57 protein-coding genes and 1 pseudogene (2 of these 58 cut by a window edge) are annotated in these 56,456 nt (G+C 69.0%); 31 read left to right on the top strand and 27 right to left on the bottom strand.

The features are described from left to right. From QRN40_RS08755 to QRN40_RS08745, 3 genes are all read right to left on the bottom strand, one after another. A protein-coding gene (locus QRN40_RS08755; protein WP_502878905.1) for a class I SAM-dependent methyltransferase crosses the window boundary here: on the bottom strand, positions 1–453 show its 5' end (the start). It extends 666 nt beyond the left edge of the window; the window shows 453 of its 1,119 coding nt (coding positions 1–453); it begins with the start codon at positions 451–453; the stop codon falls past the left edge of the window. A 280-nt stretch (positions 454–733) separates the two neighbouring features. Further along, entirely contained in the window at positions 734–2,119 is a 1,386-nt protein-coding gene (locus tag QRN40_RS08750; RefSeq protein WP_285115197.1) for an APC family permease, read from the bottom strand. A 44-nt stretch (positions 2,120–2,163) separates the two neighbouring features. Continuing rightward, a complete protein-coding gene (locus QRN40_RS08745; protein ID WP_285115196.1) occupies positions 2,164–3,786 on the bottom strand; it encodes an amidohydrolase in 1,623 nt (540 codons plus the stop codon). Between the two features lie 83 nt (positions 3,787–3,869). Here QRN40_RS08745 and QRN40_RS08740 point away from each other — a divergent pair, with 83 nt between their 5' ends. After that, a complete protein-coding gene (locus tag QRN40_RS08740; protein WP_285115194.1) occupies positions 3,870–4,550 on the top strand; it encodes a TetR/AcrR family transcriptional regulator C-terminal domain-containing protein in 681 nt (226 codons plus the stop codon). 9 nt (positions 4,551–4,559) lie between these two features. Here QRN40_RS08740 and corA read toward each other — a convergent pair whose 3' ends face one another. Continuing rightward, positions 4,560–5,531: a magnesium/cobalt transporter CorA gene (corA, locus tag QRN40_RS08735; RefSeq protein WP_285115192.1), complete on the bottom strand. Its 972-nt coding sequence runs from the start codon at positions 5,529–5,531 to the stop codon at positions 4,560–4,562. Between the two features lie 71 nt (positions 5,532–5,602). Here corA and QRN40_RS08730 point away from each other — a divergent pair, with 71 nt between their 5' ends. Then, a complete protein-coding gene (locus QRN40_RS08730; RefSeq protein ID WP_285115191.1) occupies positions 5,603–6,982 on the top strand; it encodes an alpha/beta hydrolase in 1,380 nt (459 codons plus the stop codon). A gap of 140 nt (positions 6,983–7,122) precedes the next feature. Here QRN40_RS08730 and QRN40_RS08725 read toward each other — a convergent pair whose 3' ends face one another. From QRN40_RS08725 to QRN40_RS08710, 4 genes are all read right to left on the bottom strand, one after another. Beyond that, positions 7,123–8,313, bottom strand: coding sequence for a glycine C-acetyltransferase (locus tag QRN40_RS08725; RefSeq protein WP_285115190.1), 1,191 nt, complete (start codon positions 8,311–8,313; stop codon positions 7,123–7,125). A 2-nt stretch (positions 8,314–8,315) separates the two neighbouring features. Continuing rightward, a complete protein-coding gene (tdh, locus tag QRN40_RS08720; protein WP_285115189.1) occupies positions 8,316–9,359 on the bottom strand; it encodes an L-threonine 3-dehydrogenase in 1,044 nt (347 codons plus the stop codon). Positions 9,360–9,492: 133 nt separating this feature from the next. Further along, complete coding sequence (locus QRN40_RS08715) at positions 9,493–10,650, bottom strand: sensor histidine kinase (RefSeq protein ID WP_285115188.1); 1,158 nt, start codon at positions 10,648–10,650, stop codon at positions 9,493–9,495. Beyond that, complete coding sequence (locus QRN40_RS08710) at positions 10,650–11,354, bottom strand: response regulator transcription factor (RefSeq protein WP_285115187.1); 705 nt, start codon at positions 11,352–11,354, stop codon at positions 10,650–10,652. Before QRN40_RS08710 ends, QRN40_RS08715 begins: the two co-directional genes overlap by 1 nt. A gap of 156 nt (positions 11,355–11,510) precedes the next feature. On the opposite strand from QRN40_RS08710, the gene QRN40_RS08705 reads away from it, so the two are divergent. The 3 genes from QRN40_RS08705 to QRN40_RS08695 are packed head-to-tail and all read left to right on the top strand — an operon-like array spanning position 11,511 to position 13,219. After that, positions 11,511–11,960 carry a DM13 domain-containing protein gene (locus QRN40_RS08705; protein WP_285115186.1) on the top strand — a complete coding sequence of 150 codons (450 nt, stop codon included), beginning with the start codon at positions 11,511–11,513 and terminating at the stop codon, positions 11,958–11,960. After that, entirely contained in the window at positions 11,957–12,454 is a 498-nt protein-coding gene (locus QRN40_RS08700; RefSeq protein ID WP_285115184.1) for a DoxX family membrane protein, read from the top strand. Before QRN40_RS08705 ends, QRN40_RS08700 begins: the two co-directional genes overlap by 4 nt. 27 nt (positions 12,455–12,481) lie before the next feature. After that, positions 12,482–13,219 (top strand): cysteine hydrolase family protein, encoded by a 738-nt coding sequence (locus tag QRN40_RS08695; protein WP_285115183.1) that lies wholly within the window; start codon positions 12,482–12,484, stop codon positions 13,217–13,219. 77 nt (positions 13,220–13,296) lie between these two features. On the opposite strand, the gene QRN40_RS08690 is transcribed toward QRN40_RS08695, so the two are convergent. The 6 genes from QRN40_RS08690 to QRN40_RS08665 all read right to left on the bottom strand — a co-directional run bounded on the left by QRN40_RS08690 (position 13,297) and on the right by QRN40_RS08665 (position 19,760). Continuing rightward, positions 13,297–13,710, bottom strand: coding sequence for a heat shock protein transcriptional repressor HspR (locus tag QRN40_RS08690; protein ID WP_285115182.1), 414 nt, complete (start codon positions 13,708–13,710; stop codon positions 13,297–13,299). Between the two features lie 2 nt (positions 13,711–13,712). Then, positions 13,713–14,702 carry a DnaJ C-terminal domain-containing protein gene (locus QRN40_RS08685; RefSeq protein ID WP_285115181.1) on the bottom strand — a complete coding sequence of 330 codons (990 nt, stop codon included), beginning with the start codon at positions 14,700–14,702 and terminating at the stop codon, positions 13,713–13,715. Positions 14,703–14,819: 117 nt separating this feature from the next. Beyond that, on the bottom strand, positions 14,820–15,482 hold the full coding sequence (locus QRN40_RS08680) for a nucleotide exchange factor GrpE (RefSeq protein WP_285115180.1): 663 nt from the start codon (positions 15,480–15,482) through the stop codon (positions 14,820–14,822). A gap of 2 nt (positions 15,483–15,484) precedes the next feature. Beyond that, positions 15,485–17,356, bottom strand: a complete 1,872-nt coding sequence (gene dnaK / locus QRN40_RS08675) for a molecular chaperone DnaK (RefSeq protein ID WP_285115177.1) — start codon at positions 17,354–17,356, stop codon at positions 15,485–15,487. Between the two features lie 168 nt (positions 17,357–17,524). Beyond that, positions 17,525–18,151, bottom strand: coding sequence for a pyridoxal 5'-phosphate synthase (locus QRN40_RS08670; protein WP_285115176.1), 627 nt, complete (start codon positions 18,149–18,151; stop codon positions 17,525–17,527). A 25-nt stretch (positions 18,152–18,176) separates the two neighbouring features. Then, positions 18,177–19,760: an MFS transporter gene (locus QRN40_RS08665; RefSeq protein WP_285115175.1), complete on the bottom strand. Its 1,584-nt coding sequence runs from the start codon at positions 19,758–19,760 to the stop codon at positions 18,177–18,179. Between the two features lie 98 nt (positions 19,761–19,858). Between QRN40_RS08665 and QRN40_RS08660 the strand changes: the two genes are divergently transcribed. After that, on the top strand, positions 19,859–20,590 hold the full coding sequence (locus QRN40_RS08660; protein WP_285115174.1) for a GTP pyrophosphokinase: 732 nt from the start codon (positions 19,859–19,861) through the stop codon (positions 20,588–20,590). Between the two features lie 118 nt (positions 20,591–20,708). On the opposite strand, the gene QRN40_RS08655 is transcribed toward QRN40_RS08660, so the two are convergent. Then, a complete protein-coding gene (locus tag QRN40_RS08655; RefSeq protein WP_285115173.1) occupies positions 20,709–21,620 on the bottom strand; it encodes a hypothetical protein in 912 nt (303 codons plus the stop codon). A gap of 149 nt (positions 21,621–21,769) precedes the next feature. On the opposite strand from QRN40_RS08655, the gene QRN40_RS08650 reads away from it, so the two are divergent. Continuing rightward, entirely contained in the window at positions 21,770–23,218 is a 1,449-nt protein-coding gene (locus QRN40_RS08650) for an MFS transporter (protein WP_285115172.1), read from the top strand. A 40-nt stretch (positions 23,219–23,258) separates the two neighbouring features. Here QRN40_RS08650 and QRN40_RS08645 read toward each other — a convergent pair whose 3' ends face one another. Continuing rightward, a complete protein-coding gene (locus QRN40_RS08645; protein ID WP_285115171.1) occupies positions 23,259–23,912 on the bottom strand; it encodes a MarR family winged helix-turn-helix transcriptional regulator in 654 nt (217 codons plus the stop codon). Between the two features lie 55 nt (positions 23,913–23,967). Between QRN40_RS08645 and QRN40_RS08640 the strand changes: the two genes are divergently transcribed. Together QRN40_RS08640 and idi are read left to right on the top strand one after the other, a co-directional pair. Next, the gene (locus QRN40_RS08640; protein WP_285115170.1) at positions 23,968–24,903 is read left to right on the top strand and encodes a winged helix DNA-binding protein; all 936 of its coding nucleotides are present in this window, start codon (positions 23,968–23,970) and stop codon (positions 24,901–24,903) included. After that, positions 24,900–25,451 carry an isopentenyl-diphosphate Delta-isomerase gene (gene idi, locus QRN40_RS08635; protein WP_285115169.1) on the top strand — a complete coding sequence of 184 codons (552 nt, stop codon included), beginning with the start codon at positions 24,900–24,902 and terminating at the stop codon, positions 25,449–25,451. The genes QRN40_RS08640 and idi overlap by 4 nt, the downstream gene beginning before the upstream one ends. 86 nt (positions 25,452–25,537) lie before the next feature. Here the strand turns inward: idi and QRN40_RS08630 are convergent, their stop codons facing one another. From QRN40_RS08630 to dcd, 3 genes are read right to left on the bottom strand one after another with little or no spacing between them, the layout of a single operon-like run. Beyond that, the gene (locus QRN40_RS08630; RefSeq protein WP_285115168.1) at positions 25,538–26,284 is read right to left on the bottom strand and encodes a glycoside hydrolase family 16 protein; all 747 of its coding nucleotides are present in this window, start codon (positions 26,282–26,284) and stop codon (positions 25,538–25,540) included. A 10-nt stretch (positions 26,285–26,294) separates the two neighbouring features. After that, the gene (locus tag QRN40_RS08625; protein WP_285115167.1) at positions 26,295–26,822 is read right to left on the bottom strand and encodes a hypothetical protein; all 528 of its coding nucleotides are present in this window, start codon (positions 26,820–26,822) and stop codon (positions 26,295–26,297) included. 32 nt (positions 26,823–26,854) lie between these two features. Beyond that, positions 26,855–27,457, bottom strand: coding sequence for a dCTP deaminase (gene dcd / locus QRN40_RS08620; protein WP_285115166.1), 603 nt, complete (start codon positions 27,455–27,457; stop codon positions 26,855–26,857). Between the two features lie 126 nt (positions 27,458–27,583). Between dcd and QRN40_RS08615 the strand changes: the two genes are divergently transcribed. The 9 genes from QRN40_RS08615 (at position 27,584) to QRN40_RS08575 (ending at position 33,362) form a co-directional block, all read left to right on the top strand. Continuing rightward, positions 27,584–28,363 (top strand): phosphatase PAP2 family protein, encoded by a 780-nt coding sequence (locus QRN40_RS08615; RefSeq protein WP_285115164.1) that lies wholly within the window; start codon positions 27,584–27,586, stop codon positions 28,361–28,363. Continuing rightward, the gene (locus tag QRN40_RS08610) at positions 28,360–29,178 is read left to right on the top strand and encodes a DUF1206 domain-containing protein (protein WP_285115163.1); all 819 of its coding nucleotides are present in this window, start codon (positions 28,360–28,362) and stop codon (positions 29,176–29,178) included. The genes QRN40_RS08615 and QRN40_RS08610 overlap by 4 nt, the downstream gene beginning before the upstream one ends. Beyond that, on the top strand, positions 29,175–29,693 hold the full coding sequence (locus tag QRN40_RS08605) for a P-loop nucleotide/nucleoside kinase family protein (RefSeq protein WP_285115162.1): 519 nt from the start codon (positions 29,175–29,177) through the stop codon (positions 29,691–29,693). Before QRN40_RS08610 ends, QRN40_RS08605 begins: the two co-directional genes overlap by 4 nt. Before the next feature lie 107 nt (positions 29,694–29,800). Then, positions 29,801–30,643: an alpha/beta hydrolase gene (locus QRN40_RS08600; protein WP_285115161.1), complete on the top strand. Its 843-nt coding sequence runs from the start codon at positions 29,801–29,803 to the stop codon at positions 30,641–30,643. A gap of 1 nt (position 30,644) precedes the next feature. Beyond that, positions 30,645–31,223, top strand: coding sequence for a dihydrofolate reductase family protein (locus tag QRN40_RS08595; protein WP_285115159.1), 579 nt, complete (start codon positions 30,645–30,647; stop codon positions 31,221–31,223). 61 nt (positions 31,224–31,284) lie between these two features. Beyond that, positions 31,285–31,629, top strand: coding sequence for an ArsR/SmtB family transcription factor (locus QRN40_RS08590; protein WP_285115158.1), 345 nt, complete (start codon positions 31,285–31,287; stop codon positions 31,627–31,629). Next, positions 31,619–32,152 carry an SRPBCC domain-containing protein gene (locus QRN40_RS08585; protein ID WP_285115157.1) on the top strand — a complete coding sequence of 178 codons (534 nt, stop codon included), beginning with the start codon at positions 31,619–31,621 and terminating at the stop codon, positions 32,150–32,152. Before QRN40_RS08590 ends, QRN40_RS08585 begins: the two co-directional genes overlap by 11 nt. Before the next feature lie 13 nt (positions 32,153–32,165). Next, the gene (locus tag QRN40_RS08580; RefSeq protein WP_285115156.1) at positions 32,166–32,549 is read left to right on the top strand and encodes a VOC family protein; all 384 of its coding nucleotides are present in this window, start codon (positions 32,166–32,168) and stop codon (positions 32,547–32,549) included. 57 nt (positions 32,550–32,606) lie between these two features. Beyond that, complete coding sequence (locus tag QRN40_RS08575; protein WP_285115155.1) at positions 32,607–33,362, top strand: SDR family NAD(P)-dependent oxidoreductase; 756 nt, start codon at positions 32,607–32,609, stop codon at positions 33,360–33,362. A 285-nt stretch (positions 33,363–33,647) separates the two neighbouring features. On the opposite strand, the gene QRN40_RS08570 is transcribed toward QRN40_RS08575, so the two are convergent. The 6 genes from QRN40_RS08570 to QRN40_RS08545 form a co-directional block, all read right to left on the bottom strand. Continuing rightward, entirely contained in the window at positions 33,648–34,826 is a 1,179-nt protein-coding gene (locus QRN40_RS08570) for a tyrosine-type recombinase/integrase (RefSeq protein WP_285117464.1), read from the bottom strand. A gap of 1,110 nt (positions 34,827–35,936) precedes the next feature. Further along, the gene (locus QRN40_RS08565) at positions 35,937–36,662 is read right to left on the bottom strand and encodes a carbohydrate-binding protein (RefSeq protein ID WP_285115154.1); all 726 of its coding nucleotides are present in this window, start codon (positions 36,660–36,662) and stop codon (positions 35,937–35,939) included. Then, positions 36,662–37,243 carry a hypothetical protein gene (locus tag QRN40_RS08560; protein WP_285115152.1) on the bottom strand — a complete coding sequence of 194 codons (582 nt, stop codon included), beginning with the start codon at positions 37,241–37,243 and terminating at the stop codon, positions 36,662–36,664. Before QRN40_RS08560 ends, QRN40_RS08565 begins: the two co-directional genes overlap by 1 nt. Then, a complete protein-coding gene (locus QRN40_RS08555; RefSeq protein ID WP_285115151.1) occupies positions 37,240–37,557 on the bottom strand; it encodes a P-II family nitrogen regulator in 318 nt (105 codons plus the stop codon). The genes QRN40_RS08560 and QRN40_RS08555 overlap by 4 nt, the downstream gene beginning before the upstream one ends. Continuing rightward, positions 37,557–39,983: a putative inorganic carbon transporter subunit DabA gene (locus tag QRN40_RS08550; RefSeq protein WP_285115150.1), complete on the bottom strand. Its 2,427-nt coding sequence runs from the start codon at positions 39,981–39,983 to the stop codon at positions 37,557–37,559. Before QRN40_RS08550 ends, QRN40_RS08555 begins: the two co-directional genes overlap by 1 nt. Next, positions 39,980–41,500: a proton-conducting transporter transmembrane domain-containing protein gene (locus QRN40_RS08545; protein ID WP_285115149.1), complete on the bottom strand. Its 1,521-nt coding sequence runs from the start codon at positions 41,498–41,500 to the stop codon at positions 39,980–39,982. Before QRN40_RS08545 ends, QRN40_RS08550 begins: the two co-directional genes overlap by 4 nt. A 106-nt stretch (positions 41,501–41,606) precedes the next feature. On the opposite strand from QRN40_RS08545, the gene QRN40_RS08540 reads away from it, so the two are divergent. Next, on the top strand, positions 41,607–41,909 hold the full coding sequence (locus tag QRN40_RS08540; RefSeq protein WP_285115148.1) for a helix-turn-helix transcriptional regulator: 303 nt from the start codon (positions 41,607–41,609) through the stop codon (positions 41,907–41,909). A gap of 345 nt (positions 41,910–42,254) precedes the next feature. Here the strand turns inward: QRN40_RS08540 and QRN40_RS08535 are convergent, their stop codons facing one another. Next, positions 42,255–42,560: a hypothetical protein gene (locus QRN40_RS08535; RefSeq protein ID WP_285115147.1), complete on the bottom strand. Its 306-nt coding sequence runs from the start codon at positions 42,558–42,560 to the stop codon at positions 42,255–42,257. Positions 42,561–42,984: 424 nt separating this feature from the next. Here QRN40_RS08535 and QRN40_RS08530 point away from each other — a divergent pair. The 5 genes and pseudogenes from QRN40_RS08530 (at position 42,985) to QRN40_RS08510 (ending at position 47,701) form a co-directional block, all read left to right on the top strand. Next, positions 42,985–44,053, top strand: a pseudogene (locus tag QRN40_RS08530) (IS110 family RNA-guided transposase). A gap of 399 nt (positions 44,054–44,452) precedes the next feature. Further along, the gene (locus QRN40_RS08525) at positions 44,453–45,304 is read left to right on the top strand and encodes an ArdC-like ssDNA-binding domain-containing protein (protein ID WP_285115146.1); all 852 of its coding nucleotides are present in this window, start codon (positions 44,453–44,455) and stop codon (positions 45,302–45,304) included. 325 nt (positions 45,305–45,629) lie between these two features. Then, positions 45,630–46,694: a sodium:calcium antiporter gene (locus tag QRN40_RS08520; RefSeq protein WP_285115145.1), complete on the top strand. Its 1,065-nt coding sequence runs from the start codon at positions 45,630–45,632 to the stop codon at positions 46,692–46,694. A 116-nt stretch (positions 46,695–46,810) separates the two neighbouring features. Beyond that, positions 46,811–47,098: a hypothetical protein gene (locus QRN40_RS08515; RefSeq protein WP_285115144.1), complete on the top strand. Its 288-nt coding sequence runs from the start codon at positions 46,811–46,813 to the stop codon at positions 47,096–47,098. Positions 47,099–47,206: 108 nt separating this feature from the next. After that, entirely contained in the window at positions 47,207–47,701 is a 495-nt protein-coding gene (locus QRN40_RS08510; RefSeq protein WP_285115143.1) for a MarR family winged helix-turn-helix transcriptional regulator, read from the top strand. Positions 47,702–47,752: 51 nt separating this feature from the next. On the opposite strand, the gene QRN40_RS08505 is transcribed toward QRN40_RS08510, so the two are convergent. Next, a complete protein-coding gene (locus QRN40_RS08505; protein WP_285115142.1) occupies positions 47,753–48,613 on the bottom strand; it encodes a flavin reductase family protein in 861 nt (286 codons plus the stop codon). 485 nt (positions 48,614–49,098) lie between these two features. Here QRN40_RS08505 and QRN40_RS08500 point away from each other — a divergent pair, with 485 nt between their 5' ends. The 7 genes in view from QRN40_RS08500 to QRN40_RS08470 are tightly spaced (at most 26 nt apart) and all read left to right on the top strand, a layout consistent with a single transcriptional unit that may run on beyond the window. Beyond that, positions 49,099–49,866, top strand: coding sequence for a glucose 1-dehydrogenase (locus QRN40_RS08500; RefSeq protein WP_285115141.1), 768 nt, complete (start codon positions 49,099–49,101; stop codon positions 49,864–49,866). Then, on the top strand, positions 49,863–51,665 hold the full coding sequence (locus tag QRN40_RS08495; RefSeq protein WP_285115140.1) for a glycoside hydrolase family 15 protein: 1,803 nt from the start codon (positions 49,863–49,865) through the stop codon (positions 51,663–51,665). Before QRN40_RS08500 ends, QRN40_RS08495 begins: the two co-directional genes overlap by 4 nt. A gap of 18 nt (positions 51,666–51,683) precedes the next feature. Then, a complete protein-coding gene (locus QRN40_RS08490) occupies positions 51,684–53,000 on the top strand; it encodes an NAD(P)/FAD-dependent oxidoreductase (protein ID WP_285115139.1) in 1,317 nt (438 codons plus the stop codon). Next, positions 52,997–53,452: a hypothetical protein gene (locus QRN40_RS08485; RefSeq protein ID WP_285115138.1), complete on the top strand. Its 456-nt coding sequence runs from the start codon at positions 52,997–52,999 to the stop codon at positions 53,450–53,452. Before QRN40_RS08490 ends, QRN40_RS08485 begins: the two co-directional genes overlap by 4 nt. Continuing rightward, complete coding sequence (locus tag QRN40_RS08480; RefSeq protein ID WP_285115137.1) at positions 53,449–54,096, top strand: gluconate 2-dehydrogenase subunit 3 family protein; 648 nt, start codon at positions 53,449–53,451, stop codon at positions 54,094–54,096. Before QRN40_RS08485 ends, QRN40_RS08480 begins: the two co-directional genes overlap by 4 nt. Beyond that, a complete protein-coding gene (locus QRN40_RS08475) occupies positions 54,093–55,757 on the top strand; it encodes a GMC family oxidoreductase (protein WP_285115136.1) in 1,665 nt (554 codons plus the stop codon). Before QRN40_RS08480 ends, QRN40_RS08475 begins: the two co-directional genes overlap by 4 nt. A gap of 26 nt (positions 55,758–55,783) precedes the next feature. Beyond that, positions 55,784–56,456, top strand: the 5' end (the start) of a protein-coding gene (locus QRN40_RS08470) for a thiamine pyrophosphate-requiring protein (protein ID WP_285115135.1). 1,163 nt of this gene lie beyond the right edge of the window; 673 of the gene's 1,836 nt are visible here — the first part of the coding sequence; its start codon is at positions 55,784–55,786; its stop codon lies off the right edge, out of view.

Below are 56,456 nucleotides of genomic sequence, written 5' to 3'. Positions count from 1 at the left end.
GCCGAGCACGCCGTTCATCGCGGTCGTCATGTGCTTCAGCATCCCGCCCGCGTAGACCACGGCATCGGCGCGGGCGTGCTCGGCGATCAGGGTCGCAATCTCCGCGAGCGCGTCGAGGCTGCGCGGCAGGCGGAGCAGCACGGTGCGGGCGCCGCGGACGAGGGACTCGTCGAGCGGCCGGTGCTGGTACGTTCCGGCGAGGTCGAAGCTCGCGGCGTTGGCGTCGAGCGCGCGCTCGCCGGTGAGGGCGTCCTGGTGCACACGGATGCCGCGCGCGCCCCGCGCGGCGGCCGCGAGGGTCAGCGCGCCGTAGGCATCGCCGATGACGACCAAGCCCGGGGCGAGGACCGCATCGCCCGCGAGGTCGGCGAGCAGCCGGTCGGCCGCGTCGGAGGCGAACAGGTTGGGCGCCTCGACGTCGGGCCGGCGGCGGAGCCGCTCATAGTCGAACATGCCGTCCATCCAACCAGAGCGGTCAGAGCAACGTGCCCGAGTGCCGAGGGACGGCATGGGAGGCGACTCGGCGATATCCACGGCCCGGATTCCTCCGTTTGCCGACCTCGGCCGTCGGCTGTCACACGATCGCCTCCCTTTTCGAGGCGGTCGGAAAGGGAGGCGATCGGCGATGACACGCCGGCCGGCGACGGCGAACGGAGGACGCTGAGGTGCCTGTGGGCTGCAGGTTCCTCCCTTTTCCCCGCGAGCACCGGCCACGCTCGGCCGAGTGCCGGACTCAGGCGGCGGGGGCCTCCACGAGCTCCTCCTTCTCGGAGAAGTCCATCGTCGGCGGCCTGCGGCGGAAGCCGCGGGTCAGCACCGCGAGGTAGATGACGCCGACCAGCATCCACGAGAGCCCGACGATGAAGGTGGTCGCGGTCAGCGACGTCCACAGCCAGACGGTCAGCACGAACCCGATCGCGGGCAGCACGCCGTACCGCACCCACTCCCCCGCAGACGGCGCGGTGCGGCCGCCCTTCGGGAAGAGGTGGTGCCGGATCACGGCCAGGTTCACCATCGAGAACGCCGCCAGTGCACCGAACGAGATCATCGTCGCCGCCTGGTCCAGCGTCAGCACGAGCGCGAGCAGCGACACGATCGACACGGCGACCGCGGCGACCCACGGAGTGCGGAAGCGCGCGTGCAGCGTGCCGAAGATGCGCGGGAGCACACCATCCCGGCCCATCGAGTAGATGATGCGCGAGACGCTGACCTGCGTCGTCATGCCGGAGCCGAACGCGCCGACGACGTAGACCGCGACGAAGAACGAGGTGAGGAACGTGCCGCCCACCTTGGCCATCAGGTCGACACCGGCCGAGTCGACCTGCGCGAAGTCGCGCCAGTCCGGGTACACGAGTGCGCCCACCCAGGAGACCACGATGAAGATGGCCCCACCGATGAGGGTGGTGAGCATGATGGCGCGGGGGATGTCGCGCTTCGGGTTCTTCGCCTCCTCGGAGAGCGTCGAAACCGCGTCGAAGCCCAGGAACGACAGCGCCAGCACGGCGGCACCGGCGAAGATCGGCCCCAGACCACCTGAGCCGGGCAGGAACGGCTCGATCAGGCTCGGCGTGTGCGAGGACGGGTTGGTCGCCAGCTCCTTGATCGAGAGCACCACGAACACGACCACCAGCAGCACCGACAGGGCGACGATGGCGATGTTCAGCTTGTGGACCAGCGTGATCCCGAGCACGTTGAAGACGAGGACCAGCAGCAGCGAGGCCAGCGCGAACACCCAGCCCGGCACATCCGGGAACTGCGTGTTCAGGTAGAGCCCGATCAGCAGGAAGTTGATCATCGGCAGGAACAGGTAGTCGAGCATCAGCGTCCACCCGGTGAGGAACCCGATGTGGCCGCCGAACGTCTGCTGCGTGTAGGTGTAGGCCGAGCCGGAAACCGGGAACGCGCGCGCCATCGCTCCGTAGCTGAGCGCGGTGAACAGCATCGCGACGAGCGCGACGACGTACGCCGACGGCAGGTGGTTGTCGGTCGACTGCGTGACGATGCCGTAGGTGGTGAACACGGTCACGGGCGCGAGGTAGGTGAGCCCGAACAGCACGAGGGCGGTCGGGCCGAGCGCCCGCTTGAGCCTCGGCTGGACGGGGAGATCGGTCTGGGTCATGTGGTGCTGCCTCTCTGGTGAGTGGTGCAAGTGGGGGCGGGGTATCAGCTCCGGACGGTGGCCGCTCGGCGGACGCCGGCGACCCAGGTTCCGAGCACGCGGACGGATCGCAGATCGTGCGGGTCCACGTGACGCGGGTCGGTGTCGAGCCACACCAGGTCCGGGGCGGACCCCGGACGCAGCTCGCCGCGCGCGGTGCGTGCGAAGGCCTGGTGGGCGACGCCGGAGGAGTAGGCCTCCAGCGCGTCGGTGAGCGGGATGCGCTCGGCGGGGATCCATCCTGCAGCGGGCACCCCGTTGTCGGTCTGGCGGGTGACCGCCGTCGCGACGCCCGGGCGCCAGTCGGGGCTGCTGACCGGCCAGTCGCTCCCGAAGGAGATGCTCGCCGAGTCCAGCAGGGTGCGGATGGGGTACTGCAGTCGCTCGCGCTCGGGTCCGAGGCGAGGGATGGTCAGGTCGAGCATCATCGGGTCCAGCTGGGCCCAGAGCGGCTCGAAGTTCGCGATGACGCCGAGGCGCGCGAAGCGGGGGAGGTCGTCCGGGTCGACGACCTGGACGTGCGCGATGACGGGCCGGCGGTCGCGGGCGCCGTTGGTTCGCTCGACCTGCTCGAAGACGTCGAGGGCGGTGCGGGTGGCCGCATCGCCGATGGCGTGCAGATGCAGCTGGAAGCCGAGCTTGTCGAAGGTGACCGCCGCCGCGGTGAGTTCGGCCGCATCCCAGTTGGGGAGGCCGCGGTCGCCGGGGGTGTCGGTGTAGTCGGCGAGCATGGCGGCGGTGTGGTTCTCGATGACGCCGTCGACGAACACCTTCACCGTGCCGGCGCTGAGCAGCGGGTCGCCGAGCTCCTCGACGCGGCGGCGCGACTCGACGAAGGCCGGCACCTGGTCGCGCCAGCGCAGCGGGTCGGCGCGCAGCGCCAGGTTCACCCGGGTGGACAGGAAGCCGCGCCCGGATGCCTCGAGGTATGCCTCGACCTCCGCCGGCTCGACCCAGGCATCCTGGATCCAGGCGATGCCCAGCTCGGCGTAGTCGGCGGTCGCCAGGCGCAGCGCCTCCACGCGCTCCTCGTGGCTGCGCCCGGGCTCGACCGGGAGCAGCAGATCCACGGCGCCGGGCTCCTGCAGGATGCCGAGCGGCGACCCGTCGGGGCGACGCGGGATGCGGCCCAGCGCCGGCTCCGGCGTGCTCGCGTCGATCCCCGCCCGGCGCAGCGCCTCGGAGTTGACCCAGACGGTGTGGTAGTCCCAGGCCCGCAGCACGACCGGCCGGTCGGGGACCGCCTCGTCGAGCCAGCGCGCGTCGAACATCCCCTCGGGTGCGAGCGTGGCGTCGTAGCTGCCGCCATAGATCCACTCCTGCTCGGGATGCGCGTCCGCCCACTCCTTCACGCACGCGACGACCTCGGCGACCGAGCCGCAGGCGCGGACCTGCGGGCCGAGCTTCTCGAGGCCGCCCTGCAGCGGATGCGCGTGACCGTCGCCGAACGCGGGAGCGAGCACTCCGCCCAGCAGGTCGACCGTCTCGGCGCCTCCGGCGCGGAGGGCGACGGCGTCCGTCCCCGTCGCGATGACCCGGCCGTCCTCGACGGCGATCGCGGAGTACTCCTCGGCGTCGGCGCGATAGCTGCTCAGGATGGTGCCACCGGTGAAGACGGTCGTGCTCATACAGCCTCCGTGTTACGAATAAATGAACGACATTCTTTTATTTCGTCAGATACTAGGGTGTGATCGAGCCGGAGGGGAAGAGCATGGCGGAGATCGATCGCCCGGCGCGGCGGGTGGGCCGCCCGAAGACGACGGTGCTGACCCGCGAACTCATCGCCAACGCCGCACTCGGGCTGCTCGACGAGTCCGGTCCGGACGGATTCACGATGGCGCGGCTGGCGCAGGCGCTCCGCGTGCGGCCCAGCGCCCTCTACAACCACGTCGACGGCAAAGAGGATGTGATCGCGAGCGTCCGCGAGCTCATCTCCGACCGCATCGACGTGCACGGGTTCGAGACGCTGCCCTGGGATGAGGCGATGCTCGACTGGGCGCACTCCTACCGCGTCGCGTTCGCGACGCATCCTCCGACGATCGCGCTGCTGGCGACCCTTCCGCTGAGCGGCGCGCGCCGCACGATGCGGATGTACGACGCGGTCGTCGCGGCGATGCTGCGGGCCGGCTGGCCGGCGCACGAGGTGCTGCCCACGATCGTCGCGGTCGAGTCGTTCATCCTCGGCTCGGCCCTCGACGCCGTCGCACCCGGCGACATGTTCGACCCGGCCGGATCGGAGGACGAGGTCCCGGCTTTCGCGTCGGCGTACCACGCACGGGCGGACGCGCTCGGCGATTCGCCGCCCGCGGACGCGGCCTTCACCGTGGGACTGGAAGCGCTGCTCGACGGCCTGCGGCTGCGCTACGCGCGGGTGCGCGTCGCGACGCCGTGACGGGCCCGGCTAGATCCACCCCTTGCGCTTGAACACGAAGTACAGGCCCACGCCCATCCCGAGCATGAGCAGCAGCGCGAACGGATAGCCGAACGCCCAATGCAGCTCCGGCATCACCCGGAAGTTCATGCCGTAGATCGTGCCCACCAGCGTCGGGGTGAACAGGATGGCGGCCCAACCCGAGATCTTCTTCACCTCGTCGTTCTGCTGCTGGCCGACGAGGGTCGTGTGCACCGTCAGGGCGTTCTGCAGGATCTGGCGGAAGCCGTCCGCGCGCTCGGTGACACGGATGACGTGGTCCTCCACGTCGCGGAAGGCGTTGCGGAGGCTCTCGTCCGCCTGCTTCGCCAGCAGTCCCTCGCGCAGGCTCATCATCACCTCCCGCAGCGGGTCGACCGCGCGCTGGAAGTGCATCACCTCGGTCGACAGCTCGAAGATGCGCCTCGAAACGCGCCGGTCGCCGGAGAACAGCTGGTCCTCGATCTGGTCGATGTCGTCCTCGAGGCCGGCGACCACCGGCGTGTACTCGTCGACGATCTCGTCGAGAACGCCATACAGGGCCGCCACCGGGCCATGCGCGAGCAGAGCGGCGTCGTTCTCGAGGCGGTGACGCACACCCGCGAGGTCGGGGGTGTCGAAGTGCCGGATCGTGATGATGAAGTCCTCGCCGAGGAACAGGTGCACCTCGCCGAACTCCACCTTCTCGGTCTCGTCGACGTAGCTCGCCGGCCGCAGCACCACGAACAGCATGGAGCCGTACTTCTCGACCTTCGCGCGCTGGTGGCCGGCGAGGGCGTCCTCCACCGCGAGGGCCGGGAGGTCGAACTCCTTGGCGACGGCATTCAGCTCCTGCTCGGTCGGGCGGTACAGCCCCACCCAGGCGAAACCTCCCCGGTCGCGGACCGCCTCGCTGGTCTCCTCGAGCGACGGCGGCTCGGTGCGGATCCCGTCCACGTACACGGCGTTGTCGACGATCATCACGCCTCCTTCCGGCGAACACGCTAGTCCCCCCGACCGGATGATCCGCCCGCGCCGTCCGTAGACTGTTCGGGATGCCCGCCCTGACCTGGCTCGCCGCCACCCTCGTCGTCGTCGGCGCGTATCCCGCGTACCGGTTCGCGCGCCGATCCTGGCGATTCCGGGCGGGGCCCACCGTGATCGCCGTGGTCGCCGGCCAGGTGCTCGGCCTCCTGCTCGTGGTGCTCGGCGTCGTCCTGCTCCCGCGCCCGGACCTGACGGGATGGGGGTGGTTCGTCCTCCTCCTGGCCGCGACCGTTCTGCCGCTGGCCATCGGGGACGCCGTCCAGTCGGAGGGGCGCGCGGGCGTCCGCAGCGCGCTCGCGGGTGTGGCGGCGGCGCTGATGGTCGCCGCACTCGGCCTGGCGGCCGCGCCGGCCTTCGCGCGGCCGACCGTGGCCGGCCGCAGCATCCCGGTCACCGCGACGACGCTGGCGGACGGCTACCAGCTCGCCGTGCGCATCCCGCCCACGGCGTCCGGATTCGAGGCGCGCGACGCGCACCTGTTCGTGCCGCCGGGATGGCTGCGCGACCCGTCGCGCACGCGACCCGTCGTCGAGATGATGATGGGCCAGCCCGGCAACCCGACCCTCGGAGCCACCCTCGACGCGCTCCACAGCCTCGGGGACGACCGGCTCGCGCAGGCCCCCTTCGTCCTGGTCGTCGATCAGCTCGGGTCGGTGGACGCCAACCCGCCCTGCGCCGACACCTCCGCCGCGCGACTCGACACGTACCTGGCTCAGGATGTTCCGGCCTGGATCGACGCGAACCTGCCGGTCTCGCGGGACCGCACCCAGCGTGTGATCGCGGGCTTCTCGCACGGAGGCGAGTGCGCCGCGTACCTCGGCGCGCAGCATCCCGAGAAGTGGGGTGCGGTCATCGACGTCTCCGGACCGGACAGGCCGGGCGAGTACCGCCCGCCCGCGACCCGCGACCAGTACTTCGGGGGCGACCAGGTCGCCTACGAGAAGACGTGGCCCGCGAACGTGCTCGCCTCCCGCGACTACCCCGAGCCCATGGTCGGCATCTTCGTCGCCGGGCAGGAGGATCCGAGATTCCGTGCACAGGTCGAGGACACCGCGACCGCGGCCGAGAACGCCGGCTGGAAGGTGACGTACTGGGCCGTCCCCGGCGAAGGGCACTCGGGGCCGACGCTGGTGAAGGGTCTGTCGACGGGCTACAACCACCTGATCGGATCGTGGCTCCGGTCAGGGGCGACGGGCGCGGGCGACCGGTTCCTCTGCGCGGCGGACGAGACGCCGCGCGAGTGCGGCGCGATCCAGGGGGCCGCCGTCGGCGGGACGGTGGCGATGGTCGACCTGTCCGTGCTCGCGGCGTTCCTGGTGCTCGCGCTCGCGCTGTTCTTCGCACGGAGCGGGGCAGCGCTGCGCGCCCGCATCCCCCTCGACGACTGACGCTGGCGCACCCTCACCCTCGCGCGATTTGCGCCGAATCGCGGTCTGGGCGACCGACCCGGCGACGATTTGCGCCAAATCGCGGTTCTGAGCGGCGTATGACCGAGATTTGGCGCAAATCGTAAGGGGAGGGGGCGGCGTCAGGAGGCGGTGACGGCGGCGCGGGACGCGACGAACGCATCCACGCAGCGACGGATCTCCTCCTCGGTGTGCGCCGCCGACAGCTGCACGCGGATGCGCGCGCGACCCTTCGGCACGACCGGGTACGAGAAGGCGGTCACGTAGACGCCCTGCCGCTGCATCTCGTCGGCGATGCGGGCCGTGAGCGACGCATCCCCGAACATCACGGGGACGATGGGATGCGCTCCCGGCAGCAGCTCGAAGCCCGCCTCGGTCATCAGGCGGCGGAACAGTTCCGCGTTCGCGACGAGCTGCGCCCGGAGGTGGTCCGACTGCTCCAGCAGGTCGAGCGCCGCGAGCGTCCCGGCGACGATCGACGGCGCGAGCGTGTTCGAGAACAGGTAGGGACGGGACCGCTGACGGAGCAGGTCGACCACCTCACGGCGGCTGGAGACGTAGCCGCCGGAGGCGCCGCCGAGCGCCTTGCCGAAGGTTCCCGTGTAGATGTCGATGCGGTCGGAGACGCCGCAGAACTCGGGCGTGCCGCGACCATGCTCGCCGACGAAACCGACCGCGTGCGAGTCGTCGACGAATACCAGTGCGCCGAACTCGTCGGCGAGGTCGCAGATCTCGGCGAGCGGGGCGATGTACCCGTCCATCGAGAAGACGCCGTCCGTGACGATGACCGTGAACCGCGCGCCCGCCTCCCGAGCCGCCTCGAGCTGCGCGCGCAGATCGGCCAGGTCGCGGTTCTTGTACCGGAACCGCTGCGCCTTCGACAGCCGGATCCCGTCGATGATGGAGGCGTGGTTCAACTCGTCGGAGACGATCGCGTCCTCCGCCGTGAACAGCGTCTCGAAGACGCCGCCGTTGGCGTCGAAGCACGAGGAGAAGAGGATGGTCGCCTCGGTTCCGAGGAACCGGGACACCCGGCGCTCCAGCTCCAGGTGCTGCTCCTGGGTACCGCAGATGAAGCGCACCGACGCCATCCCGTAGCCCCAGTCGTCGAGCGCGGTCTTCGCCGCGTCGACAAGGGCCGGATGGTCGGCCAGGCCCAGGTAGTTGTTGGCGCAGAAGTTGAGGACCTGCTGCCCGTCGGCGGTGATCAGCGCCGACTGCGGACCGTGGATGCTGCGCTCGCGCTTGGTGAGGCCGGCCTCCTCGATCTCCTCCAGCTGCGTCGCGAGGTGCTCGCGGAAACTCCCGTACATGTCTAGACCTCCGTCCAGTCGAGGATGACCTTGCCGCCGCCGGCCGCGGCCGCCGCCGCGAACCCCTTCTCCCAGTCGCGCGCGGGGAAGCGGTCGGAGACGATCGACGCGATCGCATCGTGCAGCTGCGCCGAGGTCTGCAGCATCGCGCCCATCGCATTCCACGTCTCGAACATCTCACGGCCGTAGATGCCCTTGAGCGTGAGCATGTGGGTGACGACGATGCCCCAGTCCACAGCGATCTGCTTCGACGGCAGGCCCAGCATGGCGATCCGTCCGCCGTGGTTCATGTTCTCGATCATCGACGGCAGGGCGGTCGGAGCACCGCTCATCTCGAAGCCGACGTCGAAGCCTTCGCGCATCCCGAGCGCCGCCTGCGCCTCCCGGATGTCGTGCTGGGACACGTCCACGGTGAAGTCGGCGCCCATCCCGCGGGCCAGTTCGAGCCGCTGTGCGCTGATGTCGGTGCCGACGATGAACCGGGCGCCGACATGACGCGCGACCGCGATCGCCATGAGCCCGATCGGCCCGCAGCCGGTGACCAGCACGTCCTCGCCGACGACCGGGAAGGCCAGGGCGGTGTGGACGGCGTTGCCGAGGGGGTCGAACAGCGCGCCGACCTCGGGCTCGACCGCGCTGTGGTGCACCCAGACGTTCGTCGCCGGGAGCACGAGCTGCTCGGCGAATGCGCCGTCGCGCTGCACGCCGACGCCCTGGGTGCGGATGCACATCTGACGGCGGCCGGCGCGGCAGTTGCGGCAGGTCCCGCAGACGATGTGGCCCTCGCCGGAGACGCGGTCGCCGACCTCGACGTCGTGGACCAGCTCGCCCACCTCGACGACCTCGCCGAAGAATTCGTGGCCGGGGATGAGCGGGGCTTTCACAGCCGACGCCGCCCAGTCGTCCCAGCGCTGGATGTGCAGGTCGGTGCCGCAGATGCCGGTGCGCAGGACGCGGATCCGGACATCCTCGGGGCCCATCTCGGGCTCGGGTACGTCGACCAGTTCGAGGCCGGGCGCGGCCTCGCTCTTGAACAGGGCTCTCATCGTGCTTCCTCGTGGGGAGTCGGTGTGCTTCATCGCGTGGGCCGGGGTCGCCTTGTGGGCGGTCCGGCCGCGCACCAGCCTACCTTCGCGCGGCGGCGAGCGCCCTGTTGCGTCGCGTCACGCCCGTCGTGGGTCAGGCAAGCAGGGCCGGCTCGGGAGGCGCATCCAGTGGCAGCGTCACCGACACCGAGAATCCGCCCGCCGAATGCTCGGCGCGCACCTCCCCCGCGTGGGCCTCCGCAATGGCGCGGACGATCGCGAGACCGAGACCGGCTCCCGTTCCCATCGCCGCCTCCAAACGTGGTGTCCGCGCGACATCGCCGCGCCAGCCGACCTCGAACATCCGCTCGAGGTCGGCCGGCGGCACTCCGTCGCCCTGGTCGCAGACGCTCAGGCGGAGCATCCTGCCGGACCGCTGCGCCGACACCATCACCGTCGTCCCCTGCGGGGCGTGGCGTACGGCGTTCGCCAGCAGGTTCACGACCATGCGGCTGAGCAGGTGCGGATCCACCCACGCTTCGCCGTCCGCGACCTCGCCGTGGACCACCGTGACCCCGCGGCTGAGCGCTGCCTGACGCAGCTCGGAGGCGGCGTCGGAGACGAGGTCCATGAGCGCCACCGGTTCACGCCGTGGTCGCATACCGCCGCTCTGCAGGCTGGAGAGCTCGAACAGGTCGTTCACCAGGCGGGACATCGAGTTCGCCTGCTGGCGGATCCGGCGCACGTAATCGGCGGGGTCGGCGGCGAGCCCGTCGTCCAGCGCCTCGGCCAGCGCCTGCACGCCGGTCAGCGGTGTCCGGAGGTCGTGCGAGATCCACGCGAAGAACGTGCGGCGGGACGCGTCCAGCTGTTCGAGTTCAGCGCGCGCGAGTGCGAGCCGCTCGGAAGCCTCGGCCAGCCGTTCCGAGATCTCCGTGAGCTCGCGCCCCGCATGCGCGCCGGCCTCGATGACTTCTCCGGCGCCGACACGGCGGGCCGAGTCTCGCAGAAGTCGCGCCGAACGCCGAAGCTGGCGGGCCACGATCCACGCGCCCAGAAGGCTCAGCAGCGACGACACGGAGACGACCCACAGCAGCACGGTCAGATCGTGATGCGAGAAGTACATCTCCGCAGCGATGGCGATCGTCGAGCCCGCGATGGCAGCGACAGCGGCGCCGACCACGACGGCGAACCGCGACGCGATGGATGCGCCGCGCCACCGGCGCAGCACCAGGATCGCCACGAGGTTTGCAGCGACGGTGCAGCAGACGGTCGTCAGGGCGATCAGTTGCAGGTCGGCGAAGCTCAGCATCACGCCGCCTGCGCGACGGCGAAGCGGTAGCCGGCGCCCCACTCGGTCAGGAGGTAGCGCGGGAGATTCGGGTCGTCCTCGATCTTCTCCCGGAGGCGCCGGACGTGGACGGTGACCGTCGACGCCTCGCCGAAGTTCCAGTCCCACACCTCGCGCAGGACCTCCTCGCGGCTGATGATCCGATCGGGATTGCGGACGAAGTAGGACAGCAGGTCGTACTCCCGCGGGGTGAGGCTGAGCTCCGCGTCGCCCGACCACGCCTTGCGCCGCACCGGATCGAGCCGGAAGGGGCCGCCCGCGACGGACGCCGCCCCGGAGGAGTTGCCACGACTCCGCCGGATCAGGGCATTCACCCGGAGCAACAGCTCGCGCAGCGCGAACGGCTTGGAGAGGTAGTCGTCGGCTCCTCGCTCCAGGCCGTCGATGCGATCGCCGGTGCTTCCGAGCGCGGTCAGCATGATGATCGGGAGGTTGGGCGCGACCGCACGGATCGCGCTGCACACCTCATCCCCGCCGTAGCCGGGCAGCATGCGGTCGAGCACCAGCACGTCGGGAAGTGCAGCCTGAAGCGCACGGAGCGCTTTCACCCCGTCGGTGTGCGCGACGACGGTGAAGCCGTCGGCCCGGAGGTAGTCGCGGACGACACTGAGGACGTTCGCGTCGTCCTCGACGATCATCGCCACCGGTCTGCGCTCTTCGATCACGTCCACAAGCCTTTCGTGCGACGCCCCGGACAGGGGCGATTCTTACGGGCTCGAAAGAAACGGCCCTCCGGCCCCCGGCCCCGCCTAGCTTCAGTGTTGCCGAGCCGACCGGGAGTCTCCTCGGCGTCCACCGGAACACCAAGGAGTGAATAACCCATGCGCAAGACACTGTTCGCAGGCGCCGCCATCGTCGCCCTGTCCCTCTCGCTCACCGCCTGCAGCGGTGCATCCACGGCGAGCACCAGCTCACCGTCGTCGTCCTCGTCTTCTTCGTCCTCGTCCTCGTCTTCGGCCGCTTCCGCCGACGCGCGGACCGGCTCGTTCGCCGGGCTCAATGGCAAGAAGGTGGCGGGCACCGTGAGCATCAAGGACGGCAGCCTGGTCCTGAGCGGGTTCTCGTCCGACGAGGGCCCCGACCTTCACGTGTACCTGGCGAAGGGCACCGACGAGGCGACTGTCGTCGCCGGCAAGGAGATCACGGGCGTCTCGTTCGATACGGCGTCGCAGACCATCTCGCTGAACGGGGTCGACGCGTCCGAGTACACCTACGTCGTCATCCATTGCGACAAGGCCAAGGCGGTATTCGGCGCCGCACCGCTGTCGTGAGCACCCGCGATCTCGCCGCGCCGATCGTGGTCGGCGCGGCGAGGGTCGCCCTCGGAGGGCTGTGGCTCTATGAGGCGATCATCAAGTTCCGGTCCGGTTTCGGCTCGGCGGACATCCTGCTGGTCGCGAACGGCGCCGGTTCCAACGCGAGAGTCCCCGGGTACTTCCAGTGGTTCGCGACGTCCGTCATGCAGCCGGCCTCCGGCCTCTTCGGCTTCGCGATCCCTCTGCTCGAGGCAGGCCTCGGCGTCGCCCTGATCCTCGGCGTCCTGACGCGGGCCGCGGCGATCATGTCGGTCGTCACCCTGCTCCTCTACTGGTCGTCCGACCAGCTGACCTGGGAGTACCCGCCGATGATCGGCCTCGCGGTGGTCGTGATCGCGTTTCCCTTCGCGGCACGCCGCCTGTCGCTGTCCCTGCTGCTCGAGCACCTTCTGTCCCGGCGACGACCGGACGGACTGACCGTGCCGTCGTCGCTGGCGCTGTGGCTCTGATCCACGACGCCGCCGTAGAGTGCACCCATGAAGCGCGCGCTGATCGTGATCGACCTGCAGAACGAGTACGTGACCGGGAACCTCCGGATCTGCTTCCCCGATCTGATGACGTCCATCCCCAACATCGAGGTCGCCTGGGATGCAGCAGACGACCACGGTGTGCCGGTGGTGGTCGTGCAGCACATCGAGGACGAGGGCGCCCCGGTCTTCGCGCGCGGATCCGAGGGGGCCGCCCTGCACGAGTCGATCGCCGACCGGACGCCGGCGCACGGCGTCGGCAAGGGCAGCGTCTCCGCCTTCGCCGGGACCGACCTCGAGCAGTGGCTGCGGAGCAGCGGCATCGACACGGTCACGATCGCCGGGTACATGACGCAGCACTGCTGCGCGGGGACCGCCCGGGATGCGCACGAGCTCGGCTTCACCGTCGAGTTCCTGTCCGACGCGACCGGGACGCTCGACCTCGTCAACGAGGCCGGCGCGATCTCCGCGGACGCGCTCCACCGCAGCGTGCTGGTGACGATGCAGTCGGAGTTCGCCGCCGTCGCGACGACCGAGGAGTGGACCCTCGCGGTCGAGGCCGGCGACAGCCTCCCGGTCTCGAACCTGTGGGCGAGCACGGGGCACGCGCGACTCCCCGAGAAGCACGCCGAGCTGCACAAGCTCATGCGGGAGGTGCGGGCGGGCATCGACCACGACATCGCCGAGGGCGAGGCCCACAACATCCAGAACACCCTCTACGTCGGCCAGGGCGTCTCGTCCCTCTGACCGCTGCGGTGAAGTGCTCGTCGTTGCGGACTCGCGCGGCGTGTCGGGCGCAACGACGAGCACCTCGCGCCTGAGCGTCAGCGCTCGAGCGGGCGCCAGACGACGAGCTGGTTGCTGCGACGGATGCGGGTGCCCGCCCGGAGCGAGACGACCTCGCCCTCCGAGCCGGCCGCGAACACGCGGCGGCCGGGGCGGTTGAGCAGTTCGTCGGCCAGCGCCGACTCCAACTCGCGCACGCGGCCGCGGAGCTCACCCACCTGATCTTCCAGTTCGAGGATGCGGCGGATGCCCTCCAGAGAGACCCCCTCGGAGCCGAGCCGCGCGATCTCCTGCAGCTTCTCGACGTCGCGCATCGAGTAGCGGCGCGACTTGCCGGCGGTCCGGCTGGGGCTGACGAGTCCGAGCCGGTCGTACTGGCGGAGCGTCTGCGGGTGCATGCCCGCGAGCTCCGCCGCGATCGAGATCACGAAGACCTGGCTGTGCTCGTCCATCGTCAGCTCCGGGCCTTGGCCAGGATGTCGTCGCGCGGGTTCTCGTCGGGCAGCTTGGCGGCGAACGCCTCCAGCGCCTCCTTCGCCTCACCCGAGAGGTGCGACGGGACGGCGACCTGGACGACCGCGAGCAGGTCGCCCGTGCCCTTGCCGGTCTCGACCCCGCGGCCCTTCACGCGCAGCACCCGGCCGCTCGGCGTGCCGGGGGCGACCCGCAGCTTGACGGGGTCGCCGCCGAGGGTGGGGACCTCGATCGTCGCACCGAGCGCCGCCTCCGCGAACGTCACCGGGACGTTGACGCGCAGGTTCAGGCCGTCGCGCTCGAAGACGGGATGCTTGCGCACGGACACGGTGAGCACGATGTCGCCGGCCTCGCCGCCGTCCGGGCTGGGCTGACCCTTGCCGCGCAGCTTGATCTTCTGACCGTCGGCGACGCCCGCCGGGATCTTGACCTTGATCGGCTTGCCGTCGGACGCCTGCAGCGTGATGGTCTCGCCGCGGGTCGCGGTGACGAAGTCGATGGTGGTGTGCGCGGTCACGTCGCGGCCCCGGGTCGGCCCGCCGTAGCCGCGGAAGCCGCCGCTCGTCTGACCGAACCGGCCGTTGCCGAACAGGCCGCCGAACACGTCGTCGAACTCGCCGCCCTGCTGGAACGTGTAGCGCTGGCCGCCGGCGCCGCCCTGGCCGAACATCCCGCCGAAGACGTCGTCGAAGCCGCCCTGCGCACCGGACCCGGGCGCGGTGAACCGGGCGCCGGTCCCCATCGCGCGGATCTGGTCGTACTCCTTGCGCTCCTCGGGGTCGCTCAGCACCGAGTACGCCTCGCTGATCTCCTTGAACTTCGCCTCCGCGGCTGCGTCGCCGGGGTTCGAGTCGGGATGGTACTTGCGCGCCAGCTTGCGGTACGTCTTCTTGAGGTCCGCGTCGCTGACGTCCTTGGAGACGCCAAGCACCTTGTAGAAGTCCTTGTCGAACCAGTCCTGGCTAGCCACGGGCGCCTCCTCTCAGTCGTTGTGGTTCGTGGATGAAGTCTGCACGAATCGTGCGTGCACCGGGAACGGAGCGGCGGGAATCCTTCCCCGCCGCTCCGCCGGTGATGTGTCGCCGGGTCAGGCCGGCACCGAGACGACGACCTTCGCCACCCGGACGGTGGTGGAGCCCAGCCGATAGCCGGTCTCGACCACCTCGGCGACGGTGTCCGTCGTCACGTCGGGGGTGGGCTGCTGGAAGATCGCCTCGTGGATCTGCGGGTCGAAAGGGTCGCCCTTCTCGCCGTAGGGGACGAGGCCCAAGCGCTCGACCGCCGAGCGGAGCTTCGCGGCGATGGTCGAGAACGCGCTGCCCTCGCCCAGGTCGCCGTGCTTCTCCGCGCGCTCGAGGTCGTCGAGCACCGGGATCAGCCCCTTCACCGCGTCGCCGACCGCGCGCTCCCGCTCGATCTCGCGGTTCGCCTCGGTGCGCTTGCGGTAGTTCGCGTACTCCGCGGTCACCCGCTGGAGGTCGGCGAGCCGGTCGGCGGCGAGGGTCTCCGCGGTCGTCTGACCCGAGAGGATGTCGAGGTCGTCGTCGCTGAGGACGGTCTCCCCGTCGTCGCTCTCGGCCGGGCCGACGTCGACGAGCTCCTCGTGGGCGAGGTCGTGCTCGTCGTCGCCGGCCGCCGCGTCAGCGTCGGGCTGCCGGACCTTCCCGGTCTCGGGGTCGATCCTCCGCTTGTCACGGATGATCGGCTCCTCGCGTTCGGGCTCCTGGGAGCCGCCGTTCTGGTCCGACATGGTTACTTCTTCTCCTCGTCCTCGACGACCTCGGCGTCGATGACGTCCTCGTCGTCCGAGGACGACTCGCCGGCCGGCTGCTCGCCGGCGTCACCGGCCGGAGCCTCCGACCCCTGCGAGGCCTGAGCCTGCGAGTAGATGGCTTCGCCGAGCTTGCCCTGGCTGGCGTTGAGCTTCTCGAAGGCGGTCTTCACAGCCTCGTCGTCGTCGCCGGCGAGAGCGGTCTTCAGACCGTCCACGTCGCCCTGGACCTCGTTCTTGACGTCCTCGGGGAGCTTGTCCTCGTTGTCCTTGATCAGCTTCTCGATCGAGTAGACGAGCTGCTCGGCCTGGTTGCGGGTCTCGGCGGACTCGCGGCGCTTCTTGTCCTCCGCCGCGTGCTCCTCGGCCTCGCGCACCATGCGCTCGATGTCGTCCTTCGGCAGGCTGGACCCGCCGGTGATCGTCATCGACTGCTCCTTGCCGGTGCCCTTGTCCTTGGCGGACACGTGCACGATGCCGTTGGCGTCGATGTCGAAGGTGACCTCGATCTGCGGGATGCCGCGGGGGGCCGGGGCGATACCGGTCAGCTCGAAGGTGCCGAGCGGCTTGTTGTCGCGGGTGAACTCGCGCTCGCCCTGGAAGACCTGGATCGCGACGGACGGCTGGTTGTCGTCGGCCGTGGTGAAGGTCTCGCTGCGCTTGGTGGGGATGGCCGTGTTGCGCTCGATGAGCTTGGTCATGATCCCGCCCTTGGTCTCGATGCCGAGGGACAGCGGGGTGACGTCGATGAGGAGGACGTCCTTGCGCTCGCCCTTCAGGACACCGGCCTGCAGAGCGGCGCCGACGGCGACGACCTCGTCCGGGTTGACGCCCTTGTTGGGCTCCTTGCCACCGGTCTCCTGCTTCACGAGCTCGGAGACGGCCGGCATACGGGTCGAACCACCGACCAGCACGACGTGCGCGATGTCGGACACCTTGATGCCGGCCTCACGGATGACGTCCTGGAAGGGCTTCTTGGTGCGGTCGAGGAGGTCGCTGGTCATCTGCTCGAACTGAGCGCGGGTGAGCGTCTCGTCGAGGTTGGCCGGGCCGTTCTCGGTCAGCGAGAGGTAGGGCAGCTGGATGCTGGTCGACATGCTCGACGACAGCTCCTTCTTGGCCTGCTCCGCCGCCTCCTTCAGACGCTGGAGGGCGATCTTGTCCTTGGAGACGTCCACTCCGGTGGTCTCCTTGAACTTCTTGATCAGCCAGTCGACGATGCGCTGGTCCCAGTCGTCGCCACCGAGGCGGTTGTCACCGGCGGTGGAACGCACCTGGATGGTCGAGAAGTCGTCGTCCTTGCCCACCTCGAGCAGGGAGACGTCGAAGGTACCGCCACCGAGGTCGAAGACGAGGATGAGCTCGTCCTCCTTGCCCTTGTCGAGGCCGTACGCGAGCGCAGCGGCGGTCGGCTCGTTGATGATGCGGAGCACGTTGAGGCCCGCGATCTCACCGGCCTCCTTGGTGGCCTGGCGCTCGGCGTCGTTGAAGTACGCCGGAACGGTGATCACCGCGTCGGTGACGGTGTCGCCGAGGTACTGCTCCGCGTCGCGCTTCAGCTTCTGCAGGATGCGCGCCGAGATCTCCTGGGCGGTGTACTTCTTGCCGTCGATGTCGACGGTCCAGGTGGTGCCCATGTGGCGCTTCACCGACGAGATGGTGCGGTCGACGTTGGTCACCGCCTGGCGCTTGGCGGTCTCACCGACGAGCACCTCGCCGTCCTTGGTGAAGGCGACCACCGACGGGGTGGTGCGGAAACCCTCGGCGTTCGCGATGACCGTGGGCTCTCCACCCTCGAGCACCGAGACGACGGAGTTGGTGGTTCCGAGGTCGATACCTACTGCACGTGACATGTGTGCTTCTCTCCTTTGTTGCTGGCTTATGGCCATGAAAGTCTGTGGTCAAGACTTGAGCCTCGACGACTCAAGACTGTCATCCGTGCGGGATGCTGTCAAGACGTCGATTCCAAAACTTGAGTACATATGACTCAACTTTGAGTGAGCAGTTGGTATTCCCCGAATTCAGGGTTGCAGGCGCAGAACGGACCAGCCGCCGTCGCCCCGGTCGTAACGCAGACGCCGGTGCAGCCGGTCGGGGCTCCCGTGCCAGAACTCGATCGTGGACGGCACCACGCGGTACCCGTACCAGTGCTCCGGCCGGCCGATCGGGCCCTCCGCGGCGAGGACATCGCGGGCCGCGGCACGCAGGAGGTCCAGGTCGTCGAGGGGTGCATCCTGCTCGCTCACCGTCGTCGCCGCCTGCGCCTCCCGGCCGCGCCGGGCGAACATCGCATCCGAGCCCGCCTCGTCCATCCGCTCCACCGTTCCGTGGATGCGGAGCTGCTGCAGCAGTTCGCGCCAATAGAGGACCACGGCGGCGCGCGGGTCCGCGGCGAGCTCGCGTCCCTTGCGGCTCAGCTCGGAGGTGCCGAAGGTCACACCGTCTGCGGCCAGGCCCGTCAGCGCGACCGTCCGCGCGTCCGGGGCGCCGTCGCCGCCCGTCGTCGCGAGCGTCGCGGCGAGCGCCTCCCGAACGCCGCGCCCGCGTGCGCGCTCGAGCCACTCGGCGAGGAGTCCGCCCGGCTCGGCGGGCGGATCGTCGAACTCGGGCAGGAACAGGTCGGCATCCCCGGTCAGCGTGTGCGCCATGACGCCACAGTAGGCCCGGCGCCGATCAGCCCGCGAGAGTTCCCTCGGCCGCTTGGTTGGGCGCAGGATCGGGCAGGCGGCGCATCCGGAACGCGTTGGCGACGCCGATCAGGCCGGCCAGCACCGGCACGAGAAGAGCGACCTGCAGCGAGATCGGCCGGGCCTCGTCGTTGATGCGGATCACCTCGTCCCGCACCGCCGGGGGCTCGGTCGCCAGCAGCTCGGCGAGCTTCGTGTTCGACATGACCTCGGCATCCGACTCGAGCACGTGCGAGATCTGCGCCTTGTCGTCCGGGGGCAGCACAGTGCTCGCGTCCGTCTTGGCCTGGAACGTGAACGCCAGCGTCGCCAGCATGATGGCGCCGGCGAACGCGAGGCCGAAGGAGAGACCGAACGAGCCCGCGGCCGAGTTCACCCCCGCCGCCTCGCTCACGCGTTCGTCGGAGATCGGCGACAGGGTGTAGTTGTTCAGCTGCGAGACGAGCAGCCCGAGCCCGGACCCCGCGATGATGAGCGGGATCGTGAGGTACCAGCCCGAGGTGGCGATCGGCACCAGCGGGATGATCGCCGCCACGCCGATCACCGCCAGCGAGAAGCCCCACAGGATGAGGGTGGCGGGGCGCCGCTTCAGCCCGCGACCGGCGAGCAGCGCGACGGCGAACATGCTGAGCGAGAGCGGAGCGATCGAGAGGCCGGAGAGCAGCGCGTTGTACTCCAGCACCATCTGCAAGTAGATCGGCAGCGCGATCATCGTGCCGCCGAGCGCGATCTGCTGCAGCAGCTGACCCGAGACGCCCGACTGGAACAGCTTCGAGCGGAACAGCCCAGGGTCGAGCAGCGTGGGCTTCTGCCGCTGCGAGCGCGAGCGCAGCCAGATCGCCAGCGAACCGAGACCCGCTGCGCCGATCAGGATGATGAGCAGCACCCGCTCTCCACCCTCCTGCCAGACGAGGATGCCGGTGACGATGCCGCCCATTCCGATGACGGACAGCAGGGCGCCGACGATGTCGACCGAGCGCTCGCCCGTGTACTTCACGTCCTTGACCAGCCCGATCCCCGAGAGCACCACCGCGATGATGACGGCCTCGAGCAGGAACCCGACGCGCCACGACAGGAACGTCGTGATGAAGCCGCCGAGCAGCGGTCCGACCGCGGCGGCGATCGCGGCGGACGCACCGACGAGGGCGTACACCCGCTTCTGGTCCGCGCCTTCGAAGTTCCCGTGGATGAGCGACTGCATCGCGGGCAGCAGCAGCGACGCGCCGATCCCGCCGATCACCGCCCAGAAGATGATGATGGCGGTCAGGCTCTGGGCGAGCGTCATCGCGATCGCCCCGACCGCGTAGGCGAGCAGGCCGAGCACGTACGCCAGCTTGCGGCCGATCAGGTCGCCGGTCTTGCCACCGATCAGGATGAACGCCGCCGACACCAGCGCCTCCAAGGCGATCGCCGACTGCACCCCGCTCACCGTCGTGTGCAGGTCGTGCACCACGGCCGAGATCGAGACGTTCATCAGCGACGTGTCGACGACGAGGACGAACATCGCCATCGCGAGCAGGATCGCCAGCCGCCCGTTGAAGCGCACCGGCGCCGCGTTTCCACCGGCCATCACGCCACCTCCCGACGTCAGAGAAGCACGGACGGGGCGCGTTGGGACTCCCCCAAATTCACACCGACCCCACAAGCACCGTCGATAGCGTCGAAAGCATGGACACGGACCCCGCCTCCGCCCCGCTCCTCTCGACCCGCACGATCGAGGCGCTGCAGAGCATCGACCCCGCCACCTTGAGCGAGGTCCAGGCGTTCCGGGACGACTTCGCGCGGTTCATCATGCCGTACAAGTTCGGCATCGACGAGATCGCGACGAAGGTCGGCATCCTGCGCGAAGAGTTCTCCGAACTCCACGAATACAACCCGATCGAGCACATCTCGAGCCGCCTGAAGTCGCCCGAGAGCATCGAGCAGAAGGTTATCCGCAAGAACTGCGAGCCGAGCTTCGACGCGATCCGCGAAGAGATCACCGACATCGCGGGCATCCGCATCGTGTGCAGCTTCGTCTCGGACGTGTACCGCGTCTTCGACCTGCTCACGGCACAGCAGGATGTGCGGGTGCTGCGGGTGAAGGACTACATCGCGCACCCGAAGTCGAACGGCTACAAGAGCCTGCACGTGATCGTCGAGGTTCCCGTTTTCCTCAGCGAGGGGCCGGTGATGGTGCCGGTCGAGATCCAGCTGCGGACGGTCGCGATGGACTTCTGGGCGAGCCTCGAGCACAAGATCTACTACAAGTACGACGGAGAGGTCCCGGAGGGGCTGCTGCGCGACCTGACCGCCGCGGCCGGAACGGCGAACCAGCTCGACGTCACGATGGAGAACCTGCACCGCCAGGTGCGCGGCGACGACCGCGGCACCGTCTACAGCCTCCCCGCGTCGCGCTGAGCCGCGCGCCCGCCATCCATCGCTGAGGTGCTCGACGATGCGGCCCGATGCGGCGTGTCGGGTGCCGTTGCCAGCACCTCACGGGACGGGACGGGACGGGCGGGACGGGACGGATGCGTCAGTAGCCGGCGACGCCGGTGAAGTCGGGCGAGCCGTCGGGGCGCGCGGGCAGCGGTTGGCCGTTGATGTAGCGGGGCCATTCGAGGCGCAGGCCCGCGGTCGCGTCGAGACGGGGATAGGCGGTGGAGGGAGCGGCTGCGGGCGCCACTGCAGTCGCGGGTGACGGCGCCGGACCGCCGATTGCGGTCGGCCCGGCCGCAGGAGCGGGCGCGGGCGCGGGCGCGAACGTGGCGGGTGCCGGCGCGAACGTCCCGGCCGGCGCGGCAGGCGCCCTCTTCGGGCCGAACAGCGAGTAGGTGAGCGGGATGAGCACGGTGCCGAGCGCATCCAGGATCGCCACCACCGCGAGCAGGCGCCAGTAGGTCTCGCCGAAATCGGTCCGGGTCCAGATGAGCGGGAGCGACAAGCCCGCCGTGAGCAGCCCGACGAGCACGAGCGTCGCCACTGTCACCTTGCTCATGACCGGGCCGGTGAACCGCCGCTGCGTGTTCAGGACGAGGTGGATGTGCAGCAGACCGAGGCGCGTCACGAGCACCAGGAGGAACCACGAGAAGGGCGCCCACCACGGGTCGTAGACCTCGTAGCCCGCGATGCCGTCCACCGGTCGGACGTCCGGCATCCACACCTTCCAGAGTCCGATGCCGAACAGGTACGCGGACGTGATCACGCTGACGGCGCCGAACCAGGCCGCGCGCCGGGCCGAGACATCGGCGTCGTACCAGGAGATCAGGGCGAAGAACACGAACAGCGCGATCGTTCCGATCAGCCGCCAGCACGTCTCGTCGAAGCGGCCGAGGATGACGGCGTAGACGCCGACCAGGGCCGCCGCGATGAGCGCGCCGATGACGACGCGCGGCAGCAGGTGCCGCACCCAGGCGTACGGGTTCGGGGCGGACGGGGCGATGCTCACGGGGACCTCCACGGGCTCGGGTGCTCGCCACGATACGGGCGGTGGCCGGGGCGCAGTATCCGTGCATCCACCGATTCGCATACCGTGTGCTCGCGGAATGCGATCGCGCCGTTCACCGGCCGTTCCCCGCCACCGCCTACGCTGTGCGTATGACAGGTGCCGAGCCCTCCGGCGGCGTCGACGGCGACGCGCTGGTGACGACCGCGAGTCCGCTCTTCGCCGACAGCGCGACCGACCGCCGCATCCCCCGCGGCTGGGTGGTGTCGTGGGCGCTGTGGGACTGGGGCGGCGCCGCATTCAACGCGGTGATCACGACGTTCGTCTTCACCGTGTACCTGACCAGCAGCCTGTTCGTGGATCCGTCGGTCGTCGCGGCCCGGAACGCGGAGGCCGGCACCTCCGGCCCTGCGCACACCGCGTACGACGCAGCGGTCGCCGTGCTCTCGAGCGGACTGGCGTGGGGCGTCGGGATCGCGGGCGTCATCGTCGCGCTCATCGCCCCGGTGCTCGGCCAGCGGACGGACGGATCGGGCCGGCGCAAGCTCTGGCTGGGCGTGAACACCGGCGTGGTCGTCCTCGTCACGGCCCTCATGTTCTTCGTCGTGGGCGAGCCGTCGTACTTCCTGCTCGGCGTCGCGCTGGTAGCGATCGGAACCGTGTTCTACGAGATCGCGACCGTCAACTACAACGCCATGCTCGTGCAGGTGTCCACGCCGAAGACGGTCGGCCGGGTGAGCGGGTTCGGCTGGGGCGCGGGATACCTCGGCGGGATCGTGCTGCTGCTGATCGTGTTCTTCGGGATGGTCACCGGCAACAGCGACGGGACCGGCGGCCTGCTGCACGTTCCGACCGAGGGCGGCCTGAACATCCGCATCATCGCCCTCATCGCGGCGGCGTGGACGCTCGTCTTCTCGCTCCCGGTGCTCTTCGTCGTGCCGGAGATCCCGCCGAACGACCGGACCCCGCGGGTCGGGTTCTTCGCGTCGTACAAGGTGCTGGTGCGCGACATCGGCCGGCTGTGGAAGGAGAGCCGCAACACGGTCCTCTTCCTGATCGCGTCGGCGTTGTTCCGCGACGGACTGGTCGGCGTGTTCACGTTCGGCGGCATCCTCGCCCAGGGCACCTTCGGCTTCACCGGCGGGCAGGTGATCATCTTCGCGATCGCCGCGAACGTGGTCGCCGGCGTGAGCACGCTGCTCTCGGGACGGCTGGACGACCGCTTCGGGCCGAAGGCCGTCATCGTGACGTCCCTGATCGGCTTGATCATCGCCGGCCTCGCGGTGTTCTTCACGCACGACCTCGGGGCGGCGGCGTTCTGGGTGGGCGGATTGGTGCTCTGCCTCTTCGTCGGGCCCGCGCAGTCGGCGAGCCGCACCTTCCTGGCCCGGGTGACGCCCGCCGGCCGGGAGGGCGAGGTGTTCGGCCTCTACGCGACCACGGGCCGAGCGGTGTCGTTCCTCGCGCCGACGCTCTTCGCCGTGTTCGTCGCGGTCGGCGGGGCGCAGTACTGGGGCATCCTCGCGATCGTGCTGGTCCTCGCCGCCGGCCTCGCGCTGCTCATCCCCGTCCGCGCCCCGCGCCGCTCGCTCTCCGTCTGACCCGCGCCCCAACGCCAGGCCGCCGGACGGGCGGGGCGGGTCAGGGCTCGGGGTCGGGTGTGGGGCGCGGCCAGGCGCGGACGAAGCGGTCGAAGAGAGCGGCGAACGTTTGAGCCTCCTCGGGGGTGAAGCCGGCGAGCGCGGTCTCGACGGCGGAGCGGCGGTGAGTGCGCAGCTCCTGCAGCTGGGCGCGACCGGATGAGGTCAGCTGGATGAGCGCCCGGCGCGCATCCGAGGGGTCGGGGACGCGCCGCACCAGACCGCGCTCCACGCCCTCCTGCACCAGGCGGCTCGCTCGGGGCTGATCCACGCCGATCGCCTCCGCGACGCCGCTCACCGAGAGACTGCGTCCCTCGGCATCGGCCGCCTCGAGGGCTTCGAGCATGCGCACGCGCGCGATGCGGCCGAGTGAGCCGTCCCTCCCCCGGCGTCCCGGACCGGGCCGCGCCGAGTCGCCGAACGGGACTCCGGCGAACGGACCCGCGCCGAAGGGTCCGGGCCCGAACTGGCCGGCGCCCCAGTGGCCACCGCGGTGACCGTGCGGATGGCCGCCCTCATGCGCGTGCATCCCGTCGGCCCACGGCGGTCGCCGCCGGGACTGGTCGCGGCGAACCGCCAGCAGTGCGTGCTCGATCACGGCCACGATGTCCGCTTCCGGCGGAATCGGCTGATCTTCTTGACGTCCGTCGTTCATGCATGTAACTATACATTCACTTGTAACAGTACATACATCGAAAGGAGAGCTCGCGATGACGAACATCGACGACTCAGCACAGACGCCGCCCGGATATTGGTTCGGCGTGATCGAAGAACGACTCCACGAGCGGATGCGCGACGCGCTGTCCGACCTCGGACTGCGCCGCGGAAGCTGGCGCATCCTGCACACCCTGGCCGACGGGCCGGCGACCGCGCAGGAGCTCGCAGACCGGCTGCCCCACGGCGACCGCGGTGGACGCTTCGGCCATCCGCACCGGGGCGGGCCGGCCCAGGGAGGGCGCCGCGGCGGCGACCCCCGGCACCCGGAGTGGAACGCCCAGCGCCCCGGCTTCCGTGCGGGCTGGCGCAGCCAGGAGCCGCGCGACGAACAGCCCGCGACGGCCGAAGGACAGCGTCCCGTGGGGGATCCGGCCCATCACGACCACGGCCACCACGACGACCACGGCCACGAGCACCACCACGGCCGCGAAGGCTTCGAGCACGCGTTCGAGCGCGGCTACGAGCGTGGCTTCGACCGCGGCTTCGCGTTCGGCGCCGCCCGCACCGGGCATCCGTTCGCTGCACCGTTCCCGCCCACCCCGTTCGGCGGGCCCTTCCCCGGCGGACATCCGCAGTGGGGACCTTTCCCTGGCGGCGACGACTTCCGGCGCCGCCGCTTCCCCGTCGACCGCGAGAACCGTCGCGGGCACCGCATCCACCGTGTGCTCGCCGACTTCGTCGAGCGCGGCTGGGTGTGGTTCGACGGCGACCGCGCGACGCTGACCGACGAGGGACGCGCTGCGCACGACGCCGCGTTCGAGCGGGTCCAGTCGGTGCGGGCCGAGCTCGCGAACGGCATCTCCGAGGGCGACTACGCGACCACCATGAGGACCTTGGAAGCCATGGCCCGAAACCTGGGCTGGCACCCGGCCGCATCTCAGGCCGCCCCCGAGTCTCCCCAGGACGGCGCGCCTAATATGGACGCATGACGCCAACCCGCGAAGAGGTCGTGCTGCTCGCCGAGGACGGCACGCCCATCGGCACGGCGGACAAGGCGACGGTGCATACGACCTCCACGCCGCTGCATCTCGCCTTCTCCTGCCACCTCTTCGACGGCGAGGGACGCATCCTGGTGACCCGGCGAGCGCTGGGCAAAGCGACCTGGCCGGGCGTATGGACGAACTCCTTCTGCGGGCATCCCGCGCCGGGCGAGGCGATGGAGGAGGCGATCCGCCGCCGCGCCGCCCAGGAACTGGGCGCGCAGATCGACAACCTCACCGTGGCGCTGCCGGACTTCCGGTACCGCGCCGTCGACGCGGCCGGGATCGTCGAGTACGAGATCTGTCCCGTCTTCACCGCCACGATCGTCGGCGAACTCGACCCGGCTCCGGGCGAAGTCGCCGAGTGGGCGTGGGCGGACCCGCGCTCGCTGCTCGCGTCGGTGGAGACCACACCGTGGGCGTTCAGCCCGTGGCTGACGCTGCAGCTTCCGGCCCTCTACGCCGACTGCAGCGTCGAAGCTTCGGGTCAGCTGTGAGTCGGACTCATTATTTTCCACCTGTGAAATGAGTTGTGGATAACTTCCGCCGCGTATGCCGGAGGCAGCATCTCAGCGCGCACGAATCAGTTCGCCCAGACCCGGTCCACCGATAGCGTCGGGACGAACGCACCGCCCTGGGCACGGTCGTCCGGCCACTCCGGGAAATCGAACACGGCCAGCATGAGTTGAAGCGGATACTGCGGCGGCGCATCCAGGATCCGCACCACCCGCCCATCCACGCGGAAGGTCGCTTCGTCACCGTCCCAGTGCACCTCGTACGCGTGCGGTTCGGTGACGTCGATCGGGAGGGGCACCCGCTCGAAGTCCTCCGCCAGTCGCGGGTCGCGGAACGCGTGGAAGCCCATGCCGACGAGCGCGTGGTCCGGACCGACATCGCGACCGAACACCTCCATCACGCAGAGCTCGCCACTCCGCTCGGGCGCGTCCTCGAAGCCGACCAGCCAGAGCGACGCCATCGACCGCGCGCTCAGGTAGAGCGAGGCGCGCATCCCCACCGTGCCGTGGTCGACCAGGCACCCGCGGAACTCCTCCTGCCCCTCGCGCACCGTCACCCCGTCGCGGAACGGCTGCTGCCCGAGCGTGGACCCGACCGGACCCGAGAAGTTGCCGGTCTGCATCCCGGACACCCGCAGCGGCGGCTGATGCTCCCCGGGGCACCAGAGGCCCTGCTCGGGCGGGATGCTCAGCTCCAGCTGGGAGTCGTGGATGAGGTAGCTCGCCCGCGTCTCGGCGAGCGAACTCCACGCGGGCAGGTAATGCGGGAGCCAGACCGACCGGTCGAGCTGCGGAGCATCGAAGTCGTCGAACACCGCGACAACCTCATCCCGTGCGGGTGGCGTCGATGTGCTGCTCGAGCCACCAGGTGCGGCCTTCGTCGTCGGAGACCCAGCCGTCCCACTCGAACGAGTCGTCGGTGATGCTGGAGAAGTTCCACCGGATCGGGCGGCCGTCCGTCTGCGTGCCGTCCTGACGGATGCCGTCGCGGCGGTGCGGCGTCGCCACCAGCGTGCAGAAGTCGCCCGCCGCCGCGCCGAACCAGCTGACGCGCCAGGCGCCCAGCGTCGTGTCGTACACCCGCACGGTGGAGCCACGGCCGCGCAGGCCCTCCGGGTCGGTCTCGTCCCGGATGACGAGCACATCCTGAACCGCCCGGCCTCCGAGTGTGTAGGCGAAGATCCACTCATTGACCGATTCGCGCCACAGCCCGGTCTCCTCGTCGAGGAGGCGGACGTCTGCACTCCAGCTGCCGACGAGCCGGCCGAACAGGTGCATCCGCTGCGGGTTCTCCGGCATCGGCCCCGAGCTGATCAGGGCCCGCGCGAACGCCGCGTCAGTGGTCTCGCTCATGGTGCCCTCCCGGTGCGGGTCGGTGGATCCGGTCAGGCGGGTCTACCCGCCTCGGTGGTGGAGACGTCGGTGCGGTGGAAGTTCAGGTACGAGCGGGATGCCGTCGGCCCGCGCTGCCCCTGATACCGCGACGAGTACTCCGCCGACCCGTACGGCCGCTCCGCTGCGGACGACAGACGGAAGAAGCACATCTGGCCGATCTTCATGCCCGGCCACAGCTTGATCGGGAGCGTCGCCACATTGCTCAGCTCGAGGGTGACGTGGCCCGAGAAGCCGGGGTCGATGAAGCCGGCGGTGGAGTGCGTGAGCAGTCCCAGCCGGCCGAGCGAACTCTTGCCCTCGAGCCGTGCCGCGACGTCGTCCGGGAGGCTGACCAGCTCGAACGTCGACCCGAGCACGAACTCGCCGGGGTGCAGGATGAACGGCTGGTTCGCATCCACCTCGACGAAGCGCGTCAGCTCGGGCTGGTCCTCCGCCGGGTCGATGAACGGGTACTTGTGGTTGTCGAACAGCCGGAAGAAGCGATCGAGGCGCACATCGATGCTCGACGGCTGGACCATCTCCGGCTCGTACGGCTCCAGGGCGATGCGCCCGGCACCCAGTTCGGCCTTGATGTCGCGATCGGAGAGAAGCACGGGGTCAGCCTACCGGGTGGGTTCGTCCGCCCGAACACCGGTGGCGTACTGTGGCGCGTTGAGTTCCATCGCCCGAAGAAGAACCACTGGAGACACCGTGCACGCCGCAACGAAGCGCCCGCGACCATGAGCGATCCCACCCCGCGCCGTTCCGGACGGTGGTCCGAGTGGCACGAGAAGTTCGTCGTCGAGGAGCGCTCCCTCCCCGCCTCCGCGCGTCGCCGTCTGTACATCACGGCCGCGGTGCTCGCGGTCGTCGGGCTCACGGTCTTCCTGATCCTGCTCGTCGCCGTCGCCACCCACACCGGCGCCCAGCGCTGGGATCAGCCCGTCGAGGACTGGTTCGACGCCCAGCGGTCGAAGGAGGCGACGGGCTTCATGATCGTCCTGGCGATCATCTTCGGCCCCATAGCGATGCCGGTCATCGTGCTCGTGGTCGTCGTCGTGTGGACGGTGATGGCACGCCACATCTGGCGCCCGTTCCTGCTGGCCGTCGGGATGCTGACCGGCGTCCTGCTCGCCGGTGCGCTCGCTCCCCTGGTGCGGCATCCCCGTCCGCCGGTGGCCGAGATGCTGTTCGGCCCCGACCACAGCTTCTCGTTCCCGTCGGGTCACGTGCTCGGGACGTCGGACTTCCTGCTGATCCTCGCCTTCCTGCTGGCGAGCCGAAGGCAGCGCCCCTGGTTCACGGTGACCGTCTTCGCGCTCGCGATCGCCGGAATCGTCCTGCAGGTCTACAGCCGGCTGTACCTCGGGTACCACTGGATCACCGACACCTCGGCGTCCGTCGCCCTGTCGCTGGTGGTGCTGGGCGGGATCATCGCCCTCGACACCGTCCGCACGGTCCGGGTCGACGGGGAGAAGGTGGACGGCGACCTCTCTCAGAAGCAGGTCCACGGCACATGAGCTCGGCGACCTCCGCCAAGCGCGAACTGCGCAGGGCGGCGCGGACGGCGGGTGAGAGCACGATCCTCGAGATCCTGGCGCGCACCGGCTTCGCGGCCAGCGCGCTGCTGCAGGTGCTCCTCGGCGCGCTCGCCATCCAGCTCGGCTTCAACCGCTTCGCGGAGGCAGACCAGAGCGGCGCGCTGGGCGAGGTGGCCAAGGTCCCCGGCGGCTTCGTCGTGCTGTGGATCTGCGTCGTCGGGCTGCTCTCGCTGGCACTCTGGCTGCTCATCCAGGCGCTGCTGGTGTTCGGCTCGACGCGCCGGAAGTGGCTCGCACGGATCGTGAACATCGCCAAGGCTGCCGCGTACGCGACCCTCGGGCTGACCGCGCTGGCCTTCGCACAGGGGCACCCGACGCACGCCAGCGAGTCCACCCGGCACCTCAGCGCGGGCATCCTCTCGCTCCCTGCCGGTCCCCTCCTGCTGGGCGTGGTCGGCCTGGTGACGGTCGGCGTCGGCGGCTATTTCATGGCGAAGGCCGTGCGGCAGACGTTCACCGAGGACGTGGTCATGCCGTCCGGTCCTGCGCGACACGGGATGCTGGTGCTCGGCACCCTCGGCTACCTCGCCAAGGGCCTGGTCGTCGCGGTCGCGGGCGTGCTGTTCGTGATCGCTGCGATCCAGGCCAGGGCGGACGACGCGACCGGCCTGTCCGGCGCGCTGGAGACGTTCGAACAGTTCCCGCTCGGCGCCCCGCTCCTCTTCCTGGTGGGCGCCGGGCTCATCGCGTCCGGCGCGTACAACGCCGCGCGGGCGTGGTTGGCGCGGTTGTGACCCCGGCGACCGAGATGCGCACCTCGAACCGAGTGGGCCAGCGATCCCTCCTCGTCCTGTACTGCGGTCTGCCGGGATCGGGCAAGACGACTCTGGCGCGCGAGCAGGAGCGGCAGACGGGGGCGATCCGGTTCAGCACAGACGAGTGGATGGCATCTCTCGGCCTCGACTACTTCGATCCGATCCGCGACTCCCTGCAGGCGCGCCTCGACACGCTGTGGAGAGAACTGCTCGCACGCGGGCAGAGCGTCATCCTCGAAGACGGGACGTGGAGACGCAGCGAGCGGGATGAACTCCGCCGCGTCGCTCACAGCGTCGACGCCGTCACGGAACTGCACTACTTCGATCTGCCGCTGAGCGAGCTCTGGCGACGACTGGAGCTCCGCAACGCGAACCCGGCGCACGGAGTCGTCCCGATCACGCGGGAGCTGCTCGAGGAATCGCAGCAACGGCTCGAACGACCCGATGCCGCGGAGCTGGAACTCTTCGACCGCGTCATCGTGCACCGTTCCTGAATCCGTCATCCGGAGGATCTTGTGCCGTGGGGGAACCACCCAGCAGACTTCGAGCCAGCATCACCGTTCATCCGCTGATCGGTTCCCCGACCCGAAGGAGACGCACCATGCCCTTGACCTCCGCCGAACGTGACGAGATCGACGCCGCCAACGCCTCCGGCCGCACGCCGGTCGTGTTCATCCACGGCCTGTGGCTGCTGTCGAGCAGCTGGCAGCCGTGGCGGGAGCTCTTCGAAGCGCAGGGGTACGCGACGATCGCGCCCGGCTGGCCCGACGACCCGGAGACGGTGGAGCAGGCCAAGGCCGATCCGGATGCGTTCGCCGGCAAGATGGTGCGTCAGGTCACCGACCACTACGCGGAGGCGATCGACCTCCTCGACCGGGACCCGGTGGTGATCGGGCACAGCTTCGGCGGTCTCATCGCTCAGAAGCTCGCCGGCGAGGCCAAGAACGACGTGACCGTGGCGATCGACGCGGCCCAGTTCAAGGGCGTGACGGCGCTGCCGGCGTCGGCGCTCAAGGCCGGGGCGCCCGCGCTGCTGACCTTCAACCACTCCAAGCACGGCGTCACACTCACCTACGAGCAGTTCGCCTACGGCTGGACCAACGCCGTCTCCGACGAAGAGGGCCGCGCGCTGTACGAGAAGTACCACGTCCCCGCATCCGGCGTGCCGATCTTCCAGGCGGCGACCGCGAACTTCAATCCCTTCGCCGAGACCAAGGTGATTACCGACAACCACGACCGCGGCCCGCTACTGCTGATCGCGGGCGGGGAGGACCACACGGTCCCGCAGTCCGTCGTCGAGAACGAGTACCGCATCCAGCAGAAGAACCCCGGCGTGACCGAGCTCGTCGTCATCCCCGGCCGCGGCCACTCCCTGATCATCGACTCGGGTTGGCGCGGGGTCGCGGACGAGGCGCTGGAGTTCGTGCAGCGGCACGCCTCGTGAGATGAGGCCGCTCCGCTACTCGATCAACGTCACGCTCGACGGCTGCTGCCATCACGAGGAGGGGCTGCCGCCGGACGAGGAGTCGATGCGGTTCTGGGCGGCCGAAATGGAACGGGCGGACGCGCTGCTCTTCGGCCGGGTCACCTACGGAATGATGGAGTCGGCCTGGCGGAGGCCCGCCACGGGCTCGTGGCCCGGATGGATGGCGGAGTGGCAGCTCCCGTTCGCCGAGGCCATCGACCGGGCGAAGAAGTACGTCGTGTCGAGCACCCTGGCGGAGGTCGACTGGAACGCGGAGCTTGTGCGGGGCGACCTGGAGCACGCCGTCCGGCGGCTCAAGCAGGAGCCGGGCGACGGGCTCTGGGTGGGCGGCGTGACGCTCCCCACGGCGCTGGCGGAACTCGGCCTGATCGACGAGTACGAGTTCCTCATGCAGCCGGTCGTCGCCGGCCGCGGGCCGAGGCTGCTCGACGGTCTGCGCGAGCGCCTCCGGCTCGAGCTTGTGGAGCGGCGCGAGTTCCGGTCGGGGGTCGTCGCCGTGCGCTACCGGCCCGCGGGGGATGCGACCGGAATCGGTTGACCTAGCCCGCGCCTCGAACGTATGATCGCCTTCTGGTTATATAAACGGATGGTGATTATCAGTGCAGACCGCAGAGCTCGACCGCACCTTCCGGGCGCTCGCCGACCCCACGCGCCGGGCGATCCTGGCGCGACTGACCAAGGGCGAGGCGACCGTCGCGACCCTCACGGAGCAGTCGGAACTCACCCAACCGGCGATCTCCAAGCACCTCCGGGTGCTGGAGGACGCGGGCCTGGTGTCGAGGCATCGCGACGCCCAGCGCCGGTTGTGCCGGCTGGAAGCCGAGCCGCTGCGCGAGGCGACGCGATGGCTGTCGGACTACCGCGAGTTCTGGGCCCGCAGCTTCGAGCACCTCGACGCGCTGCTCGCCGAGCTGAACCGGGCGGAGGCTGAGGATGCACGATGACGCACCCGGCGGGCACGGGCGTTTCGGCGCCCTGGACATCCGCAGCGTCGGCGAGCGCGACATCGTCCTGTCGCGACGGTTCGCCGCGCGGCCCGCTCTCGTGTTCGAGGCGCTGACCACTCCCGAACTGCTGTTGCGCTGGATGCACGGCCCTGACGGCTGGCGGATGGTCGAGTGCGAGTTCGAGGCGACCGTCGGCGGACGCTACCGGTACGTCTGGCACGGACCCGGTGGCCGCTCGATGGCCGCGGCCGGCGTCGTCGAGCAGCTCGCTCCTCCCACCCGCCTGGTGACCGTCGAGAGATTCGAGGACGACTGGACCGGCGGCGACGTCACCTCCGTGATCACCCTCAGCGGGGATGTGGAGAGCACACTGCTCACCGCCACCTCCACCCACGTGTCCCGTGCCGCGCGCGATACTGCACTGGCTTCGGGCATGGAGCGAGGCGTGGAGGCCGGCTACGTGAGGCTGGACGGCCTCCTCGCCGAGCGAACCGCGTCCGACGCGCACACCGATCGATGAAAGGGATCACCCCATGGACATGAAACTCGAACTCATCCCCCTCCCCGTCTCCGACGTGGACCGCAGCAAGGCGTTCTACGGCGACACGATCGGGTTCCACCTGGACCACGACGTCGAGCCCGGAAACGGCATGCGGATCGTGCAGTTCACCCCGCCGGGATCCTCCTGCTCGATCGCCTTCGGCACCGGGATGGGCAACAACAATCCTGAAGACGGCACCGTGAAGGGCCTCCACCTGGTCGTGACGGACATCGCCGCCGTGCGAGAGCAGTTGCTCGCACGCGGCGCGGATATCGGCGAGATCCGCGACATGGGCGGCGTGAAGTACGCCTCCTTCAGCGACCCCGACGGCAACACGTGGGAGCTGCAGGACCTCGAAGGCCTCGCGAAGGGCTGACGCCTGCTGACCACCTCGCCGCCGTGCTGCGACCGAGCGGGCCGTTATGCTTTCGCCGTGTCGCTGCTTTCGATGTTCGGGCTCCAGGGTCGTGTCGCATTGGTCACCGGCGGCAGCTCGGGCATCGGCCGCGCCATCGCCCTCGCCCTCGCGGACGCCGGCGCGCATGTCATCGTCGCCGCCCGCACCGAGCCGAACGTCTCGGCGACGGTGGAGGAGATCCGGTCGGCCGGCGGTTCCGCCGAGGGGATCCGAGCCGACCTCGCATCCAGCTCGGGCGCCCACGCCCTCGCGGACGCGGCAGGTGCGGTCGACGTGCTCGTGAACTCCGCCGGCATCAACCTGCGGCCGCCGATGGATGAACTGGACCAGGCGACGTGGGACTCGGTCATGGCGGTCAACCTGAATGCCCCGTTCATCCTCGGTCAACGTCTGGCGCCGCAGATGGCGGAGAGGGGCTTCGGCCGGATCATCCACATCAGCTCGCAGCAGGCCCACCGGGCGTTCGCATCGAGCGGCGCCTACGGGGTGTCGAAGGCGGCCCTGGAGGGGCTGACGCGGTCGCAGGCGGAGGCGTGGTCGGCACGGGGAGTGACGGCCAATGTCCTCATCCCCGGGTTCGTGCAGACGCCCCTGAACGAACGCCTCAGCTCCGACCCGGCGGCCGTCGCAGCCCTGGGGTCACGGACGCTCGTCGGCCGCAACGGTCTCGCCTCGGACTTCGCCGGCGCGGCGGTGTTCTTGGCGAGCCCCTCCGCTGGGTACGTCACGGGCCAGTCGATCGCGGTGGACGGCGGATTCTCGGTTCATTGAACCGACGAACCTAGGCGCTGCCCGAATGGGACACGGATGGGTTTGGCCAATAACCATTCACCGGGTACTCTGGGCTGCAGCCCTACTTCCCAGTGTTTTACTGGGATTCCGGGCCGCGCGAGTGTAGTTCAATGGTAGAACCTCAGCTTCTCCTACTCGGGATATCAGAGGCCCACACTCGATCTCGTAAACCTCGTTGACCGGGGCTTTTCCCACTATTGACGTACTCCTGTGATCTCAATGACACGCCGCGGAGCACGCTCAAAGCGGTGAGTAAACGGTGAGTCACGAGAGCCCGGGTCCGGAATCGCCGCGAACGTTGAACCGTTCGAGGATCGCCGTGGAATCGGGCACCTGAACCACACGCGGGAGGTAGGACTGCTCGGTCGTTGCGTACGTCGAATGGCCCAGCTGATGCTGCGCGCGCTCAAGACCGACAGCGTCGCGGATCGCGGTTGCGACAGTGGATCTGAACTCCTTGGGAACTCGACCTTCGAACCTGGTGCCCTTCAGAGCAATGTGCCACTGAAGGCGGAAATTGTCCGGGATCCGCGGCGTGAGCGTTGATGAGGGGAAGACCAACTCGGAATACGACTCCACACGTCGGCGGAGGAGCATCTTCCCAACGAAAGTGGGCAGAAACAGCCGCCGTCCGCCTCCAGTCTTGGTCTTATTCTGAACGGTCCAGCGGCCCTCCCGGTTCTTCGCCATCGTCCGGTGGATGTCGACCGTGAACGGCTGGATGGTGAAGTCGACGTCCTCCCACATGAGGGCGAACACCTCACCCGGCCGGCAGCCGGTGCCGAGGAAGAAATCCACCGGGTCCGCGAGGTCAGTTCCCCGGCGACGACCGGATGCGTCCAGGCCAGCGTCCCAGCGGGCGAGGATCTCGCGCAGCTCGGCGACGTCTTCTAGCGTGAACGTGGCGACCTGGTGATCGGGCTCCTCGACAGGTGCGACCGACTTCATCGGGTTTGCTTCGATGGCATCATGCCGGGCCGCCATCGCGAACATGCCCGTCAGCAACACCACGGCGATGCTGGCGTTGGAGTATCCGTTCAGTCTGGTGGTCTGTTTGATGAACCGGTCGAGCTTGGACACGGAGGCCTCGCGGATCATCCAGCCGCCAAGATTCGGGACGATGTACTTGTCTAGGACAGTCTCGTACCGGCGCAGCGTGCCGTTCGAACGTGTCGTGTGGCTGAACTCATCCCACCAGACGATCGCCAACTCGGCCAGCCGAGTCTCAGGCCCGAGCTCGCCGTCGCCGAACGGCTTGATTCGGTCGCGCATCGCTTCGCGGAGGAGAGATTCGGCCTTCTGCTTGGAGCTGCCGATGCGTTCGATTTGTCGGGTGCGGCCATCGACGTCGCGATACCGGGCTCGCGCGGCCCAGCGTCCATGCTCGAGCATGCGCGTGGAGACGGTTCCCCAGGTCTCGGAGACGAGCGGAGGACGGGACATGATCACCGCCCCCCGTTCTCGACACGCGAGTCGGCCAGCCTGGCTCCGCCGATGCGGGTCCCGGGCCCCAACGCGGGAAGCGGCGATCCGTCGAGGTCAGCGGAATCCCGCTCGGGACTACGCGTGGCCCTCATGGTACGCGCGGCACGATGCGCCAGGCGAGCGTTGTCGAGCCGCACAAACGGGACGCACGCCGCCTCTGCGGTCAGCGCGGCGAGTCGACCGATCGGCGTGAACGGGTCAGCAGAAACCGCCCAGCCGTCCACGGCGTACCGACTGAGAGTCTCCACGCACTCGTACTTCTCTTCTTGGCTCGGGCTAAGCGAGCCGACCACTCCAATCAGCCCTCCCTGCAGTTCCGGACCCATGTTTCTGGTGTCGATGATGAATACCCGCAACACGATCACTCACCCCTGTCTCTCGTTCTTGTTTGCCTTCCGGCGGAGAGATCGAGAGCGAGTGGAGGGGCGGAGTGCCGGGACCGTGGAATACCGGACCGAGCTTGCGAGGGAGGATATGCCGCGAAAGCCCGGCACGGAGAACCGGGAACGAGCTACGATCGGGCGGCGGAAAGACAAACAAGGCAACAGGTGCAGCGCCGCCGGAGGCGGCTCCTCCTGCCGTCGCTAGCGCCGTGGCGCACGGGGGAGATTCCAGTCGATCTCTGACGCCCGTGACTTGCTTATTTCCTTCGGGATCGGCTGTCGCGCGGACGACGCGAGCCGGTGTCAGCTCTTTCAACGACGCCCAGAATGCCTAGGGCACTTAAACCCGCGGTCCCCTTATGAGGACTCCACCTCTACAGGGTCGAGTAAGCCGACGAAGTGCCGCATCTTCGAAGACCCGGTGCAACGAAAACAACGCCCTGCACGACTTGGGGATGAGTGCGACTGTCCCCTGGCTGTCCCGCTCTGGTGTCGAAGAGAGAAATGTCGCCCGCGGGAGTCAATAGCGGATCAAGAGATTCGTACAATGCGGCCCTGTCATCGCGGGATTTGGCCCAGCGACTAGGACGTCGTTAGAAGAGCCGGTGGCCGACCCGCTTTGGGGGGAGCGGGTCGGCCACCGGGGTCTAAAGTCGCGAGCCGAGATCGGACACGACTTTATGGTCTAGCTCTGCGGTTGCGGGATAGAGATGGTGTCTATTTCGGTGTCACTGCTGCTCGATGGGGCTCCAATGACGATCGAATTGCTGCCGCTATTGAGGTTGATAGTGGCTATGGCAGTTCCGGTCGCGTTCGAGCTACCAGTCGGAGGCAGTGCGATGGTTGTCGACGTGCCTCCATTCGGAGTGACGGTCGCGTACTGATCGGCAGCGTTGGGGTTGACGTAGCTGATCCTGAGGCTATACGCGCCGGTGTTGGGAACGCTGACATTGTTGTAGGTCAGCGTGCCACCAGCGGGACTCCGTTGGTCCGTGGCATGCAGGTCGACGGCGTCGACCGAGATGTACGTACCCGTTGACGGTGCGTCCTTCGCGCCGTCCACAGTGAGTACCAACTCGTGGGACCCGGTACTGAGCCCGGAAGTTACATACATGACCTGGTCGTGCAGCTGAGTCGTCGCATAACCATCGAACGTTCCAACGGTGGTTCCGTCGATCTTGATAGTGGCAGTGCCGTAGTTGGGACCCTTGAGACCAATTAGGCGGATGGTCGATCCGGTGAAGTCGACGGTCATCTTTGAGCCGGCCGCGGATGCGAACGACTTTGTGCTGTCGTACTCGGTTGCGTAGGAGACTCCGCTGCCGTGCGTCCATCCGGTACTGCTGTAGACGAGGTGCGAATCCGCATCGTCGTAGGTGAAAGTGACCGGCCCTGATGCCAGACCAGACACTACCGACGGTAGTCCGGGCCGATATGGACGGGGGCCCCGCGTGCCAGGAGCTCGGTCACGGCGGCGGGGAGCGCATCCGTGTCGGCCAGGCCTTTCCGTGCCACTATTCCCGTCCCGTCGTCGATGAGCGCCACCGCGTGGGTGGCGGGGAACCCGAACCGGACGGCGGCGGCCTGCGCGTCCTCTGCGCCGGCCACCGTCGTGGTCCCGTGCCCGCGGACCGTCACGACGGTGTTCTCGGTGAGTGTCATCTGGCGGTGACGGTCGTGGAAGAGCAGCAGCTCGTGATGACGTGCAAGCACACCCCATGTGGTGGTGTACGTCGCCTCGGAGGCGAGCGCGTAGGGTCGTCCGGTCAGCGCTGTCCCCAATAACGCCTTGTCGAGGGCTGCGCGGAGCGGTGTCCGGGTGCGCTCGATATCGCCGGTGAAGGTGCCGAATTGGTCGGTGTCGATCTCGTCCGGGGCGATCACGTGCGCCGCGAGCTGTGCGTGGAACGGCGCGGCCGCCTGGCGCTCTTTGCCGTGCCGTGTGGCGAAGACGATGGTCGCCTCTCGGTAACTGTCGGCGGCTTCGCTCACTGGAAGTACTCCGGCCGCGAGACGCGGGTCTCCGTGATGAACATGACCCCGCTGCTGCCGTCGAGGAGCGTGCGGAGTGCTTCGATGAGCGTCCCCGCCCGCTCCGGCGGCAGGACGGTGATGGTCATGCCGAGCGCGTCGTGGTCGTTGAACAGGTGCGGGCCGTTGTGGGCGCCGGAGTGGCCGACGCCGGAGACGCCGGAGACGCTGGTGTAGCCGGTGGCTCCGGCGGAGCGGACGAGTTCGCGGACGGCCGCGCTCGTGTCGGTGGGCGCGATCACTTCGATCCGGGTCATCGGGGCGAGCTGCGTCATCAGAGAGTCCTTTCGTCGGTGGTGAAGCCGTAGCGGCCGTAGCGGCGCCAGGGATGGTCGGCGTCCTCGCGGGCGTGGAGGCTGATCCACTCGCCGTCGAGGAGCGCGCGGAGGGCGTCGGTCACAGAGATGATCCGCCCGATGCGGTCGAGGGGTGCCTGGATCAGCACGCTCAGCCGCAGCGGGGTGTGCAGCAGGCGCTCTCCGGCAGCGACGGACTGCCACGGGAGGCCCGTCCGGAGGTCGCCGGTGTGCCCGGCGAGCACGCCGAGGTCGCCGACGGGGTTGTGCACGGTCTTGCTGCCTGCTCCGTACCGCTCGGGGTGGATGGTGGAAAAGTAGTACTGGGCGTTGATCCACTGGGCGACGATCAGCGGTGCGGTCATGATGTTCTCCAGCGCCTGGCCGTCGGGGTCGGCGGCCGGGTCGTAGTCGTGCAGGAAGACGCGGCGCTCGAGGTCGATGCCGCGGCTGACCGAGCGTGGGGCGATGAGCAGGGCAGCGTTGTTCGCAAGGCCGAGCTCGGGATACATCTCCGACCAGTCGGTCGCCCGACGCCGCGTCCGCGCGAGCGGGGTGGTTTCGCGGGCGCCGGGGAGGTCGGCGGCACGCTCGCGGGTCAGCTCATCCGCGGCCTCCGCCGCCGCGGCCTCGAGCCGGGCCACGGCGTCGCAGTGCGAGTCGGGGATGAGCTGCCGATCCAGGATGGTGAGGGTGTCGGTCGTCGTCTCGTGTTCTGCGGCGGCGAACCAGGTGGTCGCCGGGATGCTCAAGCCGCGGTCGCCGAGCCGGTGCCGGACGTCCGGGTTGTTGAAGATCGCTGCGGCTGCACGGGCGTTGGCACCGCCGGGGTTCCCCCCGCAGGCCCCGCAGTCGAGCGCCGCCCGGTAGAGATTGTTCACCGTCCCGGTGCGGTGTCCGGTGAGGACCACCAGCGGGGCGAATCGGGTGAGGCCCATCATGCGGAGGATCGCCTCGGCGGCGGCGGCCTGCTCGTCGAGGCTCATCCGTTCGCAGACGTCGACGACCGAGTCGACCGATTCGTAGCGGTCGATGCTACCGCTGCGTGCGACAGTCCGGCCGAGCGAGGCGAGCAGGCCGCCCCAACCGGACAGCTCGGCCCAGCTGAACGCCGAGGCGGGCGTTGCGGCGACCTGCTTGACCGTGCTGCGGGCAGCGCCGGCCAGCGCGGCGCGGGTCTCGGCGCGGTGGGCGTCGTCTGGGTCGATGGCTCGTTCTCCGGTCGCGTGGCCGGAGCTCAGCAGCGCCGGGTACTGCTCCCGGGCCTCCTGGGCGAACAGCGCGGTGTGGCGAAGGGGCACGCCGAAGAACCCGGCGAACCCGAAGGTCTGCACGTCGGCGCGACGTTCGAGACGGCGACGGATGCCCTCCGACCGGGTGTCGATGCAGAACGCGAGCTGCGCCTCCGCTGTCGGCGCAGCCCAGGTGGGCTGGTCGAGCGCGGCGAAGAGCCGATCGCGGTAGGTGACCTCCACCGCCGTCTGCCACACCATCAAGCGGGTCGTCGCATCCAGCAGCATCAGCACACGCCTGGTCACGGCGGCGGCCTCCCCGGCGTCCGATCCGCGGTGGCCGAAGCACGTCCGCGCGATGCGTGCCACCCATTCCGGGTCGATTCCGGCTCCGGCCGGCCTGGCCGCACCGGTTTCCGCCAGCTCGATGCCGAGGGCGTAGGCCAGGCTGAGCCGGCACGCGACGAGGTCGGTCAGTGTGGCGTCGCCGACATGTGTCGCACGCCACGCGAGGTGGCTGGTCCAGCCGGGGAGAGCGCGCAGCTGCGCCGTGAGCACGGCCTCCATACCGCCCGGATCGCCGGTGCGCTGGTGCAGGATGCGGGAGATCGCATCCTCCGGGCTGTCCGGCAGCGCGGCCAGGACCCGGCGGACGCGCCCTGGCAGGGTCCGGTCGTGCGCGGTCAGCTCCCGGAAGCGGCTGTACAGCGTCCCGGAAGCGGGTGGCGCCCAGATCGGGTCCGCGTAGAACCTGCCGAGCGCACCGGCCAGGTACTGGTCCACCGGGGTGCCGGCATCGTCTCCGCTGCCGCCACCGGACGCGGTCGTGTCGGACGGGGGTTGCTGCAGCCCAGCCATCGCCACTGCGACGGCGGAGACGCTGCGCCCGGCGGCCGTGAGTTTGCCCATCCCGGCGAGCTCGGGCAGCAGCTGTCGGAGGGCGGCCTGCAGCGCGGTCGCGGAGATCTCGCCACCCTCGTACGACCGGAGGTAGTCGCGTTCGGGTCGGGTCGGCATCTCCCCCAGTGCGGTCGCCAGCTCGCTCATCGGGCGGCTCTCGTAGCCGGCGACCGGGTTGACTGCGATGAATGAGGTGAGCGGCCACGTGGGGGTGACGGTGCGCGCGGCGCCGGCGACGCGGGCACGGATCTCGGGTGCGGACAGCAGGCTCATGCGATCTCCTGAACGGGGTTCGGGGTGAGGGGTGAGGTGGGTCGTGAAGTTCGGCGGGGTCTCAGCCGAGGCACGGGCGATCCTGCGATGAACGTCAGCCAGCCGTAGGCGCGGGCGGCGTGCCCGGCGCGGAGCCGCAGTAGCAGGGACATAGCGGCGGCGAGCAGCAGCGGCACGAGCACCGCCCAGCCGGGCACCGGGAGGAGTGCGGGCGGTACATCGGAGGAGACAAGAAGGTCGAAGGCATGCACCGCAGCGAAGTACACCGCCGCCGTCGCCGCGGCGACCGGTGCGGCCGCGATGCGAGCCCAGCCCGGCCATCCCCCGAGCGTGAGCACGCCGTAGAGCAGCACCGCCAAGGTGGTCCACCCGTAAGCGGCCAGCAGCAGAGCGGAGATCGTGACGGGGACCGGGAACAGAAGCACTGCGGCCGCGATGCCGAGACCGGGGACGACCGTCGCGACGGCCGCCGCGGTCGCGCGCTGGAGCGCGGAGGCCGGGGCGGGAAGCGGGACGGCCTGGGCGCGGCGCTTGTCGTCGATGTGGTCGCCGGCGCGGAGGAACAGCGTCGCCTTGTAGATGCCGTGGCCCATCAGGTGGAACACCGCGGCGCCCCACGCCCCCACGCTCAGCGTCACCAGCATGAAGCCCATCTGTGCGGTCGTTGATGCGACGAGGCGCCCTTTGAGGTCGGGCCGCACCAGATAGCCGGCGGCGCCGGAGAGCATGCTCGCAGCGCCGCAGACCGCCAGCAGGATGGTGGCGGCCAGGCTCGCTGTGAGAGCGTCGGAGAAGCGGATGACGAGGAAGGCGGCGGCGTTCACCAGCCCTGCGTGCATGATCGCCGAGACCGGTGTCGGAGCAGCGAGCGTCACCGGCAGCCAAGTGTGGAATGGCACCTGTGCCGCCCGCGAGGCACCGGCCACGACCAGCAGCAGCGCCACGGTTACCGCCGCCCATCCGGGCAGGGCGCCGGTCACTGTGCCGAGCCGGCTCCACGCCACGTCGCCCCCACCCGACGTCATCAGCGCGGCGGAAGCAAGCCAGAGCGCGACGTCGCCCGCCGCGAGCTGGCCGGCAGTGCGCGCCAGACCCTGCCGCGCTTGCCGCGATTCCGGGTAGGTGGCGAGCAGGAGGAGGAGCGCTGCGCCCGCGGCCGTCCAGGCCACGGCGAACCAGAGCACCGACGGGGAGAGAACCACCCCGATCGTCGCCGCCGTGAGCACGTTGACCCAGACCACGAACCAGCGTTGTCCGGTGTCCGCACGCAAGTGCGCCACCGAAAAGCGCTGGATCGACACACTCAGGCCGGCAACGAACACGGCACCGATCGCCGCGAACCACCCCACCCTGATGTCCCCCGTGCCCTGGAGGACGAGCAGCACTGCTGCCGCGAGGATGCCGACGGCACCGATCGCCACGGCCGCGCGCGCCGACGTGGCCGCGCCGACCCATGGCACCGCGGCGACAGCAGCCCCGAGCAGCCATACCGGCAGTGCAATTCCCGCAACGATCATCAGCGCCTCCGCTTTCCGGCTTCCAATTACGCGTTAAACATAACCGGAAATGGAAAACGTGTAAACCATCTCTCCGAACAGAAGAGGATCGCCCTACGCTGTTACGGTGACGCACTGGACATTCCTCACCAATCACGCGCACGTGCTCTTGTGCGTGGCGGAGATTCCCGATGTTCGTGTGCGGGAGATAGCCGCGACCGTGGGCGTGACCGAACGCGCGGCGCAGCGCATCCTGACCGAGCTGGAAGAAGCCGGCTACATCTCCAAGACACGCGACGGACGACGCAACCGCTACGCCATCAACCCCGGCGTGCGCATGCGGCACCCGATGGACCAAGAGCACCACATCGGCGAACTCGTCGACCTTCTCGCCAAACCGCCGGCCGATCCTCCAGCCCGGAATAGCTAAGCAGTTGTGGAGGGAAGCCCGAGTGAACACTCAGCCCGCGCCTCCTCCAAACACTCAACCCGCCCATTCCACGCCTGACGCATCTACGAGGACACCCTGACTGATTCCCGCGCCTCCTTCGGTCTCCGGTGATGGGTCACACCGCTGTGCTGCCAGATCTGATACTCGCGGTCACTTCTTCGTCGATTTCGCTTGAGGAGCGTAAGCGCGACCCACCCCTGGACGCGCACAAATGCCGGAAGGGACCTCGCCGACACCGATCCGAATAGCGACGTCAGACGGTAAGCGGCGCGAGGGCCCCGCCACTCGGGACGTGACCCCTTGCTGCCACATCCGCGGCAAGCGTCAGAGCAGCTCACGCTGCTGCTGCATGCCCGCCGATGGCGCAGCAATCACAAGACCGTAGGGTCCGGCCACCCGGCCCAACCCTACGAACGGCACACACGCGGTCTCCGCGGTCAGTGCGGCAAGCCGGCCGATCAGCGTGCGCGGATCGGCCGCGATCGCCCACCCGTCGGTGGCGTACCGGCTGACCGTCTCCACGCACTCCCGTTTCTCCTCCGCCCTCGGGAAGAGCGAACCAACCACGCCGATCAGTCCGCCTTGCAGTTCCGGCCCCATGTTTCTGGTGTCAATGACGAATACCCGCATCCCAACCACTCCCCTATGTCGATCGTTCTTGTTTGCCTTTCCGGCGGAGAGATCGATTGCGAGTGGGAAGGGGCGGGAGTGCCGGGACCGTGGAATACCGGAGGGAGCGCAGGGAGTGAGGACATGCCGCTGTGAGTCTGGGCTCGGCTGGTCTGGGACTGGCTGGCAGGGTTGGCGTTGGTCGTCGTCGTCCGGTCGTGGCTCGATATGCCGCTGGCCCCGTGTGGGCCTTGCTTTCGACATGTCCGTCCGGGCGAGGTCGGCCGGCGCCACCCGGCCCACCTCGATGACCTGATTAGAAGCCTGCCCGACCTCAACGGTCGTGGCCCGTCACAGTGCTGCCTCGAAGTGACTTCCTCCTGGGCCGGCGCCGGCCGCCGTGCAGCCGAGCCCGTGTTCCATCGAAGGAAGGATCCGATCCGCAATGACTATCGTCGCGCATTCCCGTTCGTTCGTCATCGGCGTGGATACCCACGCGAAGACACACACCTATGCCGTGATCCAGACGGCATCCGGGCAGATGCTGGGCTGCCAGCAGTTCCCGACCACCCCGCAAGGCATTACCCGCGCGATCGCCTGGGCTGGCCGACTGAGTGGAGGCGACGCCGAAGCTCTCTGGGTGATCGAGGGCTTCGCCACCTACGGGGCGAAACTCGCCCGCACCGCCGCCGAGAGCGGATACGAGGTGATCGAAGCACCCCGGATGAACGCGAAAGCCCGGCACGGCATCGGCAAGTCCGACCCGTTGGACGCACACGCCATCGCGACCGCTGTTCTGCCGGTGGAAGAGGACCGGCTGCGCCGTCCCCGCGCCGATGACGGGACCCGTCAAGCGTTGCGGGTGCTGGTGACCGCCCGCGATCAGATGGTGCAGGAGAAGACGATGAACGTTAACGCGCTCACCGCGCTGGTGCGCCAACGGCCTCGGCATCGACGCCCGCCGGCCACTGACCGCAGCCCAGATCGGCCAGGCATCCCGGTGGCAGCACCGCACCGAACCGCTCGCTATCGCCACTGCACGAGGCGAGGCCGTCCGGCTGGCCCGACGCATTCTGGAGCTGGAGGATGCGCTAACCGTCAACCACGCCCGGCTGGCGGAGCTCATCACCGCGAGCCCCGCCGCGCCGCTGCTGGAGGAGACCGGCATCGGCGCATACACCGCCGCGGTCATCATCACCGCGTGGTCCCACCCCGGCCGAGTCCGCAACGACGCCGCGTTCGCCGCCCTCGCCGGCGTGAACCCCATCCCCGCCTCCAGCGGCAACACCACCCGGCACCGCCTCAACCGAGGCGGAGACCGACGTCTGAACAAGGCACTGCACTACATCGCGATCACCCGCATGAGCCGCCACCCCGGCACCAAGGCCTACCTCGAGAAACGCCTCGCCGAAGGACGCAGCCGACGCGAGATCCGCCGCTCCATCAAGGGTTACCTCGCCCGACACCTCTACCGAACCCTCAACACCCTCTACGCCGCCCCCGAGACAACTTGACAAACATAGAAGCGTCGAGAGCCCGGCGCGGAGGACCGGGAACGAGCTGCGATCGGCCGCCGGAAAGACAAACAAAACAGGCCAGGTCAGCGCCGCCGCAGGCGGCTCCACTAAAGGGATGCGACTCTCGGCCCACGGTGCCCAACGGATTACGCGACCAACACTGGTCTGCATCCGACGTGGTCCTGCTGCGCTGGGCAGTCCTATCTAGTGCGGTGTGGGCTGTCCGACCGTTCATCGTAGGTCGCTGACGCACCTTGCCGTTCCAACCGCGCTCTGACGCGCCCTCCGGGCTTATCTCGCCAGAGCGCGGTGGGCACTCCCGGTGCTCCCGCTCCCACCGACTCCCTCTGTCGAACAACCCACACCAAACAGGTTGACCACCAGGGAGCACCGACCATGAAGGACACGACCAACGGGCGGACCGCCGAGCAGCGCAAGGCGCAAGCCGAAGCACTACAAGCATCGCTCATCGAGCAAGTTCAGCTGCTTGCGGACAGCGGGCAATGGCGCCGATTCCTCGACTTCGCCAGATCCTTCCACACCTACAGCCTGAACAACATGCTCCTGATCCTCGCCCAAAACCCGGACGCGACCATGGTCGCCGGGTTCCGGCAATGGCAGGCCAAAGGTCGTCAAGTCCGCAAAGGGGAACATGCGATCAATATATTCGGCTACAGCGCGAAGAAGACCGTCGGAAACGACGACAGCGACTCCGACGCAGTGGAGCGCATCGCGCACTACTACCCCGTGCTGTCCGTGTTCGACATCTCCCAAACCGACCCGATCGACGGCATACCGCTGCCACAAAACCCGATCCACCAACTCACCGGTAAGGGCGATCACGGCGTCATCCGCCCCCTCACCGCACAACTCGAGGCGCTCGGATGGACCGTCGCACGCGCGCCGCTCACCCACGCGAACGGACACACCGACCCCGAGCAACACCGCATTACCCTGAGCCTCGACCTTGCGCCTGAGCAGGCAGCAAAAACCCTCATCCACGAGACCGCCCACCTTCAACTCGGCCACGTGGACGACCTCGATGAGTACCGACACCACCGGGGGCGGATGGAAGTGGAGGCCGAGTCTGTCGCGTACGTCGTCGCCGGCCTGGCCGGTTTCGACACCAGCGCGTACAGCGTCGGTTACATCACCGGATGGGCCAACGAGGACGTTCAGCAAATCCGCGACACCGCATCCCGCGTGCTTCACGCCGCGCACGCCATCACAAGCCTCATCTGCGCTTAGGCTCGCCCGCGAGTGCGCCTAGGACCCCTTCACGTGCAGTTGAATGCTGCCCCGCGCGCTGGACGCTCTCGCGCCCGGCGTGCCGGTGCTTTGATGCCTGCTCGAGCCGCACGAAAGAGCCGGACCCAGCTCCGCAGATCATCCACACTGGCGGGGACGGAACGCGACGCTACGGTTGCGTACACGCAACTACCCGGGGTTTTCAAGGCCGTTCTTCACGCCAACCCAAGGCGTAGCGTGCGGACGTGGATTCACGAGAGAGGACGCTCATGCACGAGGAAGTTGGCGCTCAGTTCGATCGCGCGGTTGCCGCGGCGGTACAGCGATGACCGGATGGCCGATCTGGCTGCTAGTGCTGATCTTCGTGGTGGCGGCTGCGGTGGTTTGGGTTGCTGGCATCCAACTTTCCCGGACCACCGACGTGCTGGACTCTCGCCTGCACATCGGCAGTGCACTCGGCGGCCTCATCGTCCTAGCCGTCGCCACCAACCTGCCCGAAATAGCGATCACAGTCAGCGCCGCACTTTCCGGTGACCTCTCCGTAGCTCTCGGCAATATCCTCGGCGGGATCGCATTGCAAACAGTTGTCCTCGTGATCCTCGACGCGTGGGGAAAGCGCGGTAAGAACGTCCCCCCGCTCACCTATCGGGCGGCATCCCTGGTGCTGGTATTGGAAGCGGTGGTCGTCGTCGCGGTCCTCGCCATCGTGATGGCAGGCAGCCAACTCCCCGCCTTGGTGTTCCTGCGCCTCTCACCGGACGTCGTTCTGATCGCCGTCGTCTGGGTGATCGGACTTCTACTGGTCAAGCGTGCCGGGTCGTCCCTGCCGTGGGAACGAAAGGGAAACGCGCCGGACGCGTCGCCTCATGTCGCGGGGCATCGGCGTAGCAAACCGGAATCTCCCCACCAGCAATGGAGCACCGGGCGGGTCTGGCTGGTCTTCGGCATCTCCGCCCTCGCCACCCTTGCCGCCGGCGTCATGCTCGAAGCCAGCGGAGACGCCGCCTCCAAACAGATCGGACTATCCGGGGTACTCTTCGGGGCCACTGTCCTGGCACTGGCGACCTCGCTTCCCGAAATCTCCACCGGCCTGCAAGCGGTCAAACAAGGTGACGATAACCTCGCCATGAGCGACATCTTCGGCGGCAACGCGTTCCTGCCGGTACTGTTCCTGGTCGCCACCCTCATCTCGGGGCGAGCGGTGCTCCCCCACGCGAACGCCAGCGACGTGTACCTGACTGCCCTCGCCGCACTGCTCACCCTGATCTACTGCGTCGGGCTGGTGTTCCGGCCGACCACACGGGTGCTCGGCATGGGAGTCGACTCGGCCACCGTCTTGGTGACCTACCTTCTCGGGGTCGCAGGACTTTTCGCGGTCACAGGAGCCTAGGCTCACGGAAACGGCGGACATGGCGCCAAGGACGCCGAGAGGCAGCCGCACGGTGGCAAGCAATAGCCACCCGGCCTCAACAGTGGGACAATTGCGTTATCGCAAGCAAGGAGGCGGTGACCATGCTTCAGCATGAACGCGACGAACTCGAAGGCCACTACACACAGGCCGACCCCGAAGCACCAGAAGAGCGCCAAGTGCACGGGCAATACACCGAGCGCGGCGGGATCGGACCCGACGCGGACGTATCCGGAACCTATGTTGGAGCTGACCACGAGGGCGAGGAGCCCCTGGTTCGGAGCACCCACCAGCGCGGCGGCAACTACCCGAAAGCCGACCACAACAGACACGGGAGAACCCGCGGAAGCGCAAACTCGGGATCGGGCGATTCGACCGAGGCCTGACCGCCGTCGCTCGGCGAAGCTTGTCAGTACCTCAGGGTGGATCCTCACCGTTCCCCGGATAGCCACGTCTACGCGCGCGCAAATGATTTTCGGGCTAGAACTGAGAGGGTGAATGCCCAGAATGTGGAAAAGCAGGATGTGAACGCCGCGCTCATCGCGGCGGACGTGATGATGGGCGTCGCAGCGCGATCGGTGGCGGAGGTGGAGGATATCGTCACGTCGCCACAACTGCGGGTGCTGGTGACGATCGCGACCCGGGGTCCACAGAACCTCGGCGAGATCGCCGCCGAGCTGGGCGTTCACGCTTCCAACGCCACACGCACCAGCGAGAAGCTGGTGCACGCCGGTTTGATCGCACGGGCGGAGGATCCGGCCGACCGGCGGTTCGTTCGGCTGACACTGACTCCTCAGGGCGCCGCGCTTGTCGACCAGGTGATCGGGCACCGTCGCGCGGCGCTGGCTGAGGTCTTGGCAGCGATGGAACCTGAGGATCGGGCGCGCGCCACCGACGGCTTTCGTGCCTTCGCCCGTGCCGCCGGGGGGCGACACGGCGACGACGGACGCTTTACCCTGGTGCGTCCCGTCCTCAGCGGCGATGCGTAGCGTAGCCTGACTGGCCCCGCTCGTTTCAGGGCGTCGTGCCTGTGTGAGCGGTTAGCTAGCCGCTTCACAGCAGCGGCATGCGCCGGGCGCCTCCCCCACCGCACCACAATCTGGGCAGATCAGGGCAAGCCAGCAGGCCGGGTCGCCGCCCTCCGACTCAACCGCGCCGCCCACTTTCTTGCCCTCTTCAGCGGGCTCGGGAAGGGCGGCGCCGCGTGCGCCGACCGGTTCGCCGAGCTGGAAGTAGGTCCGGAAGCTGTAAATCATCGGCCGCCATGCCAGCGGGTCGATTCGGTCACCCTCACGAATGATGCTCCTGTCGGCGTGCACCCGGACAACCTCCGCCTCGGCAATCGCATAGTCACCGCTCACCCCTGGCGTCACCCGCCGCACTTCCGCCTCAATCTGCAGCGAGCATTCACGCACCCGCGGCGGGTCGACTAGGTCGGAAGTTTGCGGCGTCAGGCCGGCCGCCGCAAACTTGTCGGCACAGTATGCGTACCGCCCGAGCTTCCCCTCCGGCACCTCCGACCTCCCCGTCAGGTCAGCGATCCGCTCGACCGCAGACCATAGCGCCGGCGACGGGAAGTTCACCGTCAGCTGCGGACGATCGAGAATGTTGGCGAGAGTCTGACCGTCGGTCTCCAGGCCGAGAGCGAGCATCCGTCCGAGCGCCCAGTACGAGGAAGCGGGGGCAAGGTTGGCGGTGCCGTCGCCGTTACTCGAGGCCAGCAGCAGCACGGGAGTGCCCGCGTAGAGATTGGGTGGGCTCACCGCCTGATGCACCCGAGCGTGACCTCGGCCCGGTGCGCCGAGCGGATCAGAAGCGTTCATCGTCGATCCATACGCGTACGCTTCATGTCCCACATCACTTCCATTGCGCAATCGCAAACGTTGCGTGACAATCATCATAGCGATGTGGAAGTGCGCCGTTTCGGTCGGGAGACACTGAATGCCCGATCTCAGCATCCACGCCCGTGTGCCAAGGGCAGCCCGGCGCTTTGGAGTGGCCTCGACCGCAGGGCGAGTCAGCCGCTGCGGGCCGACGGGGCAGATCACCGCAGAACCTCATGCGCGTGCGCATGAGCCACCGGTTGTGTAAACCAACCCGGTGCGGGCGGGGAGGGGACGCCCCAACCCCCTCCCCGCTTCGGTCGGTCGCGACGCCTTCGACGCGGCCAAGCGCGCCTGGAGCGCCGGTTGAGGGACACCGAGGGCCGGAGCGACCGCCTCAGCCTTGCCGGCAGGGAGCCGTCCATCGGGCCACACCTCCTCAATCAGCTTCGCCATCGCTGCCGACCATCACACGCGCCGGGGAGCCGCTGGGTGCTCCCCCGAAAACAGTTGCATTTGCGCAAACGCATGGTTCAATGGGCGGCGGACCGAGGAGGACCATCGTGGACTTGAGTGGCAAGAGCGTTGTCGTGACCGGCGGCAACAGCGGGATCGGCGCAGCGATCGTGCGGTGCGTGGCAGCGGCCGGGGCCGCCGTGGTCATCGATTACGTGGCCCGGCCGGAGGACACGGCGGACTTAGTCGCGGAAATCACTGCCGCCGGCGGTCGCGCCGTCGGTGTCGAGGCCGACGCGAGCTCGCCGGCCGATATCGACAAGCTCATCCAGACCGCCGTCGACGAATTCGGGCACCTGGACGCCTTCGTTAACAACGCGGGCATCGAAAAACGGCACAGCCTTCTGGAGGTCACCGAGGATGCCTTCGAGGAGGTGATGGCCGTCGATCTCAAGAGCGCGGTCTTCGGCACCCAGCGGGCAGCGAAACGGTTCATCGAGCAAGGATCCGGGGGCATCGTCGTGAATGTGTCGTCGGTGCACGAGGACTGGCCGATGCCCGGCAACCTCAGCTACTGCGTGGCGAAAGGCGGGATGCGGATGCTTACCCGCACCGCCGGAGTGGAGCTGGGCCCGCACGGCGTGCGTGTGGTCAACGTGGCGCCCGGCGCGGTGAACACGCCGATCAACAGCGCCACCATGAAGGACGACTCGCTCCGCCAGAAGCTCGAGAACAGCATTCCCCTACGGACGGTGGCAGATCCCGCGCAGATCGGTGACGTCGTTGCCTTCGTGATTTCCGACGGCGGCTCGTACCTGACCGCCACCACCGTTTTCGTGGATGGCGGCATCATGCACGGAAGTGTGGGCCTGTGAGCGCACCGCGGATCGAGGACTATGCGATGATCGGCGACCTGCACACGGCGGCGATGGTGTCGGTCACCGGGTCGATCGATTGGCTGTGCCTGCCCCGGTTCGACTCCGCCGCCTGCTTCGCCGCCCTCCTTGACACCGAGGCGGCCGGACGGTGGCGGATCGCACCCGCCGGTAGCGGTCGTTGCACGCGTCGCCGCTACCGCGGCGACACCCTGGTCCTGGAGACTGAGTGGGAGACCGCCGACGGGGTCGTGCGCATCATCGATTTCATGCCGGTGCGTGACCGGGCGGCCGACCTCGTACGGATCGTCGAGAGCGTTTCCGGGACGGTGGCGATGCAGTTCGAGCTGATACTGCGCTTCGACTACGGGCATGTCGTTCCCTGGGTGACGAAAACGGACCGCGGGGTTCGAGCGGTCGCCGGGCCGGACGCGGTGCTGATCTCCTCAGACGTGCCCCTGGGCGGCCGCGACTTCCGCACCGTCGCCGACTTCACCGTCAACCCGGGCGACCGCGTCGCATTCGCGCTCACCTGGTACCCCAGCCACGAGGAGGAACCAGAGCCAACCGATCCGGAGACGGCGTTGGCCTCGACGGAATTGTTCTGGACCCGTTGGAGCAGTCAGAGCAACGCGTACGGCGCGCATCGCGATGCCATCCAACGCTCACTGATCACCCTCAAGGCGCTGACCTACCTCCCGACCGGCGGCATCGTGGCCGCGCCGACCACCTCCCTGCCGGAGCAGCCCGGCGGGCCACGCAACTGGGACTACCGTTTCTGCTGGCTGCGCGATGCGACCCTCGCCCTGCAGTCGCTTCTGACCGCCGGCTACACCGACGAGGCCAGTTCGTGGCGCAACTGGTTGGTCCGCGCGGTCGCCGGTGACCCCGCAGACCTGCGCATCATGTACGGACTCGACGGCCGGCGCCGCCTCCCAGAACAGGCACTGGACTGGCTGGCCGGGTTCGATCATTCCACGCCCGTCCGTGTCGGAAACGCCGCCGCGGAACAGCTGCAACTCGATGTCTGGGGTGAAGTTCTTGACGGCCTCTCTCTCACCCGCACCACCATCGGCGCAGGCGAGGACGCGTGGGACGTACAGCGCGCCCTCGTCAGCCATCTGGCTGAGCACTGGCAAGAGCCGGACAACGGGCTGTGGGAGATGCGCGGCCCACGCCGCCATTTCACCCATTCGAAAGTCATGGCATGGGTCGCCGTCGACCGCATGATCGACGGCGCCCACCAGTTCAACCTTCCCGGCCCGGTACGCCAGTGGGAGCGGCTGCGGGCGAAAATCCGCCGCGACATCCTGGAAAACGGCTACGACCCGAAGCGGAACACGTTCGTGCAGGCATACGGGTCGAACGATCTGGATGCCTCCCTGCTGCTGATCCCCCGGGTCGGGTTCCTCCCGCCCGACGATCCACGAGTCGTCGGCACAATCGAAGCCATAGAGAAAGACCTCACCGACGACGGGCTGGTGCTGCGCTACCGCCCCCAAGCCAGCGACGACGGCCTCCCGGGCGGGGAGGGGGTGTTCCTCGCCTGCTCGTTCTGGCTGGTGGACGCGCTCATCGGCGCCGGCCGAAGAGACGACGCCGAAGCCTTGTTCCAGCGACTTCTGGATTTACGCAACGACGTCGGCCTGCTCAGCGAGGAATGGGACCCGCACACTGCCCGGCAGCTGGGAAACATGCCCCAGGCGTACAGCCACTTCGCGCTCGTGCGCAGCGCCTTCCACCTGCTCTCCGGCACCACGACCACCACCCAAGACCGCATCCCGATCGGCAAGGAGTGACCGATGACCCCACCCCACGTGCTCGTGCTCGGCGCCGGGTTCGGCGGCTTCACCCTGGCCAGGGCGCTGCGACGGGAGGCCGCCCGGAACCGGCTCCGCCTCACCGTGGTGGACCCGCAACCGTATCTGACCTATAAACCGCTGCTACCCGAGGTCGCCGGCGGCGAGACGCAGCCCCGCGACACCGTCGTCCCCCTCCGCCGCCCTCTCAAACACACCGAGCTGGTGCCGGGGTCGGTCGCCTCGGTTGACACCAGCGGGAAAGTCGCCGTCATCCGCACCCTCGACGGCACGCAGCGGCCCATCCACTACGACCACGTCGTGTTCGCGCTCGGCGCGGTGACGAAGACGCTGCCCATCCCCGGTCTGAGCGAAAACGGAATCGGGTTCTCCAGCATCGAGGAGGCCGCCTTCCTCCGCGATCACGTCCTTGACCGCATCCAGTTCGCTGCCGCCACCAGCGACCCGGCAGAGCGGCGCCGGGCGTTGACCTTCGTGTTCGTCGGCGGCGGCTACACCGGAGTCGAGGCGATCGCCGAGCTCCAACGACTTGCGGTCACGGAATTCCGTCGCTACCCGAAACTGTACGGGGAACGCATGGACTGGGTGCTGGTCGAGGCAGCCGGGCGCATCGCCTCCGAACTCACCGAAAAACTGTCCGGCTGGACGCTCGACCTCCTCCGCCGCCGCGGCATCAGGGTGCTGCTCCACACCGAAATGAAGAGCTGCCATAACGGCGAAGTCGTCCTGAGCGACGGCTCCACCCATGCGTCGGACACCATCGTGTGGGTCGCCGGCGTCACCCCGAACCCGGTCCTCGATCACACCGACGTGCCGCGTGGGCGAAAGGGCCACGTGCAGTGCGATGCGTACCTGCGCGTCGTCCGCAACGACGGGAGCCCCGTCGATGGGGCCTGGGGTCTCGGCGACGACGCGCAGGTGCCCGACCTGACCGCGCAGCAACAGCCCGCGTTCTACCCACCGAACGCGCAGAACGCCATCCGCCAAGCGCGGACACTCGCGCGCAGCCTCCGGAATGTCCTCGTCGGCGACGCGCCTGTCGCATACCGGCACCGGTCCCTGGGCACGCTGGCCAGCTACGGCGGCACGCGCGGTGCCGCAGTCCTGCGCGGGCTGCCGCTGCATGGTCTGCCCGCCTGGGCCGTCGACAAGGTGTACCACGCCCTGGCACTCCCCGGCCCCGGGCGCCGGCTTCGGCTCGTGCTCGGTTGGATCGGCAACGGACTCACCGCCAACCAGACCGCCCCGGTCAGCTCCTTCCCGGACCCGAAACACCGTTTCCGCCAGGCAGCGAAGGAACAGGACAGCAAATGACCCCACGCAAAACCACCACCGCCCTCCATGGCATCGACCGCCTGGTGCGGAACATCGAGACCGGGCGGTTCGAGCGGTCGCTCTCCGGGTTGACCGCGGCCGGATCGCTGGTGACCGCGGCGGAGATCTACTTCGAGCACGACAAGGCGAGCTTCGGCAACCCGTGGATGTGGGCGCCGGTCGCGCTCGGGCCGATCGGCGCCGCGGCCGGTATCGCCGGCGTATTCAGCAAGCGCGCCGCGAAGACCCTGCTGCCGATCGCCGCGGCGACCATCGTCGCGAACGGCCTCCAGGGGACCTACCTGCATGCACGCGGCGTCGCCCAGAAGCCGGGAGGCTGGCGCAACGCCCGGTACAACCTGGAGATGGGACCGCCCCTGCTGGCGCCCCTCCTGGTCACGGTGGTCGGCGGGATGGGACTGCTGGCCGCGATCCTGAGGCGCGAGAAGTGAGCATCCCGCCCGTCCAGCGCGGCGACGACGTGCCGGAGCGGTTCCCCGGGTTCCGCGTGCTGGACGAAGCCCCGCACTGGGACGAGGAGACCCGCGCCGTCGTGCTCGCGCGCGTGGGCCGCCCCTCCGACATCCGCTTCTTCGACGTCGCCGAGCAGGCGACCGCGACCGCGCTGTTCGACGAGCTGCTCGGCCAGGAGGGCGAGGACCGAATCCCCGTGACGGCGATGGTGGATGCGCGGCTCGCCGAGAAGCAGACCGACGGCTGGCACTACGACACCATGCCGGCGGACCAGGAATCGTGGCACCGCACCCTCGCAGCGCTGGACGACGATGCCCGGGAGGCGCACGGCTGCGTCTTCGCAAAGTGCGACCACGAGCAGCGCCGCGACGTGCTGGAGGCCGTGCACACCGGCGACGGCGACTGGCACGGCCTCCACCGCGGCCAGGTGTGGAGCCTGTGGACCCGCTACGCGTGCACCGCGTTCTACAGCCACCCCCGCGCCTGGGACGAGATCGGCTTCGACGGCCCCGCCTACCCACGCGGCTACAAGAACCTCGGCGTCGGCAAGCGCGAGCCGTTCGAGGTGGAGGATGCGCATCCCGCGCAGCTGCCTATCACGACGGTGGGAGGCTACTCGTGACCTCACTCCGCGGAGCCGCGACGGCGGCTCTGGACGGGGTCCGCGACCGCAACGCGTCGGCGTGGCTGCTCACCGCCGACGGGTCGCGCGAGCGCCCGGACCTCCGCGACAGGATGCGGCGCTACGCCGACACGGACGAGGTGGACGTCGCGATCGTCGGCTGCGGCGCCGGAGGTTCGGTGCTGCTCCAGCGCCTGGCGCGTGCCGGCTGGAGCGCGGTCGCGTTCGACGCCGGCCCGTTCTGGGACCCGGGGCGCGACTGGGTCAGCGACGAGGCCGGGTCGCACCACCTCTACTGGACGGAGCCGCGCCAGATCGGCGGCGGTGACCCCGTCCCGCTCGGCTCCAACAACTCCGGTCGCGGCGTCGGCGGGTCGATGGTGCATTACGCCGGATACGTGCCGCGCTTCCACCCCAGCGACTTCCGCACCCGGACGAACGACGGCGTGGGCGCCGACTGGCCCATCGCCTACGACGAGCTCCGCCCGTTCTACGAGGACATCGAGAACGAGCTCCCCGTCGCCGGCGAGGACTGGCCGTGGGGCGACCCGCATTCCTACTCGCACGGTCCGCATCCGGTCTCCGGCAACGGCGAGACGTTCCTGCGTGGGGCGAACGCGGCCGGGATCACGGCGAAGGTCGGCCCGGTCGCGATCACGAACGGGCGATTCGGGCACCGGCCGCACTGCATCTACCGCGGCTTCTGCCTTCAGGGATGCAAGGTCAACGCGAAGGCGTCGCCGCTCATCACGCACATCCCGGACGCGCTCGATCACGGCGCCGAGGTGCGTGCCGACTGCATGGTCTCCTCCATCGAGGTGGATGAGCGCACCGGCCGGGCGATCGGCGTGCACTACTTCCGCGACGGCGTCGCGCGGTTCCAGCGGGCGCGGATGGTCGCGATCGCCGGGTACTCCATCGAGACCCCGCGGCTGCTGCTCAACTCTGCGTCGAAGCGCTTCCCGGACGGCCTCTGCAACGACTTCGACCAGGTCGGCCGCTACCTGATGGTGCAGGGTGCACCGCAGACCGCGGGCCGGTTCCCCGACGAGATCCGGATGTGGAAGGCGCCGCCCCCGGAGGTCTCCACCGAGGAGTTCTACGAGACCGACCCCACCAAGCCCTTCAAGCGCGGGTACTCCATCCAGACCGTGTCGCCCCTCCCGATCACCTGGGCGGAGCACGTCATGGCGCAGGGCCACTGGGGGGCCGACCTGCGCCGATACATGTCCGACTACGTGCACTGGGCGTGCCTCGGTGCGCTGTGCGAGTTCCTGGCCCAGCCGGACAACCGCGTGACGCTGGCCGACGAGACCGACCGCTACGGCCTCCCCGTCGCCCACTTCGCCTACACGCAGTGCGACAACGACCGGGCGCTCGCAAAGGCGGCGCAGGCGACCATGGAGCGCATCCTCGAGGCCGCCGGCGCACAGGAGACCATGACCGTGCAGCGCTACGCCCACCTCGTCGGCGGCGCCCGCATGGCCGCCAACGAAACGGAAGGGGTTGTGGACAGGGACTGCCGGACGTTCGCCGTCCCCAACCTGCTCATCACCGACGGGAGCGTGCTGCCCACCCAGGGCAGCGCGAATCCCGCCCTCACCATCATGGCCGTAGCCGCCCGCGCGGCCGACCGGATCATCGAGCGCCCGGAACCCTGAATCGGGCGACCTAAGGAGAGACACACATGGCACAGACGGTCAGCGAGTTCGTGATCGGGCGGTTCCGGGAGTGGGGCGTCCGGCGCGTGTTCGGGTTCCCCGGTGACGGCATCGGGGAGTTCGACGGGATGCTCGGCAAAGCCGAGCGGGCGGGCGAAGGCCTCGAGTACATCCGGCCCACCCATGAGGAGATCTGCGCCCTGATGGCCACCGCGCACGCCAAGTTCACCGGCGAGGTCGGCGTCTGCATCGCCACCTCCAGCCCCGGCGGCTTCCACATGATCAACGGCCTGTACGACGCCAAGATGGACAACCAGCCGGTCGTCGCGATCGTCGGGCAGCAGGGTCTCAACTCCTTCGGCACGTTCAACCAGCAGGAGAGCAACCTCGAGCAGGCGTTCTCGGACGTCGCCGAGTACGTGCAGACCATCGTGTCGCCGGAGCAGGCGCAAGCGGTCGTCGACACCGCCTTCCGCGTCGCCATCACGCGCAAGCAGCCCTGCGTCATCATCCTCCCCCACGACGTGCAGGGCATGAAGATGGCCGAGCCCGGAGCCGAGATGTGGGTGTCCCGGTCGAGCGCCGTCGCACCGTCCACCGCCATCGCGCCTCCGGTCGAGCAGCTGCAGGCCGCCGCCGACATCATCAACGCCGGCGAACGCGTCACCTTCCTCGTCGGCGCCGGAGCCGACGGCGCCA

The organism is Leifsonia sp. fls2-241-R2A-40a (genome assembly GCF_030209575.1).
In the GTDB taxonomy this organism is placed as follows: Bacteria; Actinomycetota; Actinomycetes; order Actinomycetales; family Microbacteriaceae; genus Leifsonia.
Note: the sequence above shows the minus strand (reverse complement) of the source record. Positions and strands in the feature narration are given on the sequence as shown.

Bases quoted from the DNA above. Each gene is read 5' to 3' on its own strand.
- QRN40_RS08750 (WP_285115197.1), bottom strand. From the start codon at position 2,119: ATGACCCAGACCGATCTCCCCGTCCAGCCGAGGCTCAAGCGGGCGCTC.
- QRN40_RS08745 (WP_285115196.1), bottom strand. From the start codon at position 3,786: ATGAGCACGACCGTCTTCACCGGTGGCACCATCCTGAGCAGCTATCGC.
- QRN40_RS08740 (WP_285115194.1), top strand. From the start codon at position 3,870: ATGGCGGAGATCGATCGCCCGGCGCGGCGGGTGGGCCGCCCGAAGACG.
- QRN40_RS08730 (WP_285115191.1), top strand. From the start codon at position 5,603: ATGCCCGCCCTGACCTGGCTCGCCGCCACCCTCGTCGTCGTCGGCGCG.
- QRN40_RS08725 (WP_285115190.1), bottom strand. From the start codon at position 8,313: ATGTACGGGAGTTTCCGCGAGCACCTCGCGACGCAGCTGGAGGAGATC.
- tdh (WP_285115189.1), bottom strand. From the start codon at position 9,359: ATGAGAGCCCTGTTCAAGAGCGAGGCCGCGCCCGGCCTCGAACTGGTC.
- QRN40_RS08715 (WP_285115188.1), bottom strand. From the start codon at position 10,650: ATGCTGAGCTTCGCCGACCTGCAACTGATCGCCCTGACGACCGTCTGC.
- QRN40_RS08705 (WP_285115186.1), top strand. From the start codon at position 11,511: ATGCGCAAGACACTGTTCGCAGGCGCCGCCATCGTCGCCCTGTCCCTC.
- QRN40_RS08695 (WP_285115183.1), top strand. From the start codon at position 12,482: ATGAAGCGCGCGCTGATCGTGATCGACCTGCAGAACGAGTACGTGACC.
- QRN40_RS08690 (WP_285115182.1), bottom strand. From the start codon at position 13,710: ATGGACGAGCACAGCCAGGTCTTCGTGATCTCGATCGCGGCGGAGCTC.
- QRN40_RS08680 (WP_285115180.1), bottom strand. From the start codon at position 15,482: ATGTCGGACCAGAACGGCGGCTCCCAGGAGCCCGAACGCGAGGAGCCG.
- dnaK (WP_285115177.1), bottom strand. From the start codon at position 17,356: ATGTCACGTGCAGTAGGTATCGACCTCGGAACCACCAACTCCGTCGTC.
- QRN40_RS08670 (WP_285115176.1), bottom strand. From the start codon at position 18,151: ATGGCGCACACGCTGACCGGGGATGCCGACCTGTTCCTGCCCGAGTTC.
- QRN40_RS08665 (WP_285115175.1), bottom strand. From the start codon at position 19,760: ATGGCCGGTGGAAACGCGGCGCCGGTGCGCTTCAACGGGCGGCTGGCG.
- QRN40_RS08660 (WP_285115174.1), top strand. From the start codon at position 19,859: ATGGACACGGACCCCGCCTCCGCCCCGCTCCTCTCGACCCGCACGATC.
- QRN40_RS08650 (WP_285115172.1), top strand. From the start codon at position 21,770: ATGACAGGTGCCGAGCCCTCCGGCGGCGTCGACGGCGACGCGCTGGTG.
- QRN40_RS08645 (WP_285115171.1), bottom strand. From the start codon at position 23,912: ATGAACGACGGACGTCAAGAAGATCAGCCGATTCCGCCGGAAGCGGAC.
- QRN40_RS08640 (WP_285115170.1), top strand. From the start codon at position 23,968: ATGACGAACATCGACGACTCAGCACAGACGCCGCCCGGATATTGGTTC.
- idi (WP_285115169.1), top strand. From the start codon at position 24,900: ATGACGCCAACCCGCGAAGAGGTCGTGCTGCTCGCCGAGGACGGCACG.
- QRN40_RS08625 (WP_285115167.1), bottom strand. From the start codon at position 26,822: ATGAGCGAGACCACTGACGCGGCGTTCGCGCGGGCCCTGATCAGCTCG.
- QRN40_RS08615 (WP_285115164.1), top strand. From the start codon at position 27,584: ATGAGCGATCCCACCCCGCGCCGTTCCGGACGGTGGTCCGAGTGGCAC.
- QRN40_RS08610 (WP_285115163.1), top strand. From the start codon at position 28,360: ATGAGCTCGGCGACCTCCGCCAAGCGCGAACTGCGCAGGGCGGCGCGG.
- QRN40_RS08600 (WP_285115161.1), top strand. From the start codon at position 29,801: ATGCCCTTGACCTCCGCCGAACGTGACGAGATCGACGCCGCCAACGCC.
- QRN40_RS08595 (WP_285115159.1), top strand. From the start codon at position 30,645: ATGAGGCCGCTCCGCTACTCGATCAACGTCACGCTCGACGGCTGCTGC.
- QRN40_RS08585 (WP_285115157.1), top strand. From the start codon at position 31,619: ATGCACGATGACGCACCCGGCGGGCACGGGCGTTTCGGCGCCCTGGAC.
- QRN40_RS08580 (WP_285115156.1), top strand. From the start codon at position 32,166: ATGGACATGAAACTCGAACTCATCCCCCTCCCCGTCTCCGACGTGGAC.
- QRN40_RS08570 (WP_285117464.1), bottom strand. From the start codon at position 34,826: ATGTCCCGTCCTCCGCTCGTCTCCGAGACCTGGGGAACCGTCTCCACG.
- QRN40_RS08555 (WP_285115151.1), bottom strand. From the start codon at position 37,557: ATGACGCAGCTCGCCCCGATGACCCGGATCGAAGTGATCGCGCCCACC.
- QRN40_RS08550 (WP_285115150.1), bottom strand. From the start codon at position 39,983: ATGAGCCTGCTGTCCGCACCCGAGATCCGTGCCCGCGTCGCCGGCGCC.
- QRN40_RS08545 (WP_285115149.1), bottom strand. From the start codon at position 41,500: ATGATCGTTGCGGGAATTGCACTGCCGGTATGGCTGCTCGGGGCTGCT.
- QRN40_RS08535 (WP_285115147.1), bottom strand. From the start codon at position 42,560: ATGCGGGTATTCGTCATTGACACCAGAAACATGGGGCCGGAACTGCAA.
- QRN40_RS08525 (WP_285115146.1), top strand. From the start codon at position 44,453: ATGAAGGACACGACCAACGGGCGGACCGCCGAGCAGCGCAAGGCGCAA.
- QRN40_RS08520 (WP_285115145.1), top strand. From the start codon at position 45,630: ATGACCGGATGGCCGATCTGGCTGCTAGTGCTGATCTTCGTGGTGGCG.
- QRN40_RS08505 (WP_285115142.1), bottom strand. From the start codon at position 48,613: ATGATGATTGTCACGCAACGTTTGCGATTGCGCAATGGAAGTGATGTG.
- QRN40_RS08485 (WP_285115138.1), top strand. From the start codon at position 52,997: ATGACCCCACGCAAAACCACCACCGCCCTCCATGGCATCGACCGCCTG.